Source organism: Millisia brevis NBRC 105863, assembly GCF_001552615.1.
GTDB lineage: Bacteria > Actinomycetota > Actinomycetes > Mycobacteriales > Mycobacteriaceae > Millisia > Millisia brevis.
This window is the reverse complement of the sequence record NZ_BCRN01000015.1, coordinates 1-57671: the sequence shown is the minus strand read 5'-3', so window position 1 is coordinate 57671 and position 57671 is coordinate 1. Positions and strand designations below refer to the sequence as shown.

At 70.2% G+C, this 57671-nt stretch carries 52 protein-coding genes (1 of these 52 running past the window's edge); 39 read left to right on the top strand and 13 right to left on the bottom strand.

All coding sequences use genetic code 11. The annotated features are described in order from the left end of the window. The 10 genes from MB1_RS19090 to MB1_RS19045 all read left to right on the top strand — a co-directional run. Positions 1-212, top strand: partial view of a DUF3558 domain-containing protein gene (locus tag MB1_RS19090; protein ID WP_066911129.1) — the end only. 385 nt of this gene lie to the left of the window's left edge; 212 of the gene's 597 nt are visible here — the last part of the coding sequence; the start codon falls outside the window, past its left edge; its stop codon occupies positions 210-212. A gap of 357 nt (positions 213-569) precedes the next feature. Beyond that, positions 570-944 (top strand): 30S ribosomal protein S12, encoded by a 375-nt coding sequence (rpsL, locus tag MB1_RS19085; protein WP_066911126.1) that lies wholly within the window; start codon positions 570-572, stop codon positions 942-944. A gap of 1 nt (position 945) precedes the next feature. Beyond that, positions 946-1416 carry a 30S ribosomal protein S7 gene (rpsG, locus tag MB1_RS19080; RefSeq protein WP_066911123.1) on the top strand — a complete coding sequence of 157 codons (471 nt, stop codon included), beginning with the start codon at positions 946-948 and terminating at the stop codon, positions 1414-1416. A gap of 194 nt (positions 1417-1610) precedes the next feature. After that, complete coding sequence (gene fusA / locus MB1_RS19075) at positions 1611-3713, top strand: elongation factor G (protein WP_066911120.1); 2103 nt, start codon at positions 1611-1613, stop codon at positions 3711-3713. Positions 3714-3830: 117 nt separating this feature from the next. Then, a complete protein-coding gene (tuf, locus tag MB1_RS19070) occupies positions 3831-5021 on the top strand; it encodes an elongation factor Tu (protein ID WP_066911117.1) in 1191 nt (396 codons plus the stop codon). A 166-nt stretch (positions 5022-5187) separates the two neighbouring features. After that, entirely contained in the window at positions 5188-5442 is a 255-nt protein-coding gene (locus MB1_RS19065) for a type II toxin-antitoxin system Phd/YefM family antitoxin (protein ID WP_169801702.1), read from the top strand. After that, the gene (locus tag MB1_RS19060; protein ID WP_066911111.1) at positions 5427-5825 is read left to right on the top strand and encodes a PIN domain-containing protein; all 399 of its coding nucleotides are present in this window, start codon (positions 5427-5429) and stop codon (positions 5823-5825) included. Before MB1_RS19065 ends, MB1_RS19060 begins: the two co-directional genes overlap by 16 nt. A 233-nt stretch (positions 5826-6058) precedes the next feature. Next, positions 6059-6832, top strand: a complete 774-nt coding sequence (locus MB1_RS19055) for a sulfite exporter TauE/SafE family protein (RefSeq protein WP_066911108.1) — start codon at positions 6059-6061, stop codon at positions 6830-6832. Positions 6833-6928: 96 nt separating this feature from the next. Then, positions 6929-7771: an FAD binding domain-containing protein gene (locus MB1_RS19050; protein WP_066911105.1), complete on the top strand. Its 843-nt coding sequence runs from the start codon at positions 6929-6931 to the stop codon at positions 7769-7771. Further along, positions 7768-10494, top strand: coding sequence for a molybdopterin-dependent oxidoreductase (locus MB1_RS19045; protein WP_066911101.1), 2727 nt, complete (start codon positions 7768-7770; stop codon positions 10492-10494). Before MB1_RS19050 ends, MB1_RS19045 begins: the two co-directional genes overlap by 4 nt. On the opposite strand, the gene MB1_RS19040 is transcribed toward MB1_RS19045, so the two are convergent. Beyond that, positions 10457-11509, bottom strand: coding sequence for an XdhC family protein (locus tag MB1_RS19040; RefSeq protein WP_066911099.1), 1053 nt, complete (start codon positions 11507-11509; stop codon positions 10457-10459). The genes MB1_RS19045 and MB1_RS19040 overlap by 38 nt on opposite strands. Positions 11510-11698: 189 nt before the next feature. Here MB1_RS19040 and MB1_RS19035 point away from each other — a divergent pair, with 189 nt between their 5' ends. The 4 genes from MB1_RS19035 (at position 11699) to MB1_RS19020 (ending at position 15687) form a co-directional block, all read left to right on the top strand. Beyond that, positions 11699-13087: an amidohydrolase family protein gene (locus MB1_RS19035; RefSeq protein ID WP_174531982.1), complete on the top strand. Its 1389-nt coding sequence runs from the start codon at positions 11699-11701 to the stop codon at positions 13085-13087. Then, complete coding sequence (locus tag MB1_RS19030) at positions 13084-13704, top strand: nucleotidyltransferase family protein (protein WP_084352208.1); 621 nt, start codon at positions 13084-13086, stop codon at positions 13702-13704. The genes MB1_RS19035 and MB1_RS19030 overlap by 4 nt, the downstream gene beginning before the upstream one ends. A gap of 69 nt (positions 13705-13773) precedes the next feature. Continuing rightward, positions 13774-14691, top strand: a complete 918-nt coding sequence (locus MB1_RS19025) for a glutamate racemase (protein ID WP_066911090.1) — start codon at positions 13774-13776, stop codon at positions 14689-14691. A gap of 222 nt (positions 14692-14913) precedes the next feature. Continuing rightward, positions 14914-15687, top strand: coding sequence for an endonuclease domain-containing protein (locus MB1_RS19020; protein WP_245650261.1), 774 nt, complete (start codon positions 14914-14916; stop codon positions 15685-15687). A 32-nt stretch (positions 15688-15719) separates the two neighbouring features. Here MB1_RS19020 and MB1_RS19015 read toward each other — a convergent pair whose 3' ends face one another. After that, positions 15720-16892, bottom strand: a complete 1173-nt coding sequence (locus MB1_RS19015) for a winged helix DNA-binding domain-containing protein (RefSeq protein ID WP_066911084.1) — start codon at positions 16890-16892, stop codon at positions 15720-15722. Positions 16893-16995: 103 nt separating this feature from the next. Between MB1_RS19015 and MB1_RS19010 the strand changes: the two genes are divergently transcribed. The 4 genes from MB1_RS19010 (at position 16996) to MB1_RS18995 (ending at position 21421) form a co-directional block, all read left to right on the top strand. Further along, positions 16996-17496 carry a glutathione peroxidase gene (locus MB1_RS19010; protein WP_066911082.1) on the top strand — a complete coding sequence of 167 codons (501 nt, stop codon included), beginning with the start codon at positions 16996-16998 and terminating at the stop codon, positions 17494-17496. A gap of 135 nt (positions 17497-17631) precedes the next feature. Continuing rightward, positions 17632-18348 carry a DUF2334 domain-containing protein gene (locus tag MB1_RS19005; protein WP_066911349.1) on the top strand — a complete coding sequence of 239 codons (717 nt, stop codon included), beginning with the start codon at positions 17632-17634 and terminating at the stop codon, positions 18346-18348. Between the two features lie 126 nt (positions 18349-18474). Then, positions 18475-20112, top strand: coding sequence for an FAD-binding dehydrogenase (locus tag MB1_RS19000; RefSeq protein ID WP_066911080.1), 1638 nt, complete (start codon positions 18475-18477; stop codon positions 20110-20112). A 142-nt stretch (positions 20113-20254) separates the two neighbouring features. Continuing rightward, a complete protein-coding gene (locus MB1_RS18995; protein WP_066911078.1) occupies positions 20255-21421 on the top strand; it encodes an LLM class flavin-dependent oxidoreductase in 1167 nt (388 codons plus the stop codon). A 7-nt stretch (positions 21422-21428) separates the two neighbouring features. On the opposite strand, the gene MB1_RS18990 is transcribed toward MB1_RS18995, so the two are convergent. Together MB1_RS18990 and MB1_RS18985 are read right to left on the bottom strand one after the other, a co-directional pair. Then, the gene (locus MB1_RS18990) at positions 21429-22568 is read right to left on the bottom strand and encodes a cation:proton antiporter (protein ID WP_066911075.1); all 1140 of its coding nucleotides are present in this window, start codon (positions 22566-22568) and stop codon (positions 21429-21431) included. 105 nt (positions 22569-22673) lie between these two features. Continuing rightward, positions 22674-23324: an MBL fold metallo-hydrolase gene (locus tag MB1_RS18985; RefSeq protein WP_066911072.1), complete on the bottom strand. Its 651-nt coding sequence runs from the start codon at positions 23322-23324 to the stop codon at positions 22674-22676. 143 nt (positions 23325-23467) lie between these two features. On the opposite strand from MB1_RS18985, the gene purS reads away from it, so the two are divergent. The 4 genes from purS to MB1_RS18965 all read left to right on the top strand — a co-directional run bounded on the left by purS (position 23468) and on the right by MB1_RS18965 (position 27412). Then, entirely contained in the window at positions 23468-23704 is a 237-nt protein-coding gene (gene purS / locus MB1_RS18980) for a phosphoribosylformylglycinamidine synthase subunit PurS (RefSeq protein ID WP_066911069.1), read from the top strand. Continuing rightward, positions 23701-24381: a phosphoribosylformylglycinamidine synthase subunit PurQ gene (purQ, locus tag MB1_RS18975; protein ID WP_066911066.1), complete on the top strand. Its 681-nt coding sequence runs from the start codon at positions 23701-23703 to the stop codon at positions 24379-24381. Before purS ends, purQ begins: the two co-directional genes overlap by 4 nt. A gap of 49 nt (positions 24382-24430) precedes the next feature. Continuing rightward, a complete protein-coding gene (locus MB1_RS18970; protein ID WP_066911063.1) occupies positions 24431-25696 on the top strand; it encodes a M18 family aminopeptidase in 1266 nt (421 codons plus the stop codon). A 117-nt stretch (positions 25697-25813) separates the two neighbouring features. Beyond that, on the top strand, positions 25814-27412 hold the full coding sequence (locus tag MB1_RS18965; RefSeq protein WP_066911060.1) for a GGDEF domain-containing protein: 1599 nt from the start codon (positions 25814-25816) through the stop codon (positions 27410-27412). Between the two features lie 70 nt (positions 27413-27482). On the opposite strand, the gene MB1_RS18960 is transcribed toward MB1_RS18965, so the two are convergent. Beyond that, a complete protein-coding gene (locus MB1_RS18960; RefSeq protein WP_066911057.1) occupies positions 27483-28106 on the bottom strand; it encodes a DUF937 domain-containing protein in 624 nt (207 codons plus the stop codon). Positions 28107-28388: 282 nt separating this feature from the next. On the opposite strand from MB1_RS18960, the gene MB1_RS18955 reads away from it, so the two are divergent. Beyond that, positions 28389-28940: a winged helix-turn-helix transcriptional regulator gene (locus MB1_RS18955; RefSeq protein ID WP_066911054.1), complete on the top strand. Its 552-nt coding sequence runs from the start codon at positions 28389-28391 to the stop codon at positions 28938-28940. Between the two features lie 69 nt (positions 28941-29009). Here MB1_RS18955 and MB1_RS18950 read toward each other — a convergent pair whose 3' ends face one another. Further along, on the bottom strand, positions 29010-29753 hold the full coding sequence (locus MB1_RS18950; RefSeq protein WP_066911050.1) for a MetQ/NlpA family ABC transporter substrate-binding protein: 744 nt from the start codon (positions 29751-29753) through the stop codon (positions 29010-29012). Between the two features lie 177 nt (positions 29754-29930). Between MB1_RS18950 and MB1_RS18945 the strand changes: the two genes are divergently transcribed. Genes MB1_RS18945 through MB1_RS18930 form a run of 4 tightly spaced genes read left to right on the top strand, consistent with a single transcriptional unit; the run spans position 29931 to position 35015 of the window. After that, positions 29931-31388 (top strand): APC family permease, encoded by a 1458-nt coding sequence (locus MB1_RS18945; RefSeq protein ID WP_066911047.1) that lies wholly within the window; start codon positions 29931-29933, stop codon positions 31386-31388. Beyond that, positions 31385-32767 carry a glutamine synthetase family protein gene (locus MB1_RS18940; RefSeq protein WP_084352207.1) on the top strand — a complete coding sequence of 461 codons (1383 nt, stop codon included), beginning with the start codon at positions 31385-31387 and terminating at the stop codon, positions 32765-32767. The genes MB1_RS18945 and MB1_RS18940 overlap by 4 nt, the downstream gene beginning before the upstream one ends. Then, on the top strand, positions 32764-33837 hold the full coding sequence (locus tag MB1_RS18935; RefSeq protein ID WP_066911044.1) for an LLM class flavin-dependent oxidoreductase: 1074 nt from the start codon (positions 32764-32766) through the stop codon (positions 33835-33837). The genes MB1_RS18940 and MB1_RS18935 overlap by 4 nt, the downstream gene beginning before the upstream one ends. Next, on the top strand, positions 33834-35015 hold the full coding sequence (locus MB1_RS18930) for an acyl-CoA dehydrogenase family protein (RefSeq protein WP_066911041.1): 1182 nt from the start codon (positions 33834-33836) through the stop codon (positions 35013-35015). Before MB1_RS18935 ends, MB1_RS18930 begins: the two co-directional genes overlap by 4 nt. Before the next feature lie 6 nt (positions 35016-35021). Here the strand turns inward: MB1_RS18930 and MB1_RS18925 are convergent, their stop codons facing one another. Then, a complete protein-coding gene (locus MB1_RS18925; protein ID WP_169801701.1) occupies positions 35022-36008 on the bottom strand; it encodes an LppP/LprE family lipoprotein in 987 nt (328 codons plus the stop codon). 139 nt (positions 36009-36147) lie between these two features. Next, entirely contained in the window at positions 36148-36672 is a 525-nt protein-coding gene (locus MB1_RS18920; protein ID WP_500778535.1) for an Lrp/AsnC family transcriptional regulator, read from the bottom strand. A 125-nt stretch (positions 36673-36797) separates the two neighbouring features. Here MB1_RS18920 and ald point away from each other — a divergent pair, with 125 nt between their 5' ends. Beyond that, on the top strand, positions 36798-37901 hold the full coding sequence (gene ald, locus MB1_RS18915) for an alanine dehydrogenase (protein WP_066911034.1): 1104 nt from the start codon (positions 36798-36800) through the stop codon (positions 37899-37901). 93 nt (positions 37902-37994) lie between these two features. Here the strand turns inward: ald and MB1_RS18910 are convergent, their stop codons facing one another. Then, on the bottom strand, positions 37995-38477 hold the full coding sequence (locus MB1_RS18910) for a PaaI family thioesterase (RefSeq protein WP_066911031.1): 483 nt from the start codon (positions 38475-38477) through the stop codon (positions 37995-37997). A 118-nt stretch (positions 38478-38595) separates the two neighbouring features. Between MB1_RS18910 and MB1_RS18905 the strand changes: the two genes are divergently transcribed. Then, positions 38596-39138, top strand: coding sequence for a TetR/AcrR family transcriptional regulator (locus tag MB1_RS18905; protein WP_084352201.1), 543 nt, complete (start codon positions 38596-38598; stop codon positions 39136-39138). Here the strand turns inward: MB1_RS18905 and MB1_RS18900 are convergent. Then, entirely contained in the window at positions 39135-40970 is a 1836-nt protein-coding gene (locus tag MB1_RS18900; protein ID WP_066911025.1) for a pentapeptide repeat-containing protein, read from the bottom strand. The genes MB1_RS18905 and MB1_RS18900 overlap by 4 nt on opposite strands. A gap of 227 nt (positions 40971-41197) precedes the next feature. On the opposite strand from MB1_RS18900, the gene purL reads away from it, so the two are divergent. After that, entirely contained in the window at positions 41198-43477 is a 2280-nt protein-coding gene (gene purL / locus MB1_RS18895; protein WP_066911022.1) for a phosphoribosylformylglycinamidine synthase subunit PurL, read from the top strand. An 11-nt stretch (positions 43478-43488) separates the two neighbouring features. Further along, positions 43489-45261 (top strand): alpha/beta hydrolase, encoded by a 1773-nt coding sequence (locus MB1_RS18890; protein WP_066911019.1) that lies wholly within the window; start codon positions 43489-43491, stop codon positions 45259-45261. Positions 45262-45275: 14 nt separating this feature from the next. On the opposite strand, the gene MB1_RS18885 is transcribed toward MB1_RS18890, so the two are convergent. After that, complete coding sequence (locus MB1_RS18885; RefSeq protein ID WP_218000277.1) at positions 45276-46145, bottom strand: HAD family hydrolase; 870 nt, start codon at positions 46143-46145, stop codon at positions 45276-45278. A gap of 116 nt (positions 46146-46261) precedes the next feature. Between MB1_RS18885 and MB1_RS18880 the strand changes: the two genes are divergently transcribed. The 3 genes from MB1_RS18880 (at position 46262) to MB1_RS18870 (ending at position 49798) form a co-directional block, all read left to right on the top strand. After that, on the top strand, positions 46262-46960 hold the full coding sequence (locus tag MB1_RS18880) for a CPBP family intramembrane glutamic endopeptidase (RefSeq protein ID WP_066911016.1): 699 nt from the start codon (positions 46262-46264) through the stop codon (positions 46958-46960). Continuing rightward, complete coding sequence (locus MB1_RS18875; protein WP_066911013.1) at positions 46957-48489, top strand: RNB domain-containing ribonuclease; 1533 nt, start codon at positions 46957-46959, stop codon at positions 48487-48489. The genes MB1_RS18880 and MB1_RS18875 overlap by 4 nt, the downstream gene beginning before the upstream one ends. 184 nt (positions 48490-48673) lie before the next feature. Further along, positions 48674-49798: a serine hydrolase domain-containing protein gene (locus tag MB1_RS18870; protein WP_157084161.1), complete on the top strand. Its 1125-nt coding sequence runs from the start codon at positions 48674-48676 to the stop codon at positions 49796-49798. A gap of 59 nt (positions 49799-49857) precedes the next feature. Here the strand turns inward: MB1_RS18870 and MB1_RS18865 are convergent, their stop codons facing one another. Next, complete coding sequence (locus MB1_RS18865) at positions 49858-50652, bottom strand: N-acyl homoserine lactonase family protein (protein WP_066911010.1); 795 nt, start codon at positions 50650-50652, stop codon at positions 49858-49860. Beyond that, entirely contained in the window at positions 50649-52073 is a 1425-nt protein-coding gene (locus MB1_RS18860) for a purine-cytosine permease family protein (protein WP_218000276.1), read from the bottom strand. The genes MB1_RS18865 and MB1_RS18860 overlap by 4 nt, the downstream gene beginning before the upstream one ends. A gap of 134 nt (positions 52074-52207) precedes the next feature. Here MB1_RS18860 and MB1_RS18855 point away from each other — a divergent pair, with 134 nt between their 5' ends. From MB1_RS18855 to MB1_RS18835, 5 genes are all read left to right on the top strand, one after another. Beyond that, positions 52208-52591, top strand: a complete 384-nt coding sequence (locus MB1_RS18855; protein WP_066911006.1) for a sterol carrier family protein — start codon at positions 52208-52210, stop codon at positions 52589-52591. A gap of 110 nt (positions 52592-52701) precedes the next feature. After that, positions 52702-54261 carry an amidophosphoribosyltransferase gene (gene purF, locus MB1_RS18850; RefSeq protein WP_066911003.1) on the top strand — a complete coding sequence of 520 codons (1560 nt, stop codon included), beginning with the start codon at positions 52702-52704 and terminating at the stop codon, positions 54259-54261. A 165-nt stretch (positions 54262-54426) separates the two neighbouring features. After that, positions 54427-55521, top strand: a complete 1095-nt coding sequence (gene purM / locus MB1_RS18845) for a phosphoribosylformylglycinamidine cyclo-ligase (protein ID WP_066911001.1) — start codon at positions 54427-54429, stop codon at positions 55519-55521. Between the two features lie 10 nt (positions 55522-55531). After that, positions 55532-56689: a BTAD domain-containing putative transcriptional regulator gene (locus tag MB1_RS18840; RefSeq protein WP_066910998.1), complete on the top strand. Its 1158-nt coding sequence runs from the start codon at positions 55532-55534 to the stop codon at positions 56687-56689. A gap of 68 nt (positions 56690-56757) precedes the next feature. Continuing rightward, the coding region (locus tag MB1_RS18835) for a serine/threonine-protein kinase (protein WP_245650260.1) at positions 56758-57671 on the top strand (914 nt) is incomplete at its 3' end.

Here is a 57671-nt window from a genome sequence, read left to right as displayed (position 1 = left end):
GACTCGGCTACACGGTGACCGATGTGACCCTCGGCGGTATCGGGGCGCTCCAACTCGCTCAGCCCGACAACCCCTCGTCCTGTGGTGCCGCCGGCGCCGCCCCCTCGCGCGGGGTGATCGGGTGGTGGGTGCACTACCGTCCGGGCACCTCCGCGGACGCCTGCGCGGCCGCGAAGAAGCTCCTGGAATTGTCGGTCAACCGATCGATCTGAGCCCCTCCGGGAGCCCTTTCGGAAGCCCCTACAGGGGCCCCGCGGAGGGGGCGTTTTGACCGTCGGCGCAGCCGGCGCGTACTCTGGACGACCGTGCCCGGAGCGTAAGGCTCAACAGCGTGCTCCGTGTAGGTCAGCGAAAGCGACCGAATCGTCGACGCATGCCGTCCGGCAGCCCGTTACCGCAGGTAGCAGGCGTACGAGCGGAAGTGACACGCCCGACCTCGGGATACACCGAAGGGTTGTTCGACGTCTCGGCGAACAGTGCGGGCCCACACCTCCGGGCCCGAACGACACGCAGCAACCCGAAGACACCAAGCGTTACCCGAGACAACAGCGAAGAGGGAAAGCCGGTCAATGCCAACCATCAACCAGCTGGTCCGTAAGGGCCGCCGCGACAAGGTCGCGAAGACCAAGACCGCGGCGCTCAAGGGCAGCCCGCAGCGACGCGGCGTGTGCACCCGCGTGTACACCACCACCCCGAAGAAGCCGAACTCCGCGCTTCGGAAGGTCGCCCGTGTGCGCCTGACCAGCGGTGTCGAGGTGACCGCCTACATCCCCGGTGAGGGCCACAACCTCCAGGAGCACTCGATGGTGCTCGTGCGCGGCGGTCGTGTGAAGGACCTCCCCGGCGTTCGTTACAAGATCATCCGCGGCTCGCTGGACACCCAGGGCGTCAAGAACCGTAAGCAGGCCCGCAGCCGCTACGGCGCGAAGAAGGAGAAGAGCTGACATGCCCCGCAAGGGTCCGGCGCCCAAGCGCCCGTTGATCAATGATCCGGTATACGGATCGCCGCTGGTCACCCAGCTCGTGAACAAGATCCTTCTCGACGGCAAGAAGTCGGTCGCGGAGCGCATCGTCTACGGCGCCCTCGAGCAGGCTCGCGAGAAGACCGGCACCGATCCGGTCATCACCCTCAAGCGCGCCCTGGACAACGTCCGCCCCGCCCTCGAGGTCAAGAGCCGCCGCGTCGGTGGCGCCACCTACCAGGTGCCGGTCGAGGTCCGCCCGGGCCGCGCCAACACCCTCGCGCTGCGCTGGTTGGTCACCTTCTCGCGCGCCCGTCGGGAGAAGACGATGGTCGAGCGGCTCGCCAACGAGCTGCTGGACGCGAGCAACGGTCTCGGAGCCTCGGTGAAGCGTCGTGAAGACACTCACAAGATGGCCGAGGCGAACCGGGCCTTCGCGCACTACCGCTGGTGAAGTAGGGCCCGTACGCGCCTCGTGAGGCGCGTACGGGCATACTTACCGCGCGAGCAGCGTTGTAAGGCGCGTCGGTTGCCCCACAAGGGTGGCTTTGGTGCATCGCGAGATGAGATTTCGACGGTCCTCGACGATGCGGCCCATCTACCGACCTTCGAACCACAACCTTCGACCTACGAGGCGGGACTGAATTCGTGGCACAGGAAGTGCTGACCGACCTGAACAAGGTCCGCAACATCGGCATCATGGCGCACATCGATGCCGGCAAGACCACCACTACCGAGCGCATCCTCTTCTACACCGGTGTGAACTACAAGATCGGTGAGACGCACGACGGTGCGTCGACGACGGACTGGATGGAGCAGGAGAAGGAACGCGGCATCACGATCACCTCCGCCGCGGTGACCTGCTTCTGGAACGGTAACCAGATCAACATCATCGACACCCCGGGACACGTCGACTTCACCGTCGAGGTGGAGCGCTCGCTGCGCGTGCTCGACGGTGCCGTCGCCGTGTTCGACGGCAAGGAAGGCGTCGAGCCGCAGTCCGAGCAGGTCTGGCGTCAGGCGGCGAAGTACGACGTCCCCCGCATCTGTTTTGTCAACAAGATGGACAAGATGGGCGCGGACTTCTACTTCACCGTGCAGACGATCATCGACCGCCTCGGCGCGAAGCCGCTGGTTCTGCAGCTGCCGATCGGTGCCGAGGACGACTTCGACGGCGTTGTCGACCTGGTTGAGATGAAGGCCATCACCTGGCGGGGCACCGTCGAGATCGGCGCCGCGCCGACGATCGAGGAGATCCCCGCGGATCTGGCCGATCGCGCCGCCGAGTACCGCGAGAAGCTGCTCGAGACGGTGGCCGAGTCCGACGAAGAGCTCATGGAGAAGTACTTCGGCGGCGAGGAACTGACCGTCGAGGAAATCAAGGCGGCCATCCGCAAGATGACCGTCAACTCCGAGCTCTACCCGGTGCTCTGCGGTTCCGCGTTCAAGAACAAGGGCATCCAGCCGATGCTCGACGCCGTGATCGACTACCTGCCGAACCCGCTGGACATCGGCGAGGTGCACGGCCACTCGGTCAGCGACGAGGAAGAAGAGCTCACCCGCAAGCCGAGCAAGGACGAGCCGTTCTCCGCTCTGGCGTTCAAGATCGCGGCGCACCCGTTCTTCGGCAAGCTGACCTTCGTGCGCGTCTACTCCGGTCGGGTCGATCCCGGCGCCCAGGTGCTCAACGCCACCAAGGGCAAGAAGGAGCGCATCGGCAAGCTCTTCCAGATGCATGCCAACAAGGAGAACCCGGTCAACGAGGCCGTCGCGGGTCACATCTACGCGATGATCGGCCTGAAGGACACCACGACCGGTGACACCCTGTGCGACCAGGCGAACCCGATCGTGCTCGAGTCGATGAGCTTCCCGGACCCGGTTATCCAGGTCTCGATCGAGCCGAAGTCGAAGGCCGACCAGGAGAAGCTCGGCACCGCGATCCAGAAGCTCGCCGAGGAGGATCCCACCTTCTCCGTCGAGCTGGACGACGAGACCGGCCAGACCGTCATCGGCGGTATGGGCGAGCTCCACCTCGACATCCTCGTCGACCGCATGCGTCGCGAGTTCAAGGTCGAGGCGAACGTCGGCAAGCCGCAGGTGGCGTACCGCGAGACGATCACCAAGCCGGTGATCGGCCACAGCTACACCCACAAGAAGCAGACCGGTGGCTCCGGCCAGTTCGCGAAGGTCCTCATCAACGTCGAGCCGTTCCACGGCGAAGACGGTGCGACCTACGAGTTCGAGAACAAGGTCACCGGTGGCCGCGTGCCGAAGGAGTACATCCCTTCGGTCGACGCCGGCGCGCAGGATGCCATGCAGTACGGTGTCCTCGCCGGTTACCCGCTGGTGAACTTGAAGCTGACCCTGACCGACGGCGCGTACCACGACGTCGACTCGTCGGAAATGGCCTTCAAGATCGCCGGCTCCGCGGCGCTCAAGGAAGCTGCCCGCAAGGCCGGTCCGGTGATCCTCGAGCCGCTGATGGCGGTCGAGGTGACCACGCCCGAGGAGTACATGGGCGATGTGATCGGCGACCTCAACTCCCGCCGTGGCCAGATTCAGGCCATGGAGGAACGCAGTGGTGCCCGTGTCGTGAAGGCGCTGGTTCCGCTTTCGGAGATGTTCGGTTATATCGGTGATCTGCGGTCGAAGACCCAGGGCCGGGCGAACTACTCCATGGTGTTCGACTCGTACGCGGAGGTTCCGGCCAACGTGTCGAAGGAGATCATCGCCAAGGCGACCGGGGAGTGAACGAAGTGAACGACCTTGTTCACTGCGTAGTTACTCCCCGTTAGCCGCACGACCGAAGTAATACCCACCACGCACTGCTGCAACAGCACGCATCTACAAGTCCAGGAGGACCATCAAGTGGCGAAGGCGAAGTTCGAGCGGACGAAGCCGCACGTCAACATCGGCACCATCGGTCACGTTGACCACGGTAAGACCACGCTCACGGCGGCCATCACCAAGGTGCTGGCCGACAAGTTCCCGACTCTCAACGAGAGCTTTGCGTTCGATCAGATCGACAAGGCGCCCGAAGAGAAGCAGCGCGGTATCACCATCAACATCTCGCACGTCGAGTACCAGACCGAGAAGCGTCACTACGCCCACGTTGATGCCCCCGGCCACGCCGACTACATCAAGAACATGATCACCGGCGCGGCCCAGATGGACGGCGCGATCCTGGTTGTGGCGGCCACCGACGGCCCGATGCCGCAGACCCGTGAGCATGTTCTGCTGGCCCGTCAGGTCGGCGTCCCCTACATCCTGGTGGCGCTGAACAAGGCGGACATGGTCGACGACGAAGAGATCATCGAGCTCGTCGAGATGGAGGTCCGCGAACTGCTGGCCGCCCAGGAGTTCGACGAGGACGCGCCGGTCGTCAAGGTGTCCGCGCTCAAGGCCCTCGAGGGTGACCCGGAGTGGGTCAAGTCCGTCGAGGATCTGATGGACGCGGTCGACGAGTCGATCCCGGACCCGGTCCGCGAGACCGAGCTCCCGTTCCTGATGCCCGTCGAGGACGTCTTCACGATCACCGGCCGCGGCACCGTGGTCACCGGTCGTGTCGAGCGTGGCGTGGTCAACGTCAACGAAGAGGTCGAGATCGTCGGTATCAAGCCGACCTCGACCAAGACCACCGTCACCGGTATCGAGATGTTCCGCAAGCTGCTCGACCAGGGCCAGGCCGGCGACAACGTCGGTCTGCTGGTTCGTGGCATCAAGCGTGAGGATGTCGAGCGCGGCCAGGTCGTCGTCAAGCCGGGTACGACCACCCCGCACACCGAGTTCGAGGGCCAGGCGTACATCCTGTCCAAGGATGAGGGCGGCCGTCACACGCCGTTCTTCAACAACTACCGCCCGCAGTTCTACTTCCGTACCACCGACGTGACCGGCGTCGTTACCCTCCCCGAGGGCACCGAGATGGTCATGCCGGGCGACAACACCGAGATGAGCGTTGTGCTCATCCAGCCGGTCGCCATGGACGAGGGCCTGCGGTTCGCGATCCGTGAGGGTGGCCGCACCGTCGGTGCCGGTCGCGTCACCAAGATCGTCAAGTGACTCGGACTCACCAGTAGTTCGCTTCACCAGTAGTTCGCTTCACACCGAACGGCGTCCACTCCACCGGGTGGGCGCCGTTCGGCGTTTCCGTCCCGGTGCCGGCCGGCCGAATCGAACGGGGGAAGCCCCGGCTGCGGAATTCAGATAATTTGAATCTATGGTGACCATGTCCGCGGCCGAAGCATCGCGCAACTTCTCGGCGGTGCTGAGCCGCGCCGAACGCGGTGAGACGATTCGCATCGTCCGACACGGCCGAACCGTGGCCACGGTTACGCCGCCCTCGACGAATGCCGGCCGTTCGCTGCGGCGCGCGCTGGAGGAGACCGACGTGCCACCGTTCGACGACGACTACGCCTCTGATATCGAGGCAGGACTCGCCGCGGTGTCCGACGAGGTGGAGGACCCGTGGGCAGACGACTGATTCTGGACACCGGTGTTCTCCTCGCCTACGAGCGCGCGACGATCGACCGGACAGCCTTCGACGAGGACGATCTCGCGATCGCCGCGGTCACCGTCGCGGAGTTCCGGGTGGGGATCGAACTGGCCGATACGGCCGAGCGGGCGGCTCAACGTTCCCGTCGGCTCGCCCTGCTGCTCACCGACCTCGAGATTCTCGAATACACCGACGCCACCGCCACTCGCCACGCTCAACTCATGGCGCAGATACGCAGATCGGGTAGGCCACGTGGCGCGCATGATCTGATCATCGCCGCTCATGCTGCGGAGACCGGTCGAACTGTTGTTTCCCTCGACACGAAGGCGAGGTTCGGCGACCTCGCGGGTGTCACCGCCATCACGCCATGATCACGTAGGTCTCCTTACCTAGATCGGCGTCCACCCAGTGGTTGGGCGCCGTTCGGCGTTTCCGCGGCACATCCGGCGTGGATCTTTGGGGAGTTTCACGCCCATGGGGTGGATGGGAGACTCCCCAATCACGTTCCTGGCGCGCGGAGGCCGGTCGGTGGGCGGCGTTCGGCGTTGTCGAATGCGGCGAGCGTGCCGGAAGTGCCAGTGCGCGAACCGGATAGGGTCGGGCGGTGAGTTATTGGGAGATCGGGATCCTGCTCGTCGCGGCCGTCGCAGCGGGGGCGATCAACGCGGTGGTCGGCAGCGGCACCCTGATCACCTTTCCCACCCTGGTGGCGTTCGGTTATCCGCCGGTGGTCGCCACGATGTCCAACGCGGTCGGCCTGGTCGCCGGCGGCTTCTCCGGGGTGTGGGGCTATCGGCGCGAACTGAAGGGGCAGTGGCCGCGGCTGCGCTGGCAGATCCCGGCATCCCTGTCCGGCGCGGTCCTCGGCGCGTGGCTGTTGCTGCATCTGCCCGAGACCGTCTTCCACGCGGTCGTGCCGGTGCTGCTGGTGATGGCGCTGATCCTGGTGGCCGTCCAACCGTGGATCCAGGCGCGCGTCAAGAAGCGCCTCGACGCCCGCGCCGGCGGCGGGATGGGACCGGTAGCCACCGGGATCATGCTGGTGGGAACGTTCCTGATCGGCATCTACGGCGGCTACTTCACCGCCGCCCAGGGCATCATGCTCGTCGCGATGATGGGCGCGCTGATCCCCGACTCGCTGCAACGGCTCAACGCCGCGAAGAACCTGCTGGCGCTGCTGGTCAACATCGTCGCCGCGGTCTTCTACACCGTCGTCGCCTTCGACCGGGTCAGCTGGGCGGCCGCGGGCATCATCGCGATCGGGTCGCTCATCGGCGGCTGGCTCGGCTCGACCTACGGGCGCCGCTTGTCGCCGACCGCCCTGCGGGTGACCATCGTGATCGTGGGCCTGATCGGGTTGTGGCGGCTGCTGGCCTGAGGATCGGCGCCCGCTTCGGTGATCCCGTTGCAACATTCAACCGGGCCCGCGCAACATTTGTCGGTTTGACTGGATGACCGATCACCCGGGAGGACCATGGACCAGCACACCGTTCGGTCGTACCGGTTCGCGACCAGCCGCGCCGACCTCGCGTTGGCGCCGGGGGAGCGGATCATGGCCGGTGGAACCTGGCTGATGTCCGAACCGGTCATCGAGGTGCGCGGGTTCGTCGACATCTCCCGCATGCCGTGGCAGCCGTGGGAGCGCACCGCCGACGGACTGACCGTCTCCGCCACCTGCACGATCGCCGACCTCGCCGCCCTGTCGAATCCCGACTCCGACGCCTTCACCCCCGCCGAGCGGGAGCGGTGGACGGCGCTGCCGCTGTTCGCGCAGTGCTGCCACGCCCTGCTCGCGGGCTGGAAGATCTGGAACGTCGCCACCGTCGGCGGCAACGTCGCGCGGTCGTTCGCCGCCGGCGCCATCACCTCGCTGTTCGCCGGTCTGGACACCGTCGCGGTGGTGTGGACCCCCGACGGCGGGGAGCGGCGCATCCCGGTGGCCGACCTCGTCCTCGACAACGGGGTCAATTCGCTGGCCGACGGCGAGGTGCTGCGGGCCTTCGAGATCCCCGAACGCGCCCTGCGCGCCCGCACCTCGATGCGAAAGATCGCCCTCGCCCAGCTGGGACGGTCCGGTTCGGTGGTCACCGGCCGCCGCGACCAGGACGACCGGGTCACCGTGGTGATCACCGCCGCCACGCTGCGCCCGCGTCCGTTGGTCTACCCGTCGATGCCGACTCCCGCAGACCTGCGACAGGACGTCCTCGACCTCCCGGACTTCTACACCGATCCGCTCGGCACCGCCGACTGGCGGCGCGGCGTCAGCGCCGAACTCGCCGCCCGCGTCCTCGCCGACCTGCAGGAGGAAACCGCATGATCGTCGACGGCCAACCGGTCGACCGCCAGCCGCGCCCCGGCCAGTGCCTGCGCACCTTCCTGCGCGAGAACGGGCATACCGCCGTCAAGAAGGGCTGCGACGCCGGCGACTGCGGCGCCTGCTCCGTCGTCCTCGACGGCAAGGCCGTGCACTCCTGCATCTACCCGGCCTCCCGGGCGACCGAGTCGACCGTCACCACCGCCGCCGGCCTCGGCAAACCCGGTGACCTGCACCCCGTCCAGCAGGCATTTGTCGACCACTTCGGTTTCCAATGCGGCTTCTGCACCGCCGGCATGATCGTCACCACCTCGACGCTCGGGCCCGAGGCGCTCGACGACCTGCCCCGCACCATGAAGGGCAATCTCTGCCGCTGCACCGGCTACCGGTCGATCCGCGAGGCGATCGGCCGCTCGCTCGGCTCGCCGTCGCCGCGACCGGAACCGCCCAAGGGTGCGGTCGGGCAGTCCTGGCGCCCGCCCGCCGCCGAACGGGTCGTCTCCGGCCGCGAGCCGTATACCTTCGATCAGTTCCCGGCGGACTGCCTGCACCTGGCCGTGCTGGGCAGCCCGCACGCGCACGCGCGGATCACCCGCATCGACACGACCGCCGCCGAGAAGCTCGACGGGGTCGAACTGGTGCTCACCCACCGCGACGCCCCCGACTTCCTCTACTCGACCGCCCGGCACGAACACCGCGAGGACGACCCGGACGACACGGTGATGCTGGACGACACCGTTCGGTTCATCGGCCAACGGGTCGCCGCGGTCATCGCGACCGACCTCGGCATCGCCGAGGAGGCCTGCCGGCTGATCGAGATCGACTACGAACCGCTGCCCGCCGTCTTCGACCCGCACGCCGCCCTCGCCGAGGGCGCCCCGGTGATCCACCCCGACCGCACACCGGCCGACCGGGTCGATGACGCCGCCCGCAACCTGGTGCTGACCTTCGCCAACGAACGCGGCGACGTCGACGGGCAGATGGCCGCCGCCGACGTGGTCGTCTCCGGAACCTGGCGCACCCAACGGCAGACGCACGGCCAACTCGAAACCCACGGCAGCATCGGCTGGATCGACGACGACGGTCGGCTGGTCATCCGGTCGAGCACCCAGGTGCCCTTCCTGACCCGCGACGAGCTGTGCCGCATCTTCGACCTGCCCACCGACCGGGTGCGCGTCTTCGCCGCCCGCGTCGGCGGCGGCTTCGGCGGCAAGCAGGAGATCCTCACCGAGGACCTGGTCGCCGCCGCGGTGCTGCGCCTCGGCCGGCCGGTCTCCTACGAGATGACCCGCAAGGACGAGTTCACCCGCACCTCCTACCGCCACCCGATGGAGGTGCAGGTGCGCATCGGCGCCACCCGCGACGGCGACCTGACCGCCATGGAGGTCTCGGTCCTCAGCGATACCGGCGCCTACGGCAACCACTCGCGCGGCGTGCTCTTCCACGCCTGCGCCGAGTCGGTCAGCCTCTACCGCACGCCGAACAAGCGCGTCTCCGGCACCGTTTGCTACACCAACAACCCGCCCTCGGGCGCCTTCCGCGGCTATGGGCTCGGGCAGGTGATCCTCGGCGTCGAATCCGCGCTCGACATGATCGCGCAGCAACTCGACATCGACCCCTTCGAACTGCGCCGCCGCAACGCGATCGCCGACGGAGACCCGCTGCTGACCGGACACGAGGAGCCCGAATCCGATATCGCCTACGGCAGCTACGGCCTCGACCAATGCCTCGACCTCGCCCAACAGGCGATGCAACGCGGCAACGGTGTTGCGGCCCCCACCGGTGACGCGTGGCGGGTGGGCGAGGGGATGGCGGTCGCGCTGATCGCGACGATGGCGCCGTTCGGGCACGTCTCGAAGGCCTCGGTGACGCTGCGCCCGGACGGCACCTACGACGTCGGGGTCGGCACCGCCGAATTCGGCAACGGCACCACAACGGTCCAGACCCAGATCGTCGCCGAGGCGCTCGGTACCACCCCCGTCGCGGTGCGCCTGCACAACTCCGATACCGATACCGCCGAATACGACACCGGCGCGTTCGCCTCGGCGGGCATCACCGTCGCCGGCAAGGCGGTGCACGCCGCGGCGACCGCCCTGTCCACCCGCATCGTCGAGATCGCCGCCAAGCTCACCGACAGCGACGCCGCCGACTGTCGGGTCAGCCTCGACGCGGTGTACACCCCGGCCGGCCCGGTCGACTTCGCGCGGGTGATCGCCGAGGCGAACGACGACGAACGGGATGGCGACGGGATGATCGCCCGCGGCGAGGAACACGGCGACATGCGGTCGCTGGCGTTCAACGTGCACGCGGTGCGCCTCGCGGTCGACATCAGCACCGGCGAGGTGCGAATTTTGCAGTCGGTGCAGTCCGCCGACGCCGGGACGGTGATGAACCCCGAGCAATGCCGCGGCCAGGTCGACGGCGGCGTCGCCCAGGGCTACGGCAGCGCCCTCTACGAGGAGGTGATGCTCGACGGCGCGGGCGGCGTGGTGTCACCGAGCTTCCGCACCTACCGCATCCCGCAGATGGCCGACATCCCCTATACCGAGGTCTACTTCGCGGATACCTCCGACGACCTCGGCCCGTACGGGGCGAAGTCGATGAGCGAATCGCCGTTCAACCCGGTCGCCGCGGCGGTCGGCAATGCGATCAGCCGGGCGCTGGGCACCCGGGTCTACGAGACGCCGTTCAGCCGCGACCGGGTGTGGCGGGCGGTGTCCGGATAACGGCCCCGGCGGTGACCGCGTGCAGGGGGCCGCTGCCCTGGCGCAGCCGGCCGCCCGATCGGCCGTTGCGGGCGGCGACCACCTCCGCCAGGATCGCCAGCGCGGTCTCGTAGGGCGTCGAACCGCCCAGGTCCAGGCCGATCGGCGCGTGCAACCGTTCCAGATCGGATGCGGCGACACCGTGGTCGACCAGCAATTGTCGACGCCGCTCGCTGGTCGACCGGCTGCCCATCGCCCCGACATAGGCGGCGCGGCGGCCCAGTGCTTCGATCAGCAACGGCACGTCGAAACGGTCCTCGTGGGTCAGCACGCAGATCACCGCGGCCGGATCGTCCGGCTGCTCGCGCAGATGTGCCACCGGCTGCATGCGCACCACCTCGTGGGCATCCGGGAAACGAGCCGGATCGGCGAAGACCGGTCGCGCATCGCAGACCGCCACCCGATGGCCGGCCATCCGGGCCAGGGTCGCCAGCGGACCGGCGATGTCGACGCCGCCGTAGATCAGGAACGGCGCGGCTCGCGGCACCGGGCAAACCAACCGCGACCGATCGGGCTCGTCGATCCGGGTGGGGCCGATACCCGCCGGCATCTCGCGGGTCAGCGTGCCGACCCCCGTCCCGGCCACACGAACGGCCAACGCGGCCTCGGATTCGTGATCCTCGGCGACCGAGCGGTAGAGGTCGAGGACCTCCGCCGGGGTGGCGGCATCGATCGGCAGCACGATCACCTCGACCGCTCCGCCGCACATCAACCCCACCGAGAACGCCTCGGCGTCCGTATAGCCGAAGACCTCCGTGGTGGCGGACGCACCGGCGACCACCTCGATCGCCACCTGCACCACCGCGGACTCCACACAGCCGCCGGAAAGGCTGCCGCGCACCCGACCGGCCGCGGTGACCACCATCGACGTGCCCACCGGACGCGGCGCACTGCCCGACACGGAAATCACCACAGCCAGGGCGACCGGGCGCCCGGCGTCGACCTCGTCGACGATCAATCGCGCGTGCTCGAACACGGTTACCACGTTAGATACCGGTTGCGACACCGGACCGGCGTGCGTGTTTCGTTCAGGTAAGTTTCGTCCCACTTAACACTTCCCGGCTCGCTGTCGGCCTCGAGGTGCCCAACAATTGATCGACAGCGAGCCGCGGTACCGGGCTCGGTCGGCCGCGACGCGAGGGAGCTCCCGATGAGCAGTGCGCAGATCTATCGGGGCCACGTCTTCCATATCGCCGGGGCGCCGGATGTGCAGACCGCCGATCACCATCTGGTGTCCCTACCCGACGGCGCGGTGGTCGTCGACGACGAGGGCGTCATCGCCTGGGTCGGATCGGCCGCTGACCTGCCCGAGCAGTACGCGGCGCTTCCGGTGACCACCGCCGGGTTCCTGCTGCCGGGATTCGTCGACGCGCATATTCACTTCCCGCAGACCTACAGCGTCGGCGCCTACGGCGGCGGCCAGCTGCTCGAATGGCTGGAGAACTGCATCTTCCCGGCCGAGGCGCGGCTGGCCGATCCGGCCTTCGCCGAGAAGATCGCCGCCGACTTCATCGACCGCCGCCTGTCGGTGGGCACCACCGCCGCGATGGTCTTCGGGTCCGCTTTTCCGGTGGCGCAGGACGCGCTGTTCAGTGCTTCGCTGGCCGCCGGCCTGCGCACGGTATCCGGCCGCGGCATCCAGACCTCCGGCCCGCCCGCCGCCAAACCGCTGATGACCTCCGAGGCCGAGGCGATCGAACTGGTCGCCGCCGAAATCGAGTGTTGGCACGGCCGCGACGTGCTGGTGCGACCGGAACGATCCGCCCTGGTCCAGGTGGCGATCGTGCCGCGCTTCAGCCTCTCGACCACGACCGAGACCCTCGCCGCCCTCGGTGAACTGTACGAGGACGTGCGCGACCGCGGCGTCTACGTGCACTCGCATCTGAGCGAGAACAACCGCCCCGGCACCGGCGAGATCGCCGCCGTCCGCGCGACCTACGACGTCGAGCACTACCTCGACACCTACGACGGATTGTTCATGCCCGGCAGCACCCGCGGCGGCAGCTCGCTGCTCGGGCGGCGCACGATCATGGCGCACGCGGTGCACTGCCACGACGACGAGCTCGCCCGGCTCGCCGCCGCCGAAGCGTCGATCGCGCACTGCCCGACCTCGCAGCTATTCCTCGGCTCCGGCACCATGCCGTGGCGGCGCACCATCGACGCCGGGGTCACCGTCGCGATGGGCACCGACGTCGGCGCCGGCGACGAATGGTTGATCTCCCGGGTCCTCGCGGCCGGCTACGGGGTGCACATGACCGAGCCCGGCGACGCCGCCGTGTCTATCGGTCCGGCGGAGCTGCTCTTCAGCGGCACCCTCGCCGGCGCCCGCGCGCTCGACCAGGAGCAGTTGTTCGGCAACTTCGACGTTGGCAAGGAAGCGGACCTGCTGCTGATCGACCCGGAGCGGTTCCCGGCCCTGGACGGGGCGATCGCCGGCGGAATCCGCGCCGACGACGAGGACCTCGCCGCCCGGCAGACCCTGTTCGCGCTGCTCAACGGGCTGCGCGAACCGGCGATCAGCGGAGTGGTGGTGCGCGGCCGGCGGGTGCGGTGAGCGCGGACGTTTCTGCGGGCGGGGCCCGGGTGGTCGGGATCGTGCTGGCTGCCGGGGCGGGGCGGCGGTACGGCGGGCCGAAGGCGCTGGCGCGCGATGCGGCCGGACGACCGTGGATGGTCTCGGTGGTCGAGACGGTGCGGGCCGCCGGGGTCGGGCGGGTGCTGGTGGTGCTCGGGGCCGAGGCGGACCGCGCGGCGGATGTGGTGCCCGAGGGCGTCGAGGTGGTGATCGCGGGGGACTGGGAGACGGGGATGGCGGCGTCGCTGCGGGCCGGGTTGGACGCGATCGACCCGGGTTCGGACGTGTCACCGGTCGGTGTGGCAGCCGATCCCGCCGATGCCGCGCTGATCGTTCTGGTCGACCAACCCGCGCTGCCCCGGGAGGTCGTGGCGCTCGCGGTGGCCGCGCCGGTCGGTACCGCCACCCTGCGGCGGATCACCTACGCCGGTCGGCCGGGGCATCCGGTGCTGATCGGCCGCGACCACTGGCCGTCGCTGCGCGCGAGCCTGCACGGCGACACCGGCGCCGGTCCGTGGCTGGCGAAACAGCAGGTCGAGGCGATCCCCGGCGACCGGTGGTGGGACGGCGCCGACATCGATACCCCCGCGCGGTAACCGAATCGTGCCGGAGTCGCCGCGGCCGGTTGGTGGGAAGCGTTCGGGCCGGAGGTCTAGATTGAAGCGGTGATCGTCGCGCTCATCGACTCCGGACTCGGACTGGTGCCCACGGCCGCCTGGCTGCGCCGACTGCGCCCCGAGCTCGACCTGATGCTGCTGACCGATCCCGACCACGCCCCCTGGGGACCCCGCCCGACCGACTGGGTGATCGACACCGTCGTCGGCACCGCCCGCCGCGCCGTCGCCGCCGGCGCCTCGGTCGTGGTGATCCCCTGCAATACCGCGAGCGTCACCGCGCTCGACGAGACCCGCGCCGCCCTCGAACCCGCCGTCCCGGTGATCGGCACCGTGCCCGCGATCAAGCCCGCCGCCGCCGCGCACCGCGAGATCGCCGTCTGGGCGACCGCCACCACCACCGCCAGCGCCTACCAGGCCAACCTGATCGCCCAGTTCGCCGGCGATACAACGGTCACCGCCATCGCCTGCCACGGCCTCGCCGACGCGGTCGACGCCGGCGACCACACCGCCATCGACGCCGCGATCGCCGACGCCGCCGCGCGCACCCCCGATACCGTCGAGGCGATCGTGCTCGGCTGCACGCACTATCCGTTGGTCGCCGACCGCATCGCCGCCCGCATGGGCCCCGACGTGCTGCTCTACGACTCCGCCGAGGCCGTCGCCCGGCAGACCCTCCGCCGCATCGACCGAATCACCTCGGGGGCGGCCGACCGGATCGCGTCGGCGGCAGGGGCCGACCGGATCGCTGCGGCGGCAGGGGCCGACCGGATCGCCTCGGCGGTAGTGGGCGACCGGATCAGCCCGGCGGCAGCGGTCGATCGTATCGACCCGGCTGCGGCGATCGGCGGGGTGCCCGGCCGCATCGACGTGATCGCCTCCGGCCGCCCGGCCTCCCTGCCCGCCGCCGCGGCCCACTTCGCCGACGGCCGCCAACTTCTCGCCGCGGACCGGGCCTCCACCGTCTGACCTGCACAACACGCTCGACAGAGCGAGGCCGAGGACAATAGTTCCTCGGCCTCGCTCTGTCGAACGTGTTGTGCACAGGCCGCCCGCGCCATCCACAGATCCCGCCGGCGCACTCCGGCGGGCGCCGCTGTCGACCACGCTCGGACCATGGAGTTGGCGGAGTTACTCGTTCGGGAGCACGGAGTGGCGCGGGCGAAATACCTCATTGACCGGGGTGCCACGATGGCCGAGATTCGCACCTGCTTGCGGTCCGGCACGCTCCGGCAACTTCGCCGTGGCTGGTACGCGACGTCGTACGCCGAGCCGACCGTGGAATCCGCGGTCCGATCCGGCGGGGTGCTCGGATGCGTGTCCGCACTTCAGGTGCACGGAATCTGGGTGCCCCCGCAGGTGCGCATCCACGTTCGTGGTCGACACCACCCCTGCCGGCAGTATGGCCCTCGCGAGCCCGAGGTCCGTTCCGTCGATGATGTGTTGTTGGCCCTGCGCCATGCGATTCGTTGCCTCGACGACGAAGGGATCGTGGTGGTGTGCGATTCGCTCATCCACCTGCGTGTGATGTCCGAGGCCGATATCGGCCGAGTTCTGACCGGAGCCCCCGGGCGGATTCGTCGGCTGATCGATCGCTGTGACCGAGCCGAGTCCGGCACGGAATCGATGGTGCGACTGCGGCTGCGGCGCCTCGGCATCGTGGTGGAAACCCAGGTGGTGATCCCGGGGATCGGTCGGGTCGATCTGCTCGTGGGACGGCTGATCATAGAGGTGGACGGTGTGCGCTATCACGTCGATCCGGAGCGCTTCGAGAATGACAGACGTCGAGACCGCCGCGCGGTGCAATTGGGGTACACGGTGATCCGGCTGAGCTACCGACAGGTGCTCTACGACTGGGCCGAGGTCGAGCGCGACATTCTGGAGGTGGTGCGGAGACGGGATCACCGGTGGCCCCGAAGGGAGCGTTACAGAAGACGTTCGGGAGAGCGAGGGCAAGGACAATAGGTCCTCGACGGCGCTCTCCCGGACGTGTTGTGTCACCCCATCCGCAACTCCTTTTCCAGCGGCGCGGGGAAGGTCGGGGTGACGGCGGCGCCGTCGAGCAGGGCGGTGAGGCGATCGGCCTCGGCGGTGATCCGCTTCGTTTCGGCCGTACCCACCTTTTCCAGCAGTTTCACCACGACCTCCCCTTCCCGCACGGCCCAGCCGCCGACGATGCGGCCGCGCAGCCACACAGTGGGGCCGACATTGCCGAAGCGGTCGAAGAGCGGTTCGCGGTGCTCGAGGTACCAGTCCCGGTGGCGCCAGCCCATCGGGGTCGGGTCGAGGGCCGGCAGCAGGGCCACCGCGTCGGCGGGCTCGGCCGACCGGACCTCATCGAGCGATTCCTCGAGCAGAACACCGGGGCCGCAGGACAGTTCGACCGCGACGGTGTCGAGGGAGCGCAGGGCCGCGGCGGTGGCGGTCTTGGTCCAACCGGTCCACCATTGCAGGTCCTCCGCGGTCGCCGGGCCGAACCGCTGCAGCCAGCGGCGGGCCATCTCGACGCGGGCCGCGGCCGGATCGAGCTCGGGAAGCCCCTCGGGCCACCACTTTTCGGCCGAGGCCCAGGTGTGCTGTCGGGAGGTCCAGCGCGCGGGCGCCCCGGCGCGCACGATCCGCCCCTTGGTGCCCAGATAGGCCAGCACCGAGCTGGTCAGCAATCGCTTGGTGTCCCAGGCCTTCTCGGTTTGGGGCAGGACCGCGACCCGCAGCTGGGGGAGCGCGTCGCCGAGCTGCGCGCCGGTCGCCTCGCCCACCCCCGCCAGATAGTCGGCCACCGCGGTTTCCGCGTCGTCGAGCCAGGCGGCGGGATCGGGTACCGCCGGCTCGGTGGGCGCGGTCGCCACCTCCTTGAGCAGCCGGGTGCGCATGGTGGCGGCCACACCGAGCGACGCCGCCGCGTGCACCATCGGGACATCGTCGCGGTCGACGACGAAGACGGTCCGCCGCATCGCCATCATGCGCACCAGCTCGCGTCCGTCGTAGAGCGCGGCGCGCACGTCGGGCACCGTCGCGGTCGGGACGCGCGCCAGCACCGACAGGTAGACCGACGCCGGGTCGGTCGCGTGCAGTGCCACCAGCGCGGCCACCACCGAGCGTGTGCTGTCGCCGGCGCGCAGTTGACGCTGCTCCAGCAGACAACGGCGCAGGTCGTCGGCGATATCCATGTCCGGGAGTCTGCCCGCAGTGGGCGACATGCCACGCGCCGGGGACCCGGCGTTCTGTCATCCGGATGATGGACAGGGAGTACCGACGGGTAAGTTGCCCCCTATGAGTGAGCTGCAGACGATCACGATCAACACGCTCGGTGGCGCGCCCACCACGCTCGGCGAGTACTCCGGGCGGACGGTGCTGTTGGTCAATGTCGCGTCGAAATGCGGGCTGACCCCGCAATACGGTGCCCTCGAGCGGCTCGCGCAGGCCTACGCCCATCGCGGACTGACCGTGATCGGTGTGCCCTGCAATCAGTTCGGTGGCCAGGAGCCGGGTACGCCGAGCGAGATCGAGACGTTCTGCTCGACCACCTACGGTGTCACCTTCCCGCTGTTGGAGAAGACGCTGGTCAACGGGCCGCAGGCGCATCCGCTGTACCGCCTGCTCACCCAGACCCCGGACGCCTCCGGCGAGGCGGGCGACGTGCAGTGGAACTTCGAGAAGTTCCTGATCAGTCCCAAGGGGGAGGTCGTGGCCCGCTTCCGGCCGACCACCCTGCCGGACGCCCCCGAGGTGCTCTCCGCGATCGAGGGCGCGCTGCCCGTTCCGACCCTGTAGATCGGGCATATTTCCCGAATCGTTCCAACCGACACCCCGCCGTTCATCGACGGCGGGGTGACGTTCACCGCGGGGACATCCCGGACGGTCACCCTGGGAACCATGGCTAGCGATGTATCCGAAGGTCCCATCGGCATCACCCCGCGCGTGATCGTGTCGGTTTCCGGCATCCGTCGGGAGACCTGCGCGGCCGCCGCCGACTTCGCCGCGGAACTCGACCGCCGCGAGGTGCCGCTGTCGCTGCTGGTGGCGCCCCGCCTCAAGGATCACTACCGGCTGGTCAACGACCGGGCCACCCGCGACTGGCTGTGCGAGCGACGCGACCGCGGTGACGCGATCGTGCTGCACGGCTACGACCAGGCCGCCACCAAGCGTCGACGGGCCGAGTTCGCCGCCCTCGGGGCCCACGAGGCGCGGCTGCGACTGCTCGCGGCCGACCGCGTGCTCGAGGACATCGGATTGCGCAGCCGCATCTTTGCCGCGCCCCGGTGGGTCGCCGCACCGGCCGCGGTCGACGTCCTCCCCGACCTGGGCTTCCGCGTCCACGCCGGGCTGACGGGAATCACCGACCTGCGGACCGGCGCCACCGAGAAGGGCCGGGTCCTCGGATTCGGTGACGGGCTCGGCGCCGGGTCGGCGACGGCGGAGCCGTGGCGTTGCCGGGCCCTGCTGATCACGGTCAACCGCACCGCGCGCAAGGGTGGACTGATCCGCCTGTCGGTCGCCGCGCACCACCTGGAGCGCAAGGCGCGCCGGTCGGCGCTGCTCGACGCGGTCGACCTCGCCCTGCTGCAGGGCGCGACCGCGGACGTCTACCGCGAGTTCGGTGCGGCGGACGGTCGCGCCGCCTGAGCGGACGCCGGGAGCGTCGTGCTGCCGGAGTCGGAAGCCGGCATGGCGCCACCCGATCCGGATCCGGGCGGTCGCGGGTGAGCGTTTCCTACCGTCCGTACCGATAGCGGGACTACGCTCGCGGGCGTGCAGGGTCAGGACGTCATTGTTGTCGGAGCGGGACTGGCCGGATTGGTGGCCGCCGCCGAGGTGATCGCCGCCGGCAAGCGGGTGCTGATCATCGACCAGGAGAACCCGAACAATATCGGCGGTCAGGCGTACTGGTCGTTCGGCGGATTGTTCTTCGTCGACAGCCCCGAGCAGCGCCGTCTCGGCATCCGCGACAGCTTCGACCTCGCCTGGCAGGACTGGCAGGGCAGCGCCGCCTTCGACCGCGACTGCGACCACTGGCCGCGGAAGTGGGCGCGCGCCTACGTCGAGTTCGCGGCGGGGGAGAAGCGCTCCTGGCTGCGCGAACGCGGACTCAGGACCTTCCCGGTCGTCGGTTGGGCCGAACGCGGCGGCTACGGCGCCGACGGCCACGGCAACTCGGTGCCGCGCTTCCATATCACCTGGGGGACCGGCCCGGCGCTGGTCGAGATCTTCGAGCAGCGGGTCCGCGCCGGCGTCGCGAACGGCCTCGCCCGTTTCGCGCACCGGCATCGGGTCGACGAGGTGGTCGTCACGGGCGGTGTGGTGACCGGGGTGCGCGGCGCCGTCCTCGAACCCTCCGCCGCCGCCCGCGGGGTGGCCTCCTCGCGCGTCGAGGTCGGCGAGTTCGCCTTCGACGCCGAGGCGGTGATCGTCACCTCCGGCGGGATCGGCGGCAATCACGAACTGGTGCGGCGCAATTGGCCGCAGCGCCTCGGGCCTCCGCCCGAGCATATGCTGACCGGTGTCCCGGCCCACGTCGACGGCCGGATGCTCGACATCACCGCGCGCGCCGGCGGTTCGATCATCAACCCGGACCGCATGTGGCACTACACCGAGGGCATCACCAACTACGCGCCGGTCTGGCCGAACCACGGCATCCGCATCCTGCCCGGGCCGTCGTCGCTGTGGCTCGACGCGGCCGGTGTGCGGCTGCCGGCGCCGCTGTTCCCCGGCTTCGACACCCTGGGCACCCTCGAGCACATCGTGGGGACCGGCCACGACCACACCTGGTTCATCCTCGACGAGAAGATTCTCGAAAAGGAGTTCGGCCTGTCCGGGCAGGAACAGAACCCCGACCTGACCGGCCGCGACGTCCGCAAGGTGCTCGAGAGGGTCAAGCCGGGGCCGCCCGGACCGGTCGAGCAGTTCCGCCGTCGGGGCGTGGACTTCGTCACCGCGGATTCGCTGCGCGAACTGGTCGCCGGGATGAACACGATCGGCGACGTCGAACTCGATGTCGATGCGGTCGAACAGCTCGTGGTCGATCGGGATCGCCAGATGGACAACCCCTTTGCCAAGGATCTGCAGGTGTCGTTGATCCACGCCGCCCGCAACTACCGGGCGGATCGGATCTCCCGGATCGCGGCGCCGCACCGGCTTCTCGACCCGAAGGCCGGCCCGCTGGTCGCGGTCAAGCTGCATCTGTTGACCCGCAAGACGCTCGGCGGGCTCGAGACCGACCTGCAGTCGCGGGTCATCGGCGCGGACGGCGAGCCGATTCCGGGGCTCTTCGCCGCCGGCGAGGTCGCCGGCTTCGGTGGTGGCGGTGTGCACGGCTATCGCTCGCTGGAGGGCACCTTCCTCGGCGGGTGCGTCTTCTCCGGCCGGGCGGCGGGGCGAGCGGCCGCGTAGCGATCGGCGGTCGAGGTCCGTGGGGTGCGCGGCCGCGTAGCGCGACAAATAGTCCGGCCGATTGGAACTAGCGGCCGCGCCGCCCACCGCCCTTACGATCCCTTGTATCGGTTGCCTGACCGACAGCCGCAAGGAGATCACCGTGGCATCCATCCCGCTGTCCGTGCTCGATCTGTTGCCCCGGTCGAGCGGCGCCGATAACGCGACCGCCCTGCGCAATACGATCGATCTGGCGCAGCAGGCGGAGCGATTCGGTTATGCCCGTTACTGGTTCGCCGAACACCATCTCAATCCCGGCGTCCTCGGATCGTCGCCGGCGGTCGAGATCGCCCTGGTCGCCGGAGCGACGGATACGATCCGACTCGGTTCGGCCGGCGTGCAATTCGGACATCGCACGCCGCTGGCCACCGTCGAGGAGTTCGGCCTGATCGACGCCCTGTATCCGGGTCGACTCGACCTGGGCATCGGCCGTTCGCTCACCCGGCCGGCCCCCTCGGAATCCGAGAATACCTCCGCGGCCGACGCCGCCCGCCGCTATCTGGCCGACCGGGGTCGGCCGAACCGGGATGCGGACAGCTTCGCGCCCAATGGCCTGCTGCTGCCCAAGCCGTACGACATCTCGACGGTGTTCTCCCGAAAGTCCTTCGGGCACATCCTGGATCTGCTGCAGCAACCCGGCGCCCATGCCCCGGGTTACGACGACCAGATCGCCACCCTGCTGGCCCTGCTGGCCGGCACCTACGTCGACGCGGACGGGCGGCCGGCGCACGCCTCGCCCGGTGAGGGCGCCGCCGTGCAGGTGTGGATCCTCGGGGCCTCCGGTGGGGCGAGCGCGGCGGTCGCCGGGCGCCGCGGTCTGCGCTTCGTCGCGAGCTACCACCACAGCCCGAGCACCGTCATCGACGCGGTCGACGCCTACCGGGCGGCCTTCGTCCCGTCCGCGGAGGTCCCCGAGCCGTACGTCGCGGTGTCCGCGGACGTCGTGGCCGCCGAAACCGACGAGGAGGCAGCGGAACTGGCGAGCGGTTACGCCCCCTGGGTGCGCAGCATCCGGCGCGGCGAAGGGGCGATCGCCTACCCGACACCCGCCGAGGCGGCGGCCCTGGAGTGGACCGATGACGACCGGGACCTGGTCAGCGACCGGGTGCGCACGCAATTCGTCGGCTCCCCGACGACGGTCGCCGACCGCCTCGAACAGCTGCGCGAGGCCACCGGCGCGGCCGAGATCGTCCTGACCACCAGCACCCACGACCACGGCGCGCGGGTGCGATCCTACGAACTGATCGCCAAGGAATGGGCGCAGCGGTAGCTGCGGGCTATCCGCTGGGGGCCGGCTGCGCCCGCGCCTGCCGACCGGCAGCGATCGAGGCGACCCCGATGGTGATCAGCGCTCCGAGCAGCAGCGCCGGGGCCTCGCCGGGCGCCAGCAGGTCGAGTTGGGTGCCGAGGGTCGCCGCGCCGACCGGTACGCCGAGTTGGGCGGCGGCCAGGATGCCCAGGCCGATCGGTTGACCGGTCGCCCGCATGGCGGCGTGGGCGGCGATCGCCGCGAGGCCGAGCACGATGCCCAGCAGGACGAAGCGCGGATTGGCGGCCAGTTCGCGCAGGTTGAGCGAGGCGCCCAGCCACACGAAGAACAGCGGCCCGAAGAAGCCGTCGCTGATGGCGAAGAGCTGCCGGGCCAACCGCCGCGGCTCCCCGACCGCGGCGACGGCCATGCCGAAGGTGAAGCCCGCCAACATGATCGACACATGGGTGAGCGTCGCGAGGGCGGCGAGCGCAAAGAGTACCGCCAGGTTGATCCGCAGTTCGAGCGCCACCCGATGCCGCTTCGACCACGCCTCGATGCGCTCGCGTCCGCCGCTGCGTTCGGCCGCCCGCAACAACAGGAAAACCACCACCGCACAGGCGATCACGGCCAGCGCGCCCAGGGCGGCCGGCCCGGCGCGGCCGGGTTCGATCGCGAGCGGCAGCGCGACGATGCAGGCCGCGTCGGCGATCGCTATCTGCGGCAGCGCGTCGAGGACGCGCGGTCCGGTCAGGCCGAGCGCGTCGACCATCGGCAGGGCCAGCGCCGCCGACGACGACGCGATCAGCACCGCGTACAGCGCGGCGTGCCCGGTGCCGAACCATGCGGCGATCCCCGCGCCGAGCGCCGCCGCGATCACCCCGACCGCGACCGCCCGCAGCGCACCGGTGCGCAGGCTGTGCAGGATTCGTGGATCACGGATCGGCACGTGCGAGCCGGCCACGAACATCACCAGGGCGAAGCCGATGTCGGCGAGGAAGGTGAAGGTCGCATCCGATGGGTCGACCAGGCGCAGGCCGGTCGACCCGATCACGATGCCCGCGGCCAACTCTCCGAGGATCACCGGCAGCCGCAGCCCGCGCGGCAGGATCAGCAGCGGCCCGAGCAATCCGACCACCACCACGAGGGCCAAGGTTGCGAAACTCATCGTGCGACTCCCGCCGAGATCGAGGTCAGGGATGGGCCGGAGGCCGCACAAAGGAGGTGCCAGGGGCCGGGAGGGGGACCGGGGGCGGTATGCCCGCCCGCCGGCTCAGGGGCCGAAGGTGGCGGACTGCTCGGTATCGAGGACGACGAATTCGGTGTCCTTGGGCGCCATCTCGGAATAGCGGCCGTAGAAGATGCCCGTCGCCTGATCGGCGATGATGCCCTGATGGATCGGCACCGCCACCCGCGGCGCGACCGCCCGCAGATAGTCGACGCCCGCACCGACGGTCATCCACGGAGCGGCCGACGGCATCGCGAGCACCTCGATCGGCACAAACGGGATGTACAGCGAATCACCGGGGTGCAGGAGGGCATTCGGGCGCTCCTCGGTGTCGAAGAGGTAGGCGGTGTTGTCGACCACCGGCACGTCCGGATGGATCACCGCGTGCCGGCCGCCGGTGCCGCGGATGCGGGCGGCGCCGAGTTCGACCGTTTCGCCGGGATGCAGTGCGCGCCAGGGCTCACCGAGCTGCGCGGCGGTCTGCGGATCGGCCAACAGCACCGCATCGGGGTTGCCCTCGAGCAGCGCGGGCAGGCGACTGTGATCGACGTGGTCGGGATGCTGATGGGTGATCGCGATCGCATCGAGTCCGGTAATACCTTCGAATCCGTGTGCGAAGGTGCCCGGATCGAAGAGCACCCGGGTGCCGCTCAGCGATGCGAGCAGGCAGGAATGGCCGAAATGCGTCAGCTCCATATCCGAGCAGCCTATCCCTCGGCGCGGCGCCCGGGTAGGAGGATCGCCGGCCCGGTGTCGGAGGCGGAGGGTAGAGTTTTTGCTGGTATCGGAACTATACGGGCGTTCAGCAGAGCGGTTCCCAACCCGTGAGGAGTAGGCGAGTGGCACGTGTTGTCGTCGAGGTCATGCCTCGGGCGGAGATTCTCGACCCCCAGGGGCAGGCGATCACCAATGCGCTGCCGCGACTCGGCTTCGACGGGGTGGCCGAGGTGCGTCAGGGCAAACGGTTCGAACTCGAAGTGGACGACAACGTCGACGACGGGCAGCTCGAGCAGATCGCCGGCACCCTGCTGGCCAACACCGTGATCGAGGACTGGAAGGTCACCCGGCTGCCATGAGTGTCCGTGTGGGAGTCATCACATTTCCGGGGTCGCTCGACGACGCCGACGCCGCCCGCGCGGTCACCGCGGCCGGTGCCGAGGCGGTGGCGCTCTGGCACGGCGACGCCGACCTGCGCGATGTCGACGCGGTGATCGTCCCCGGCGGCTTCAGCTACGGCGACTACCTGCGCGCCGGCGCGATCGCCCGGTTCGCGCCGGCGATGGGCGAGGTCATCGCCGCCGCCGGACGCGGGATGCCCGTGCTCGGCATCTGCAACGGCTTCCAGATCCTCTGCGAGGCCGGCCTGCTGCCCGGCGCGCTGACCCGCAACGCGTCGCTGCACTTCATCTGTCGCGACCAGTGGTTGACCGTCGAGTCGAACGACACCGCGTGGACGAGCCGCTACGAGTCCGGCGCGCAGATCCTGGTGCCGCTCAAGTCGGGCGAGGGCCGTTTCCAGGCCTCCGACGCCGTCCTCGACGAGCTCGAGGGCGAGGGTCGGGTCGTGCTGCGCTACGCCGGTGACAACGTCAACGGTGCCCAGCGGGCCATCGCCGGTATCGCCTCGGCCGACGGCCGGATCGTCGGTATGATGCCGCACCCCGAACACGCGATCGACGCGCTGACCGGCCCGAGCGATGACGGCCTGGGCATCTTCCTGTCCGCCGTCGACGCCCTGGTCAGCCGAGTCTGATCGGCGTCCGCGTCGTGATTGTCGCGATCGGCGCTTAGGATTGTCAGGCATGTCGGCGACCGCGGCGGGACTGTGCACCTTTGTCGACGCCTCACCCTCTCCGTTCCACGTGGTCGGGACGGTGGCGGCGGCGCTCGAGGCCCGGGGATTCACCCGTTTCGACGAGGCGTTGCCCTGGCCGGATGCGGCCGGCCGGCACTACGTCATGCGCGGCGGGTCGATCGTCGCGTGGGCCGGGCACGAGGATCCGACGGCGGCCTTCCGCATCGTCGGCGGCCACACCGACAGCCCCAATCTGCGGGTCAAGCAGAACCCCGACTACACCTCCGCCGGCCTGTCGATGGTCGGCCTGGAGCCGTACGGCGGGGCGTGGACGAACTCTTGGCTCGACCGTGATCTCGGCCTCTCGGGTCGCATCGTCGCGCGGTCTCCCGAGGGGCTGACCGAGACTCTGGTGCGGATCGACGAGCCGATCCTGCGGGTCCCGCAGTTGGCGATCCACCTGTCCGAGGATCGGTCCGGCGTGTCCCCGGATCGGCAGCGGCATCTCAACGCGATCCTGCACATCGGTGCGGGTTGGTCGATCCGCGACGTCGTGGCCGGGGCGGTGGAGGTCGACCCGGACGACATCCTCGGCTGGGAATTGATGACCCACGCCCTGGAGCCCGCCGCGGTGGTCGGCGCGAGCGAGGACATGATCAGCGCGCCGCGCCTGGACAACCAGGGCACCTGCTACGCGGGCCTGCAGGCCCTGCTCGAGGCGGCGGAGACCCCCGGTTCGGCGATCCCGGTGCTCGCCCTGTTCGACCACGAGGAGGTCGGCAGCGGATCGGATCGCGGCGCCTCGTCCGACCTGTTGGCGACCGTTCTCGAACGGATCTGCCTCGCCCGCGGCGGCGACCGGGAGGACTTCTTCGTCACGATGGCGCGTTCGGTATGCGCCTCCGGCGATATGGCGCATGCCACCCATCCGAATTACCCCGAACGGCACGAACCGCATCATCACATCGAGATGAATGGCGGTCCGGTTCTCAAGGTGAACCAGAATCTGCGCTACGCAACCGATTCGGTGGGTGCCGCCGAATTCGCCCTCGCCTGCGAGCAGGCGGGCGTTCCCTTGCAGCGCTACGTGCATCGCGCGGATCTTCCCTGTGGGTCGACGATCGGTCCGTTGACCGCCACCCGAACCGGATTGAGCACCGTCGACGTCGGTGCCGCCCAGTTGGCGATGCACTCCAGTCGTGAGTTGATGGGTGCCAGGGATATCGCCTATTACGCTGCATCCCTACGGGAGTTCCTGACGCCGCGGAGGTGATCGACAGCCATGAGCCACGGGGGTCGGGGGATCCCGGCAGCATCGGGGTATATCCGGGGCGGAGGCGCCGCCGGTCGCGCGCGCATTCGGGTGAACGCGTCGGCCGAGGCCTAGCCGATGTCCTGGGAGATCGTGGGCTACCTGCTGTCGCTGATGGCGTGCAGCGTGCTGGCCGTCATCGGCTGGCAGGGACGTCGCAGACATCCGGTGCTCTACTGGTCGGTGGCCGGGCTCGGCATGTCGATGATCTGGTGGACGATGGCGGTGCTGATCGGTCGCCTGGTCTTCGGCGCCGACGGCTATCCCGCCGCCGCCTGCGTCGTCCTGCCGATCGTCCTGCCCGCGATCGCGGCGATCCCGGCATTGCTGCTGGTGATGAGTCGCGCCCTGTGTGACATGGCGTGGCGTCCGAACCGGATGCTGATCGCGCTGCTCGCGGTCGAACCGATCGCGATCACCATCGCGGGCATCACCAATAGCCGTACCGGCGCGGTGATCACCTGCCACGCGCAGGCGGCCGGCTTCGGACCTGCGTTCTGGATACACAGCGTCTACTGCTATCTGCTGATCGGCCTGGCGGTCGCGTCGATGTTCCGGGAACTGATCGACACCTCGCGGCGCGGCGGCCTGCTGCTGTTCGTGATCTCGCTCGGGATCATCCTGACCGGCAACGCGGTCACCCTGATCTCCGAGGTCGAGGGTCCGGACGTCACCGCCGCCTTCTTCGGCGTCGGGATCTCCCTGATGTGTTATTCGATCCTGCGGCACCGGATCCTGGACATCCTGCCGATGGCGAAGGTGCGCGTACTCGATCTGCTCGCCGAGGGGGTGCTGGTGGTCGACGTGCGCGGGCGCCAGGTGCACATCAACCCGGCCGGTCGCGCCTTCCTGCTCGGATCCTCGCGCGCGATCGTGTCGACCTCCGGGCCGGTCGATCCGAAGGTGATCGAGACGTTTCTGCGCTTGGTCGACGCGACATCCGGGTCGACCATCGTGTGGAACGGTCGTGAGATCGACGTGCGCACCAGCGAGGTCACCCAGGGGACCGCGGTGGTCGGGCGCATCCTGACGCTCTCGGACGTGACCGAACATATGCGCGATCGCCGTCGTCTCGACGAGGTCAACACCGCCCTGCGGCGGCGGATCGCCGAGGTCGACTCGCTGCGGGAGGACCTGGCGGAACGGGTGGTCCGCGACCCGCTGACCGGGCTGTACAACCGCGCCTACCTCGACCAGCTCGTCGAGTCGTTATTGGCCGATCCGCCCGCGCGGGCGATCTCGATCGCGCTGCTCGACATCGATCATTTCAAGTCGATCAACGACGGCTACGGGCATCAGGCCGGCGACCGGGTGCTGATTCGGGTCGCCGGGCTGGTGCAGGCCTACCTCGGCGCGACCTGCGCGGTGACCCGCTTCGGCGGGGACGAGCTGCTGGTGTTGACCGCGCAGCTGACCCGCACCGAGCTGATCGCCACCCTCAACGACGTGCGCACCCGGATCGACCGGAATATCGCCCCGGAGGTGGGCATCCCCGTCCCGATCACCATCAGCGCCGGCGTCGCCTCGACCGACGAGACCGGCTACTACTGGCTCGACCTGGTCAACGCCGCGGATGCCGCGCTCTATCGGGCCAAGCGGCAGGGGCGCGACCGGATCGTCTGCCATCGGGCGTTGATCGAATGGAAGCACAGCCGCCCCGCGCGCGAGGCCGACTGACGCCACCGGCCCGCCGGTCACCCGTCGAGGACGGATGACCGGCGGGCCGGATGGTCGATGAGCGGGTGGGTCAGCGCTTTCCGCCGCCGAGGAGACCGCCCAGCACGCTGCCGAGGAGATCTCCCGCGCCGGCGCCGCCGGCCTTGGAGTTGATCGCGCTGCCGAGCACGCTGCCCAGCAGATCGCCGAGGGCGCCACCGGACTGGGTGCTCGCCTGCTGGGTGCCGGAGGACTGACCGGCGGCACCACCGAGGGCCTGGGCGAGGATGTCGCCGAGTCCGCCGCTGCCGGCGGCCTTCTTCGACACCTGGCCGGCCAGGTAGCTCAGCACGATCGGGGCCAGGATCGGCAGCAGCTTCTGGATCAGCCCGGACGACGCGGCACCGGTATTGCCCAGAGCCGAGATCACCTGATTCTCGTTGGACCCGAAGATATTGCCGACGATCTTCTGCCCGTCGCCGGTGTCGATCTGGGACAGATCGATCTGGTCGCCGGCGAGGTTGTTGTCGTGCGCGGTCAGCGCGGTGGCGAGCGACTTCGCGCCCTGCTCGTCGGCGGCGTTTTCCTTCAGGCCGAGCAGAAGCGCCGGCAGGGCCTGGTTGACGGCGGCCTGGGCGGTGGTCGTATCCACACCCAACTGGCCGGCGATCTGTGCGATCGGCAGGCGGCTGATCAGATCGTCGATTTCGGACATGCAGAACTCGCTTTCGACAGTGAGCGCCGATCTTCGGCGATCGGCCGCGGCAGTATGTAAAGTACCCCAGCCGTTCGGCCGAACGTCGGTACGCATGCCCGATGGATTCGCGACCGCGGGAATGGTGGATGGCCGCCGCGCCGACGCCGGGAATCGGGACCGGTCGCGGCGTCCGGTGGGGATATTCGTCGACCTGGTGCAAACGGTATGCGCGCGCTCGACGAACCGGCACTGTGAAGGGCCAACCACCGCTCGACCCGCCAGTGCGCGAAAGGTGCCGCGATGTATCAGGGGCGCAGTTTGTCGACGTCCGACCCGGCCGCTCCGGTGCGGGTGGTCCTGGTCGTCGAGGTCCCCGCGCACTGTGCCGACGAGGTCGACGCGGTCACCGGGGCGCTCGACGAGGTCGGCCGCTTCGTCGGCTTCCGGTTCCCGCAGGTGTCGGTGCGACCCACCGCCGTCGCCAACCCGCGGGTGCGAACGGCGCCGATCGCCGCGGTCGACCCGCCGGCGGATACCGGCCTGCTCATCGACGCGCTCAGCCGCCGGGTGGTCGTCGACGGCCGGCGGGTGGCGTTGACCTACAAGGAGTTCGAGCTGTTGCGCCACCTGGTGCACCGGGCCGGATCGGTGATCGGCCGCGAGGAACTGCTCGACGAGATCTGGTCGGCGCACGAGGCCTCGCCGCGCACGGTCGACACCCACGTCCGGCGGGTGCGGGTCAAGCTCGGGCGGTACTGCGACACCCTGACCACCGTGCGGGGACGCGGCTACCGGTTCGACCCCGGGCCGTCGACCCGATACCGCCACGCCCCGACGACGCGGACGGCCTGAATCGGGCGTCCCGAGCCGGGCGGCTGGGGCGGAGGGCGGGGTCGAACAGGGGCGGGGGATCGGGCGGCGTCAGAAGGCCGGCGCCACCCGGCCGCGATAGCTGCGAGCGAGGAAGCGGCGCATGTCCTCGGAATTGAGCACCCGCGACAGTTCCCGGATCGGTCCGCTGCGGTGATTGTCCGCGCGGGCGACCAGATATTCGGCAAAGGCGGGATTGGCGTGATCGCAATAGAGGGCGGCGCCGAGATCGATACCGCGGTCGAGCGCATAGTTGCCGAAGAGGAAGACAAGGTCGAAGTCGCTGAGCACATCGGTCAGCAGCGCGCTCTCGATGCCCTTGAGCAGCAACTGACGCGGATTGGCGACGATGTCCTCGGTGGTGAGCCGGCCGGTACCCGCGCGCAGGTCGATCAATTCGAGGTCGCGCAGTACGCGCAGGGCCCGATCGGCGTTCACCGGATCGCCGGGGATCGCCACCTCCGCGTACGGGGGCACCTCCTCGAGGGCGGCGACCTTCTCCGAGTACAGCGCGAACGGCTCGATGTGCACCGCCGTCACCGGCCGCAGGTCCGCGCCGTTGCTGCGGTTGAACTCGTCCAGGAACGGCAGGTACTGAAAGAAATTCGCGTCGATCGCGCCGTCGACCAGAGCGACGTTCGGCAGATCGAAGGTGTCGAAGACCTCGATCCGCAGATCGATGCCGACGTCGATCAGGCTGCGCCGGGCGACATCGAGGATCTCCGCATGCGGTACCGGCGTCGCGCCGACCCGCAGCACCCGGTCGGGGCCGCGCAACGACCGTACGGTCCCCATATCGCCCTCCCGATCCGCCGGTCCGCGTCCACTCTAGCCGAGCCGCCGCGGCCCCGCCGTGGTCGATTGTTACCCCCGGTGACGTCCGGTCACCTCCGCGGCCGCTTCTGCTCGCCGGCCCGGAACGCCGCCAATACTGTTCGACCGCAACAGCATCGAACAGTACGAGGTCCAGCAATGACAGATACCCCGGGAGCGCCGGTCGCGTCGACCGAGCAGCTCCACCCACCGGCCGCCGAGGCCCACCGCCTGCGCGGCAATCTGGGCGTCGTCGCCATCGTCTTCATGGTTCTGGCCGCCGCGGCGCCGCTCGGCGTCATCGGCGGTCCGGTGCCGATCGCGATCGCCACCGGCAACGGCGCCGGATTCCCGGCCACCTATATCGTCGCGACGCTGGTGCTGCTGCTCTTCGCCGTCGGCTTCACCGCGATGACCCCCTTCGTCCCGCAGGCGGGCGCCTTCTTCTCCTACGTCAACCGCAGCTGGGGGCTGCGCACCGCCATCGGCACCGCCTTCGTCGCCGTGGTCACCTACGCGGCGATGGAGACCGCGGTCTACGGCCTGCTCGGTCCCCAGCTCAACGCGCTTTCCGGCACCTTCGGCGGTCCGCAATTCCCGTGGTGGATATGGGCACTGCTCGCCTTCGCGGTCATCACCTATCTGGGCTACCGCAATATCGAGCTCTCCAGTCGGGTGCTCGGCGTGCTGCTGGTCGCCGAGATCGCGGTGGTCGTGCTGCTCGACGTGGTGATCATCGCGCGCGGCGGCGCCGACGGATTGTCCACCGGCATCGCCGATCCCGCCGCGATCACCTCGGGCGCACCCGGCATCGGGTTGCTGTTCGCGATCATCTCGTTCCTCGGATTCGAGGCGACGGCGATCTTCCGGGACGAGGCGCACGACCCCGACCGGACCATCCCGCGGGCGACCTACAGCGCGCTGATCCTGGTGGGCGTCTTCTACGCGATCTCGAGTTGGGCATTGATCTCCGCGTGGGGTGACGACGAGGCGATCCGAGTCGCCGGCGAGGCGCCGGACACCATGCTGGTCGACACCGCCCGGATCTACGTCGGCACGATCACCGCCGACGTCATCCAGGTCCTCTTCGTCACCAGCCTCTTCGCCTGCATCCTGTCGTTCCACAATGTGGTCTCCCGCTACCTGTTCGCCCTCGCCGGGCGCGGCTTCCTGCCGCAGCGCTTCGCCGTCCCGCACGGCCGGCACGGGTCGCCGCATCGCGCCTCGCTGGCGCTGTCCGCGGTGATCGCCGTGCTGGTGGTCGCGGCGGTGGTCACCGGGCTCGACCCGAGCGCGCAGTTCTACACCTGGCTGTCCGGCATCACCACCGTCGGCGTGCTGGGGCTGTTGGTGGTGACCAGCACCGCGGTGTTGCGGTTCTTCGCCGCCGATCCGCGCGGCCATTCACGCTGGCGGGTCACCGTGGCGCCGGCGGCCGGATTGATCGGGCTGATCGCCTTCTTCGTGTTGATCCTGACCAACCTCGGCTCTCTCGTGGGCGGCTCGGCGCTGCTCGCGGGCGTCGTGGTCGGCGTCCTCGTGGTCGCCTTCGCGGCCGGAGTCCTTCTCGCGCACCGCCGCGGTGCGCGACCGCATACATCGGGGAGTACCGAATGACCGACACCACCGTGACCGCAGCGACCGGGACCGACACCACCCTGACCGACAGCCCGGTGACCGATCCCGTCACCGCCGCGGCCGCCGATCGACTGCGCGAGCGGATCGCCGCCGGCGAGGTGACCGAGATCGAGGTGGGCTGGTCCGACCAATTCGGCCACGCTCTGGGCAAACGTATTCCGGCGAAACTGTTTGCGAGCCGTGCCCAATCGGGTGGGTTCGGATTCTGCGACGGGGTGCTCGCCTGGAATTCCGAGGCGACGGTGATCGAGACGTTGCAGTCGACCAACTGGGAGACCGGCTATCCCGACGTCTTCGCCCGCCCCGATCTGGCCACGTTGACCGATCTGCCGTGGCGCCCCGGTGTCGCCCACGTGCTGTCCGACATCACCGACCACCACGGGCATCCGTCGCCGCTCGATCCGCGCGGGGTCCTGCGGCGCGTCCTGGCCGCGCTGGCCGACCGCGGCTATACCGCGAAGATCGGCGTCGAATTCGAGTTCTACCTGCTCGAAGCCGACGGTCGGCCGTTCCGCGAGGGCATCCACACCTATTCGCTGGAGAACGCCAACGGCCTCGAACCGATCCTGTCCGACCTCTACACCACGCTCGGCGCCTTCACCCGCCTCGAGGGCATCCAGACCGAGTACGGCCCCGGCCAGGTCGAGGCGAACCTGGTGTACACCGACGCGCTGGCCGCCGCCGACGACGGCGCCCGGCTGCGCTACGCGGCCAAGGAGGTCGCCCGCCGACACGGGAAGCTGGCCAGCTTCATGCCCAAGCCGTTCACCGAACACTCCGGAAGCTCGGCGCACCTGCACATTTCGCTGTGGCGCGACGATCGGCCTGCCTTCGCCCCCGTCGACGGACGGGAGAACGAGCTGCACCTGCACGCGATCAACGGTCTGCTCGAACATCTGCCGTCGATCACGCTGTTCGGCGCGCACTCGGTGAACGCCTATCGGCGCTACGCCCCCGGCAGCTTCGCGCCCGCGACGTTGACCTGGAGCCACGACAACCGCACCTCGGCGGTGCGCTCGCTGATCGAGGGGGACGCCACTCGCATCGAATTACGCACCGGCGCATCGGATGCCAACCCGTACTGGTTGATCGCGTCGGCGCTCGCCGCGGTGATCGCCGGGATCGACGCGGGCCGCACTCCGGTGCCGCCGCAGCGCGGCAACCTCTACAACGTCGGCGAACGCCTGCCGGAGACCCTGCAGGTGGCGGTGGCGCTGGCCCGCAGCGACGACCGCATCCTCGAGCTGCTCGGCGCCGAATCGGCCCTCGACTTCGCCGAGATCGCGCTCAGCGAGTGGACCGAGTATTCGCGGACGGTCACCGACTGGGAACGGCGCCGCTACCTGGAGAACTCGTGACCGGCGGCGGTGACGCGGCCCGGCGGCCACGGTTCGGGGTGTGGGCGCCGGTCTACGGCACCTGGGGCTCGCGCACCCATCCCGACGAGGCGCCGGACGCGTCGTACCGTCGCACGCGCGACCTGCTGGTGCGGGCCGAGCAGCTCGGTTTCGACGCGACGCTGATCGCGCAGCATCTGATCCACCCCGGCGACCCGCGCGACGATCAGCTCGAGACCTGGTCGACGGTGGCCGCGGTCGCCGAGGCGACCTCGCGGATCGAGATCATCGGGGCGGTCAAGCCGCTGCTGATCCCGCCGCTGCTGTTCGCGAAGTTCGCCGCCAACGCGGCGGCGATCTCCGCCGGGCGGGTGTCGATCAACCTGGTCAGCGGCTGGTATCTGCCGGAGCTGGTCGCCGCCGGCGTCGACGGCCCCGACCACGACGGCCGTTACGCCCACAGCCGCGAATGGCTCGACGCCGTCCGCGGTCTGTGGGACGGGCACGTCTTCGACGGCACCGACAATCGGCTGGTCGGTGCGGGCGCCCGCGTGCGCCCGCTGCCGGAACGAACCCCGACGATCTACCTCGGCGGCGAATCCGAACCCGCCCGCCGGCTGGCCGCCGATCGGGCCGACGTCTTCTTCCTCAACGGCCGACCGGTCGAGGGGGTCCGCGAGATCGTCGCCGATCTGCGGGCGCGCCGCGGGCCGGGTGCCCCGGACCTGCGATTCGGGCTGTCCGCGTTCGTGATCGTCCGGCCGACCAATGCGGAGGCCGACGCGGAACTCACACGGCTGCAGGGGTACTCGAACGACTCCGGTCGCCGCGACCGCACGACCGGCGCCGACCCGCAGACCGCGATGTTCAGGGTGCACGAGGGGGAGGTGCGCGTCGGCACCAACGGCGGCACCCTCGCCGGGCTCGTCGGCGATCCCGAGCGGGTGACCGCACGCATCCGCGAATTCGTCGACGCGGGGATCGACCTGTTCATGCTGCAATTCCAGCCGCTCGAGGACGAACTGGAGCGCTTCGCCCGCGAGGTGTTGCCCCGCTTCGCGGCCATCGACACCGGAAAGGGCCGGTCATGACCGCCATCGAAACCGATCCATTGCTCGACATCCGGGCCCGGGCCGCGGTGATCCTGGCCGATCTGGCCGAGCGGGACGCCGACCTCGAACGCGACCGGGTATTGGCCGGCGATGTGGTGCGCCGGCTCGCCGACACCGGCATCCTGTCGATCCGGGTTCCCGTCGCCTATGGCGGGCTCGGCCGATCGATCGCCGAGGTGATCGAGGTGGTCACCGAGATCGCCACCGCCGGTTCGAATGTCGCCCAATCGGTGCGGGCGCACTACGGCTTCGTCGAACGGTTGCTCGGCAACCGGGCGACCGAGGCCGACCGGCGACGCTGGTTCCCGGAGGTCCTGGCGGGCCGGATCGTCGGCAATGCGATCAGCGAGACCGCCGGGGCGACCGGGACGACGCTGAGCGAGGCGGCGGACGGCACGCTGCGGCTCGACGGGCGGAAGTTCTACTCGACCGGCAGCCTCTACGCCGACCTGTTCGCGGTCTCGGCCACGCGGGACGACGGTCGCGAGGTCCACGTCATCCTGCCGACCGATCGCGCCGGCATCGAATTGTTCGACGACTGGGACGGTTTCGGCCAGCGGCTGACCGCAAGCGGCAGTTCGGTGTTCACCGACGTGCTCGTGCACCCCGACGAGGTGACCGTCGTGCCGGCGGATCAGCGGCAGGCGCACAGCCAGAGCTTCCTGCAGCTGTACCTGACGGCCGTCGCGGTCGGGGTGGGGCGCGCGGTGCTGCGCGATACCGTTGCCTACGTGCGGGATCGGGCCCGCCCGGCGGCCCACGCGATCGCCGAGACAGCGGCCGAGGATCCCTATGTGCTCGAGGCGGTGGGGGAGATCGACGCCTGGTCGAGCGCCGCCGGGGCGGTCACGGCGGCTGCGGCCCGCGCGCTGGACCGGGTGGTCGACGCGGGGCGGGTCGACGACGAATCGGCCGTCGGCGCCGCCGCGATCGAGGTCGCCCGGGCCCAATTGGTGGCCGAACGGCTCACGATCGACGCGGCGACCCGGCTATTCGACACCGCGGGCGCCTCGGCGACCTCGCGGCGGTTCAACCTCGACCGGCATTGGCGCAATGCGCGGACGCTGGCCAGCCACAATCCGTTGGCCTACAAGGCGAGGGCGATCGGGGATCACGCGGTCAACGGCGCCCTGCCGCCGCGGTCCGGCTACTTCTGAGCGCGATCAGCCGGCGGCGGTGTCGAGCGTCAGCAACCGCACGCCGTCCCACTGGTAGCGCAGCGTGGTCGGGCCGGTGGGATCGTCGGCGTCGACGGCCACCTCGACGGTGTTCGAGGTCGGATTGCCCTCGACCACCGGGTCGACCAGCGGATCGTTGGTAGCGGTGCCGACGTAGCGGCCGTCCGCGAAGAACAGCACGTGCGAGGCGACCGCGCCGCCGGCCGGGGGTGCGCTGACCACCGCCCAGCCCAACTCCTGGCATCCGTTGATCGTCGGACCCGGCTGCCACGGACCGGCGGGGGTCGGCGGCAGGACGGCGATCGCGGCGGCCACCGCCTCGGCGTCGACCGGGTTCGCGCATCCCGCGGCCGCGGCGGCGGCCGCCGCGGTGTCCGCGGGGGCGGTCGGCACCGGATCGAGGGCGAGGACCCCGCCCGCGGCCTGCTGGTAGCGCACGTCGACCGGGCCACCCGTCGGCCGGTCCGGGGTGTCGCCGGGCAGCGCCCACCGGTAGCGCACGACGATCGTGTCCGGCGACTGGCCGATCACCTCGGTATAGGGGGTCGGCACGGATGCGGCGGGCCCGAGGTAGCTGTCGTCGTCGAAGAGCAGCACGTGGCGCGGCGCCTGCGGGGCGGTCGCGGCGGCGTTGGGCCCGGTGTCGCCGGTGGAGACCAGCAGCCAGCGGAAGCCGTCGCAGTTCGGGGAGGTCGCCAGGACCACACCGGAGTCCTCCGGGGCCGCGCCGGCGATCGCCGCGGCGACGATCGGGGTGTCGGTCGGGCAGAGGGCCGACTCGGGCGCATCCGCGGCGGGGGTCTCGGTCTCGATCGGTGCGGGGGTATCGGTCCGCCGATCGGGCTCGAACGTATAGGGCCCCGAGCCGCTGTCGCAGCCTGCGAGCAGCAGGGCAGCCGCGGCGACCAGGGCGCCCCTGGCCGTCACGGCGCGCAGCGCGCCGCGAACCCCTCCGGTGCGCGCACCCCTCATCCCGATACCTCCTGATCGCGCCCCACGTCGCGCTGTCGCGTGCGATCGGACGGCGATGTCGCGATCGGCCCCGGAGCCCCCCGAGCCGCCGGTGGACATCCGCGAGTGGACGCGTTGTCCCGGTGACGTTTCTAGTCCATCAGTCGCGCCGGACTCGACGCGGGTGAATGTGTTCGAAGATCAGCGTGGTCTCGGTCGAGGCAACCGACGGGTTGGCACTGAGGTGATCGAGGACGAAGTCGCGCAGCGTCAGCGGGTCGGTGGTGGCGAGGTGGATCAGGTAGTCCTCGCGGCCGGCGACGAAGTAGACGTCGAGCACCTCGTCGAGGGCGGCGAGGCGATCACCGATCGTGCGCAGATCCCGCCGGGCGTGCGAATGCAGGCGCACCGCGATGATCGCCTCGATACCGCGGCCGAGTGCCGCCGGATCGATATCGGCGTGGAATCCGCGGATCACCCCGCGCTCGACGAGTGAGCGCACCCGGCCCAGGCAGGTCGACGGGGCGATCCCGGCGAGGGTGGCCAGGGCGTTGTTCGGCATCCGACCGTCGCGGGCGAGGGCCTCGACCAGGATCGTGTCGATCGCGTCGAGCGGAGCGAATCGCCGAATATCCTTCGACGGCGCTCCCGGTGGGCCGACAGTTTCCGAATATGAGCTCGTCAACGCCGCCTCCGTAAGAATGTTCTTCATTCAATCTGCCATGTTTGCGCATCTTATTCATACTTGATGCCAACGGGTCGAATTTACTACGGCCATTCCATCATCGGAAACAACCACGAGGTGCAGTGATGAAAATCGGAGTCGTACGGGAGTTGAAGAACCACGAGTACCGCGTCGCCATGACGCCCGCGGGCGCGCACGAACTGGTCGGACACGGCCACGAGGTGCTCGTCGAAGCGGGCGCGGGCGTCGGCTCGTCGTTCCCCGACTCCGACTACAAGGCCGCCGGCGCGCAGATCGCCCCCACCGCGGACGACGTCTGGGCCGCCGCGGACCTGATCCTGAAGGTCAAGGAGCCGATCGCCGAGGAGTATCACCGGATGCGCCGCGATCAGGTGCTCTTCACCTATCTGCACCTCGCCGCCTCCCGGGCCTGCACCGACGCGCTGCTCGCCTCCGGCACCACCTCGATCGCCTACGAGACGGTGACCGCCGCCGACGGCTCGCTGCCGCTGCTCGCCCCGATGAGCGAGGTCGCCGGCCGGCTGGCCGCGCAGTCCGGCGCCTACCACCTGATGCGCAACGGCGGCGGCGCCGGCGTGCTGATGGGCGGCGTCCCGGGCGTCCCGCCCGCGAAGGTCGTCGTGATCGGCGCGGGTGTCGCCGGCGGCAACGCGATCGCGATGGCGCACGGCATGCACGCCGAGGTCACCGTGCTGGACCTGTCGGTCGCGCGGCTGCGCGAGATCGACAACCGCTACCACGGCCAGGTGCGCACCCTGGTGTCGAATATCTACGAACTCGAGCGCGCGGTCACCGAGGCCGACCTGGTGATCGGCGCGGTCCTGGTGCCCGGCGCCAAGGCGCCCAAGCTCGTCTCCAATGCGCTGGTCGCGCGGATGAAGCCCGGCTCGGTGCTCGTCGACATCGCGATCGACCAGGGTGGCTGCTTCGAGGACTCCCGTCCCACCAGCCACGACGAGCCGACCTTCCGCGTTCACGACTCGGTCTTCTACTGCGTGGCGAATATGCCCGGCGCGGTCCCGCGCACCTCGACCCAGGCGCTGACCAATGCGACGTTGCCGTATGTGGTCGCCCTGGCCGACAAGGGCTGGCGTGACGCGATCGCGGCCGACCCGGCCCTGGCCGCCGGCCTGACCACCCACGACGGCGGCTTGCTCAGCGAGACCGTCGCTGCCGCCCACGGCTACCCGGTGGGCACCCTGAACTGACGGCAGTCGCCGATGCGAGGGCGGCGCCACGGGCTCACGGCCGGTGGCGCCGCTGTTCGTCGGGTCCGGTGTCGAGCGGTGCCGCGGCGCTGGTCAGGGCAGGATGATGCAGGTGGTCGTGGCGTGGGCGACCAGCTTGCCCGCGGCGTTGAGCACCCGTCCCTCGGCGGTGGCGGTGCGCCGGCCGCGATGGATCACCGTGCCGGTACCGATCAGCTCGCCGTCGGTCAGCTGGACCGTGCGGATGTAGTTGATCTTCAATTCCAGGGTGGTGTAGCCGACACCGGCGGGCAGCGTGGTGTGGATCGCGCAACCGGTCACCGAATCGAGCAGCGTCGCGCAGATCCCGCCGTGCATCGTGCCCAGCGGGTTGGAGAAATCCGGTCGCGGGGTCAGCGCGAAGGACACCGACCCCTCGTCGATCGTGCGCGGGCTCATGCCGAGCAGTCGGCCGATGCTCGGCCGGTCGCCGTCCCCGTACGCGGCCCAGGCACGCAGGAGTTCCAGGCCGGACATCGCGCTCGGATCCGTTGCGGTGGTGTCGTTCCCGGCTTTCTCGGGCGTCGTGAGGGTCATGGATATGTATTCTGGCATACATATTGCGGCATTTCCGACCTCGGCATTTCGAGGTGGTGGCATCTAGGGTGGATCGGTGGCGCGCACGACTTCGGATCAGGGGCATCCTCGGCAACGCATGGTCCTCGGGGCTGCCGAGTTGATCGGCCGCAACGGGGTGGCGGCGACGTCCTTCGGTGCGGTCCTCGAACACAGCGGAGCTCCGCGCGGGTCGATCTACCATCACTTTCCCGAGGGGAAGAGCCAGTTGGTCGTCGAGGCGGTCGAGTTTGCCGGCGACGCTCTCTATCAACGCCTCGAATCGGTATCCGGCTCGATGGTGGACATCATCGCCGGGATCGGCGATATCTGGCGCATTCTGCTGGTGGCCAACGACTACGAGTGGAGCTGCCCCGTCCTGGCCGCCGGTACGGCGCGCACGGTCGAGCCGGCCGCCGCGGATGTCGCCGGAGCGACCTTCGTGCGCTGGCGGGACCTGATCGCCCGGCGCCTCACCGACGAGGGCATCGACGCCGTGCGGGCGCCCGCGCTGGCCAATCTGATGATCGCCTCGATCGAGGGCGCCGTCGGGATGTGCCGGTCGACCCGCAGCATCGAGCCGCTCGACCAGGTGGTCGCCGAACTGCAACTGCTCGCCGGAACGCTCACGTCGTCGACCTAGTCGTAGGCCGGCGTCAGCGCCTCGCCCACCTGCCACCCGGTATCGGCGGGCTCCGCACGCAGATGGCTCGGGCGCCGGTGAGCGGGCGGCTCCGTACCGTCGGTCTCGATGCGCGCGTGCGCGCCGGACCCGCCGCGCCGGCGACTCTCGGCGATCTGCTCGGCGAACAGAATCTTCTGCACCGAACTGAGGACCGCGCGGTGCAGATTGTGCGCTCGATCCAGCCCCTCGATCCGGCCGAGATCCGCATCGCCCGGCACCGCGGCGTGGGCGAATCCGCCCGCTTCCGGCTCGCTGCCGGCCAATCGGGTATGGAAGAGATCCGCATCGTCCAGGTCGGCGCCGACCAGCGACGCGCCGGAGAGGTTCGCTTCGGCCAGCCGGCTGCCGCGCAGATTCGCCTCGTCGAGCGCCGCGCCGGTCAACTGGGCGCCCGCGCCGACCGACTCCTCGAGGTCGGCGCGCACCAACCGGGCCCGGGTGAGATTCGCGCGGGTCAGATTCGCGCCGGTCAGCAAGGCCCCGGTCAGGTTCGCGGCGGACGCCGCGGACCGCTCCAGATCGGACCCGCGCAGGTCCGCCCGTTCGAGGTTGACGTGCTCGAGGTTGGCGCGCACCAGCCGGGCGCCCGCGAGGTTGGCGTGGAAGAAGTTGGCCCGCAGCAGCTTCGCCTCGGTCAGGTCCGCCTCCTGCAGATTCGCCGCACCGGCACCCGCCCGCGTCACGTCGGCGCGTTGGAGGTCCGCTCGGCTCAGATCGGCACCGAAGAGGGTGGCGCCGACCAGCGTCGCGCCGGCCAGTCGGGCATCGGTGAGCGTCGCGCCGGTCAGAACGGCGTCGGTCAGATCGCACAACGACAGATCCGCGGCCGACAGGTCGGCTTCGAGCAGGTCGGCCCGCACCAGCGTGCAGCCGCGCAGCCGGGCCCCGGAGAGGTGGGCGCCGATCAGATCCGCGCCGGTCAGGACGGTTCCGGATAGCTGCGCCCCGGCCAGGTTCGCCCCGGACAGGCGGGCGCCGGTCAGGTCGGCCGCCGCCAGGTTGATCCCCGGCATCTCGCACCGCGTCAGGGCCACGCCGCGCAGGTCCGCCCCCGCGAGGTCGGTATGCGCGCGGGCCCAGCTGATGTCGGCATCCGCGGCGGTCCGGTGCTCGACGATCAGGCGGATGATCGTCTCGCGAACCGGTCCGTCCAGGCCGGGATCGGCGGGCCGGTCCGCGGTCTCCGGGTGATGGTCGGTATTGGGATTCCTGAGGTACCCGGTGAGCACGTCGATACAGACCTGGCGCTCCCGATCGTTGCCGAAGGCGTGCCAGTCGTCGGCGAGCGCCGCCACCGCGTAGGCCCCGGACTGGCGGACGGTCGGGTGCGGGTTGGCCAGTTGGGCGGTCGCCGCTCCGAACCGGGTGCGCAGTTCCCGCACGGTTTCGCGGGTGTGCAGACGGTCCGCCTCGCGCCGAAGCCGCAGCGCGTCCTCGCGGGCGGCGGCCTGCTCGGTCTGCCAGCGCTGCGCCTCGACGGAGCGCTGCGCCTCCTCGGACCGCCGGCGGCGCTCGCCGTTGTGCAACGCCAGGGTGCCGGCGCCGAGGATCGACAGACCGGCGATCACGGTGGCGAAGGGTTGGGCCGCGGCGACGAAGAAGCCGTCCCAGCCGGCCAGCCACGCGCACAGCGACAGCGCGGCCATCGACAGCAGCGCCGCGGCGATCGTGGCGATCGCCGCGTACACCCACCGGCCGCCATCGCGATCGTCGGTGCCGGCGCGGCGTCCCCGGCCGCCGTGCTGCTCGGCCGGCCCCTCCGCGGCGTTGGTCCCCGTTCCCCCGGTCATGCGGGCCCCTTCCCCCAATTCCGGGGTCATTATCACCGGACGGGTACGGAATGGTCACGTTTTGTATGCGGGCATGTCCGAATCCGCCGGTAGGGACGGCGCCCTGCCGGTTCGGGCGGTTCGCGGCGACCGGTCGACCGGCGGCGGCCGCTTCGTCCGGAGGTCGGTACGGCGGCCGGCCGGAGACCGGCATGCCTTCCGTCGGAGGCGGCAACTAAGCTCGGACCGTGGCAAACGTCGACACCGTCAGCCGAGCCGCCGAGACGAGCGATCAGGCCCAGCCGTATAAGCAGCTGGGTCTCAAGGACGACGAATACGCCAGGATCAAGCAGATCCTCGGCCGTCGTCCGACCGACGCCGAGCTGGCGATGTACTCGGTGATGTGGAGCGAGCACTGCTCCTACAAGTCCTCGAAGGTGCATCTGCGCTACTTCGGGGAGACCACCACCGATGAGATGCGTGCCTCGATGCTCGCGGGCATCGGCGAGAACGCCGGTGTGGTCGACATCGGGGACGGCTGGGCGGTCACCTTCAAGGTGGAGAGCCACAACCACCCGTCCTATGTCGAGCCCTATCAGGGTGCGGCCACCGGCGTCGGCGGCATCGTGCGCGACATCATGGCGATGGGCGCCCGCCCGATCGCGGTGATGGACCAGCTGCGCTTCGGCCCGGCCGACGCTCCCGATACCCACCGCGTCTTCGACGGCGTGGTCAAGGGTGTCGGTGGCTACGGCAACAGTCTCGGCCTGCCCAATATCGGCGGCGAGACGATCTTCGACCGCTCCTACGCGGGCAACCCGCTGGTCAACGCCCTCTGCGTCGGCGCGCTGCGGGTCGAGGACCTCAAGCTGGCCTTCGCCTCCGGCGTCGGCAACAAGATCATCCTGTTCGGTGCGCGCACCGGCCTCGACGGCATCGGCGGCGTCTCGGTGCTGGCCTCGGACACCTTCGGCGGCGACGACAACGGCGGTGGCCGGCGCAAGCTGCCCTCGGTGCAGGTCGGCGACCCGTTCACCGAGAAGGTGCTCATCGAGTGCTGCCTCGAGCTCTACCAGCGCGATCTGGTGGTCGGCATCCAGGACCTCGGCGGTGCCGGGCTGTCCTGCGCGACGTCCGAACTGGCCTCCGCCGGCTCGGGCGGTATGCACATCGAGTTGGAGAAGGTGCCGCAGCGTGCGGCGAATATGACCCCGGCCGAGGTCCTGTCGAGCGAATCGCAGGAGCGCATGTGCGCGGTGGTCACCCCGGAGAACGTCGAGGCCTTCCTCGAGGTCTGCTCGCGCTGGGAGACCATCGCCACCGTGATCGGTGAGGTCACCGACGGCGACCACCTGGTGATCGACTGGTACGGCGAGACCGTGGTCGACGTGCCGCCGCGCACCGTCGCCCACGACGGCCCGGTCTACGAGCGCCCGGTCGAGCGGCCCGCGACCCAGGACGCGCTGCAGGCGGATAGCTCCGCCTCGCTCGCCCGGCCCACCGACGGCGCCGGACTGCGCGAGACCCTGCTGACCATGATCGGCAGCGAGCACCTGTGCAGCCGCCGCTTCGTCGTCGAGCAGTACGACCGCTACGTGCGCGGCAACACGGTGCTCGCCGAACACGCGGACGCCGGGATGATCCGCATCGACGAGCAGACCGGCCGCGGTGTCGCGATCTCCACCGACGCGTCCGGGCGCTACACCCTGCTCGACCCGTACCGCGGCGCCCAGCTGGCGTTGGCCGAGGCCTACCGCAATGTCGCGGTCACCGGCGCGACGCCGGTCGCCGTCACCAACTGCCTCAACTTCGGTTCCCCCGAGGACCCGGGCGTGATGTGGCAGTTCCGTGAGGCGGTCCGCGGCCTGGCCGACGGCGCCCAGCACCTCGGTATCCCGGTGACCGGCGGCAATGTGTCGTTCTACAACCAGACCGGTTCGACCGCGATCCTGCCGACGCCGGTGGTCGGCGTCCTGGGCGTCATCGACGACGTCCGTCGCCGCATCCCCACCGGCTTCGGTACCGAACCGGGGGAGCAGCTCTACCTGCTCGGCGAGACCCGCGACGAGTTCGACGGTTCGACCTGGGCGCAGGTCGCCCACGATCACCTCGGCGGGCTGCCGCCGGCGGTCGACCTCGACCGTGAGCGGCTGCTGGCCGACGTGCTGTCCGCGGGCAGCCGCGACGGTCTGATCACCGCCGCGCACGACCTGTCCGAGGGCGGCCTGGCCCAGGCGGTCGTCGAGGCGGCCCTCGCCGGCGAATGCGGTGTGCGCGTGGTGCTTCCGGAGGGGGTCGACCCCTTCGTCGCGCTCTTCTCCGAGTCGACGGGCCGGGCGATCGTGTCGGTCCCGCGCTCCGAGGAGCCGCGGTGGGTTGCGGTCTGCGAGGCTCGTGGGCTGCCGTTCGCGCGGATCGGCGTCACCGATCGGGACTCCACGACGATCGAGGTTCAGGACCAGTTCACCGTCGAACTGTCCGAGGTGCGTGAGGTGTACGAGGCGACTCTGCCTCGCCTCTTCGGCTGACGGCCGCGCCCATGGCCGTCCAGGGGGCGCCGCGGTCGCAGTCGGTCGGTCCGCAGCGCCTCGGCGTCGAGGCGATCATCCGGATCGGGGATCGCCATCCCGCGGTGGTCTGGGCGTGGGAGATGCTGCGCCTCGACCTCACCGGGATCGTCTTCGGTGCGGTCTTCTTCTGCTGGTCGCTGACCCCGTCGCTGTTGCCCCGCAACTGGATCTACCAGGGTGTGGTCGCCGGCATCAGCGGCGCGGTCGGGTACGGCGTCGGCGCCCTGATCGGGTGGTTCGTGTGGCGGCGCTACCTGCGGAACTGGCATCGCTGGCCACCGCCGCCGCGGGTGCGGCAGATCGCCTACATCGCCATCCCGAGCCTCGCGGTGATCGTCGGCGCGATCATGCTGGTGGCGTCGGCGAAATGGCAACGCGAACTCGCCGCGTTGACCGACTCGCCGGGCACGACCACCGGCCGCTACCTGATCATCTCGGCGCTGAGCGGGGTGATCTCCGCCGCGCTGATCGCCTCGGGGCGGCTGCTGCGCGATATGACCCGCTGGGTGACGCACGGCCTGCGGCGCCGGATCCCGATGCCGCGGCTGGTGGCGAACGTGCTGGGCGTCATCATCGTGATCGCGCTGGCGAACCTGCTGATCGAGGGTCTGCTGCTGCGCGGGGCGATCTCGGTGGCCGACTCGGTCTTCTCGACCGCCAACGACGACACCCGCGCCGGGCTGGCACCGCCCAGCGCCCCCGAACGGTCGGGCTCGTCGGATTCGTTGATCCCGTGGCAGACGCTCGGCCGCGAGGGTCGCAACTTCGTCACCGGCGGCCTGCACCGGGACGAACTGCTCGCCGCGTCCGGTCGCCCGTCCCGCGAACCGATCCGCGCCTACGTCGGTCTGCAGTCGGCGCCGACCCCGGAGGCGCGGATGGATCTGCTGATGCGCGAGCTCGATCGCACCGGGGCGATGCAGCGCAAGGCGGTGATCATCATCCCGACGACCGGCACCGGCTGGGTCAACCCGACGGCGGCGCGGGCGGCGGAGGTGATGTTGGACGGCGACACCGCGATCATCGCCTCCCAGTACTCGTACCTGCCGAGCTGGATCTCCTTCCTCGTCGACCGGGATCGCGCCGCCGAAGCGGGAAATACGCTGATCAACGCGGTGCGCGAGCGCTGGCTGGCCGTGCCGGAGGGGCAGCGCCCGAAGCTCTACGTCTACGGCGAGAGCCTGGGCACCTCGGCGGGCGAGGGGGCCTTCACCGATCTGACCGATATCCGCGAGAAGGTCGACGGGGTGCTGTGGGTCGGCCCGCCCAATTCGAACCGCATCTGGGAGACCTACGTGACCCGGCGCGATCCGGGCAGCACCGAGGTCTCGCCGGTCTACGCCGGTGGCCTGGTGGTGCGGTTCGCCAACTCCGCCGCCAACATCGACCAGCCGGCCACGCCGTGGCTGCGACCCCGGGTCCTCTACCTCCAGCACCCGTCCGATCCGGTGGTGTGGTGGTCGCCGCACCTGCTGATCAGCCGGCCCGACTGGCTCTCCGAACCGCCCGGCGCCGACCGGCTGCCGTCGATGCGCTGGTTCCCGATCGTCACCTTCTGGCAGGTCTCCGCCGACCTGGGCAACGCCGCCGGCGTACCGGACGGGCACGGCCACAACTACGGCACCGCGGTTCTCGACGGCTGGGTGGCGATCGCGGCGCCCGACGGCTGGACCGCCGCGGACACCGAGCGCGCCCGCGCGACGGTCGAACTCTTCGCCGAACGGGACGGTCCGGAGAAGTGAGCCGCCCGACCCGGCTACCGCGGAAACCAGCGGCGTAGCTCCACGGCGGCGCCGTCCTGCTCGACCGGCAGGGTCACATCGTTGGCCGCGGCTTTCACGTCGGCCGGGGCGTGGCCCATGGCGACCCCGCGGCCGGCCCAGGCCAGCATCTCGATGTCGTTGTTGCCGTCGCCGATCGCCAGGACGTCCGCGGCGTCGATGCCCATCCGGTCGACCACCCACTGCAGCCCCTCCGCCTTGCTGACCCCCTCCGGGGCGATGTCCAGCCAGGCGGTGTAGCCGATGTAGTAGTTCGTGCCCTGCAGTCCGAGCCGGTGGGCCAGCGCGACGAAGTCGTCGTTGGTGGCGTCGGGGTCGCGGATGATCACCCGGCTGACGTGATCGCCGATCAACTCGTCGAGATCGGTGACGGTGATGTCGCCGTCGAGTTCGCCCGGCGGGAAGTGCCGATTGACCCGGAAGCCCACGCCGTGCTGCTCGACGGCCACCGCGACTCCGGGCCGATGTTCCATGACCAGGCGCACCGCCGCGCTCGCATCGAAGGTCCGCTCGTGGATCAGTTCCATCGGCGGGTACCGCACGACGACCGCTCCGTTGGAGGACACGATGTGCAGCCGCGGAATCCCCGGCGCGGTCAGGCCGATCAGGTCCGCCACCCGCGTCATCGACATCGGCGAGCGGCCGCTCGCCAGCACGATGGGCACCCCGGCGGCGACGATCGCGTCGATCGCCGACTGCACGGCGGGACTGACGTGATCGGCGGAGATACCCGTCGCGAAATCGGGGATCAACAGGGTGCCGTCGATGTCGAGGGCCACCAATTTCGGCGTCCACCCGTCGACGGCCGGGGCGGCTGAGGTCGGTACTGCGATCGGCTCGTTCACGTTGCCATGCTTCCAGGTGTCCCCGATATGCCGCTGCTCGGCAATCGGACAGGTCCTGCCCACCCGGTGAACAACGCTGCCGATAGGCTGCCGCCGATGGGAACGAGGACCGAGAGATGACCCCCCGCGAGACCAGCGCCCTGCAGAACACCGCGGTGGCCGCGGCGAGCGCCGCCGGCATGATCGCCTGGAATTCGTACGTGCTGCCGCTGGTGCCCGCCCGCCGGCGCGCGGCGGCCAACGTCGCCGCCGCCGTCGCGACCGTGGCGCTCGCCCGTCGCCGCTTCTCCGCCCGCGAGCTGGGCCTGGTGTGGTCGCCGAGCGTGGCCCGCGCGTCGGCGATCGCCGCGCTGGCCCCCGCTCCGCTGTGGGTCGCCTCGGCGATCGCCGCCCGGCGCGCCGAGGACCACGTCCGGCTGCCCGACGATCTGATCCATCCGGCGGAGTGGCTCGCCTGGCGCATCCCGGTCGGCACCGCGATCTCCGAGGAGTTGTTCTTCCGCTCGGTCCTGCACGCCCTGGATCGGCCGGCGATCTCCGCCGCCGCGTTCGGGATCTGGCACGCCCGCCTCGCGCACACCACCGGCGAACCGGTCGCCGCGGTGGTAGCGGCGACCACCGCCGCCGGGGTCATGTTCGACCTGGTGCGGGCCCGCACCGGCAGCGTCGTCGTGCCGATGGTGCTGCACGCGTCGATCAATCTCGGTGGGGCCGTTGCGGTTCTGCTCGCGGAACGTTCCCGTGGCCGTTCCGACGCCGATCCCGAGGAGGATGCCGAGGCGGCGACAACCCCGCTCGGTACCGTGGGCGGGTGATCCGACGGTCATTGCGCGCAGGGGTCGGGGTGCCGGTACGGGCACTCTCGCCGGAGTTCGAACGGCTCCGGGCGGAGCTGTCCATCCCCACCGGCTATCCCGAACCGGTGATCGCCGAGGCGACCCGGGTCGCGGCGATCGCACCGGGCGACCTGCCCGGCGGCCCGCGCGACGACGACCGCGATATCGACTTCGTCACCATCGACCCGCCGTGGTCGGTCGACCTCGACCAGGCCCTGCACCTGTCGCGGCGCGGTGACGGCTACCTGGTGCGATACGCGATCGCCGACGTCGGCGCCTATGTGCGGCCCGGCACCGCGCTGGCGGTCGAATGCGGTGAACGCGGCCTGACCTTCTACGGCCCGGACGGTCGCTTCGGGCTGCACCCGCCGGTGCTGTCCGAGGACGCCGCGAGCCTGCTGCCCGACCGAGACCGCGCCGCGATCGTCTGGTCGATCGGCCTCGATGCCGGCGGCGAGATCACCGACGTCGCCGCCCGCCGCTCCCTGGTGCGCTCCCGTGCACAGCTGAACTATCCCGCCGTCCAGGCGGACCTCGACGCCGGCCGCGCCGGTGCGATGCTCGAACTGCTCCCGGTGATCGGGGACCTGCGCACCGACCGGCAACTCGACCGCGGCGGCGCCTCCCTGGAGATCCCCGAGCAGGAGGTCAACGTCGACGATCGCGACCACTACGTCCTGACCTTCCGCTCCACCCTGCCGGTCGAGGACCACAACGCCCAGATCTCGCTGCTCACGGGCATCGCCGCCGCGCGACTGATGCGGCAGATCGGCGTCGGCATCTTCCGCACCCTCGAACCGGCGCGCACCGCCGACCTCGAACGGTTGCGCGCGGTCGCCGCCGCTCTGCACCTCGACTGGCCCGCCGACCAGCCCTACGGCCGGTTCGTGCGCACCCTCGACACCGCCAACCCGGCCCACTCCGCCTTCGCGCAGGAGGCGACCGGGCTCTTCCGCGGCGCCGGGTACACCGACTTCGTCGACGGCGCCCCCGACAATGCCCGGCACAGCGCGATCGCCGCCGAGTACGCGCACGTCACCGCCCCGCTGCGACGCCTGGTCGACCGCTTCGGCCTGGAGATCGCGGTCGCCGCCACCGCCGGCACCGAGGTCCCCGCGTGGGTGCGCGAGGGGCTGCCCGCGCTGCCGAAGGCGATGGCCCGCGCCGGCGCCAAGGCCGGCTCCTACGAGCGCGGCGGGGTCGACCTGATCGAGGCGTTCACCCTCGCCGATCGGCTGGGGGAGCGCTTCGAGGGCGTGATCGTCGAGCGGGCCGCCGCCAAGGCCGGCCGCAACGGCACCGGGAAGGGCGCCGCGAAGGACGGCGGCACGGACGGGGCCGCCGCGGCGGAGGTGGATCGCGGTGCGGTGGTGATCCCCGACGACGCCATCCGGGCGCGCGCGGTGGCCGCCGACGGCGCGACCCTGCCGTTGGGCGAACAGATCCCGGTCACCCTGATCGAGGCGGACGTCGCGAGCCGGGCGGTCGTCTTCGAGTACCGGCCGTAGTCGCGGGCCCTCCGCCGCCGGTCCGGTGGGCGACACCGCCCGCGGTGCACCGGGTTCCGGTGGCGATCACCGACGGGACACCCCGCCGACACCTCGACGGTCTTGACTGGCGGGCGGGCCCGCTCGGCTGCCATTCCACCCCGAGGCGAGCCGCCCCACCCGATCGACCCGGACGGAGGAACCGGTGACCGCGCCGACCGTGACCCGACACCACCTCGGGAACACCGTGTCCCCGAAACTCGACGGACGGTTGACCCGGGTCCTCGAGAGGTACGTCGAACGCGGCGGCCGGCGGCGGGCGATGGTCCACATGGTGGACGGCGCGGGCGCACGCCGCTGGTCGGCCGCGGTCGCCGACGTCCCGCTCGACCCGACGGCGTCGTTCTTCATCGCGAGCGTCACCAAGCGGTTCGTGATCACGCTGGTCCTGCAGGCCTGCGAGCGCGGCGAGATCGAGCTCGCCGCGCCGATCGACCGGTATCTGCCCGCCGAGGACCTCGCCGGGCTGCACGTGCTGCGCGGCGTGGACCGCACCGGCGAGATCACCGTGCACCACCTCGCCGGTCACACCTCCGGGCTGCCCGACTTCTTCGACAAGCGCACCGACGGAACCGATCTCGAGAAGGACCTGGTCGCCGGCCGCGATTCGAGCTGGACCTACCGGGAGCTGCTCGCGGTCACCCGCGACCGGCAACATCCGCACTTCCCGCCGCAGGACCTCACCGCCTCCCGGCCGAAGGCGCGCTACAGCGATACCGGCTTCCAACTGCTGATCCGCATCCTGGAAACCGTTACCGGCCGGACCTTCGCGCAGCTGCTCGCCGAGCGCATCGCCGAACCGCTCGATCTGGCCGGCACCTACCTCCCGCGCGCCGCGACGGCGTCCGATCCGGCGCCCACCGACATCTACGGGCCCGCCGGCCGCGTCGATCTGCCGGGCATGGTGGCGTCGAGCAACGACCTGGTCTCCACCACCGATGACCTGCTCGTCTTCGAGCGCGCCCTGGTCGCCGGTCGGCTCTTCCGCGGCGCCGAGACCGTCGGGCTGCTCACCGACCGCACCCATCGGCTGCGCAATATCCCGATCCTGACCTACGGCCTCGGCACGATGGTGTTCACCGCGCCACCGGTGATGTCCGGGGGAGCGCGCCCGCTGCGGCTGATCGGCCATTCCGGGGTGACCGGCAGCTGGCTGTTCTCCTGCCCCGCGCGCGACGTGCACCTGGCCGGGACCGTCGACCGGGTCGGCGACAGCTCCGCCCCGTTCGCGCTGATGCTGAAGCTCTTGCAGGTGTGGGGTTCACACTGATACGCGGCATATGACCGGTGGCGACATCCGGCGTGCGGCCGGATGTCGACCGTGACCGCTCAGCGATGTCCTCCCGGTGGATGCCAGGCGGCCCGCCAGACGATCGGATCGTGACCGGGCATCAGTCGGGCGTCGAACCGCTCGGCCCGATCGAGCAGCAGGCGGGTGGATTCGTCGGCCCGCTTCTCGTCACCCGGCGCCGCGCAACTGCCGCATCGTGTGGATTCGTGCAGGTTGGCGGCCAGATCGGCGGCGTCGGCGGCAAAGATCCAGGTACCGGTCCCGGGCAGATCCACCTGGAACGACTGGTGGCCCGGGGTATGGCCGGGGGTGGGCAACACCGTCACCCCCGGGGCGATCGTCTCCATCCCGTCGAGGAGCCGCCAGTCGATGTCGTGACCGAGGTAGTCCTCGCGCTGGAACGCGACGTCCACCTCGGTTCCGGCGGCCGCCTGCTCCTTGCCGAACGCGAGCTCCGCGCTCTGGATGGCGATCGGGACACCGGCGGCGGCAAGGGCGGGAATCCCGCCGGTGTGGTCGAGGTGCAGGTGGCTGATCACCGCCAACGCGATGTCCTCGATCGCGATGTCCACCTCCTGCAAGGCATGTGCGAGCGGTTCACCGGGCGGACCGGTCGGGTGCTGATCGGCCCCGTAGATCGCCGTGAGCAGGTCGGGGTTGTCGAGCGAGCGGCGCCCCAATCCGGTGTCCAGCAGGATCGGTCCCTCGGAGGTCTCGACGAGCACGCCGAAGACCGGCTCGGTGAGCACCCGTGGTCCACCGCCCGGGATCGACAGCGACTTCGGCACGAACTCGGTAGCCAATTGCAGGGCGTACCACCGCATCGCCGTCATGACGCGGCCGGCTCGGTGGGCTCGGACGTCGGGTGCCCCCACCAGCGGTGCAGCCCGACCGCCGCGATGAACGCGATGGCGAAGCCGACCAGGAAGGTCAGGTCACCGATCTGCGGCCAGTGCGCGGGGATCGGTCCCACGTAGAGGGTCTGGTTCGAGAACAGCCAGATCGATATCCCGGCGCCGAGCAGCATCGCCACCGGTCCGGACGGGTTGCGGTAGCGCGAGGACGAGTAGTGCGCCGGATCGGAGCTGTGACGGCAGGTCAGTTGATCGGCGAGGATCACACCGAGCCACGGGCCGATCCAGTACGCGGTGACCAGCAGGAAGTTCTGGAACGAGTCGATGTGGTCGAGTCCCACCGCCGCGATCGTGATGCCCACCACAGCGACGATCACCGCCAGCGTCGCGCGCAGGAAGCGGGTGGGCAGGTTGATGCCGAGGGCCGCGAACGACAGCGAACTCGAATAGAGGTTGATCGCGTTGGCGGAGATCGCGCCGAGGCAGATGCCGAGCAGCGTCAGCGTTCCGAGCCATCCGGGCAGCAGTCCGGCGTAGGAATCGGTGGGGGAGGCATGGTCCCAGGCGGCCACCCCGACGGCGGTGACGGCGGCGGCCCCCGCGAGTTGCAGCAAGGTGGAGGACAGGAAGTTGCCCGCCGCGGCGAAGTAGCCGGCCGATCGTGCCTGGTCCGGACGCAGGTAGCGGGTGTAGTCGGCGGCCAGCGGAGTCCACCCGGCCGTGTACCCGAACGAGGCGGCCATCGCGATCCAGAAGGCGCCCGGCAGGGGCTCGGCCGGCGCACCGGGGTCGGCGGCGGCGAAGACGACCGCACCGCCGATCAGGAAGATCACCAGGAGGAACGGAAAGGCGATCGTCTCGAACAGGTGGATGACATTGTGGCCGAGAAACGCTATGCCACAGGTGATCACGCCGGTGATCAGCAGGCAGGTCAGCGTGTCGAGGCCGGTCAGTCCGGACAGGGCCAGGGCACCGCTGACGCTGTTGACGGCGAACCAGCCCATCCCGGCGACCGTCGCGTTGAGTCCGGCCGGCAGCAGGTTGCCGACGGCGCCGAAGGCGCGCCGTCCGATCATCATCTGGGACAGGCCGGTTTTCGGGCCCAGTGCCGACAACAAGCCGTGGGCCAGGGCGGCGAGACCGTTGCCGACGAGGATGGCGGCCGCGGCCTGCCAGAAGTCGAGGCCGAAGTAGAGCACGCCGAGCGCCCCGACGAAGATCGTCGCGAATTCGAGGTTGGGCGACGACCACGTCAACAACAGCTGGGCGGGTCGGCCGTGGCGTTCATCGAGGGAGATGCGTTCCGCGCCGCCGGACTCGACGGCAAGGGGCGAGCCCTGGCCGCCCGGATCGGTGGGAGCGGCATCGGTGGTGGGGATCGTCGGTCGATCGGTGGACACGGTGGCCTCCCGGAGGGCGTCAGCCAAATATCTGTCAGTCGATAGTTAATCGAGTGATCGTTACCGGCGTGTATGGGCGGCATTGCGAACCGCGGCAATTGTCACTTCGCCCCGTCGGCGTACCGTCTACGCCTGTGCCGGCACAGAAAGCGGTCGACCCGCAGGAACTTCGCGACGCGGTAGCCGCGGTGGCGCCCTGGTTGGACGACGAATCCGCCGCACCGGAGCGCGGCGCCCTGGCGGCGGCGGTCCGGATGAGCGTGCGCACCCTCGCGCAGATCGCCCCCGGACACAGTGTCGAGGTGCGGGTCCCGCCCTTCGTCGCGGTCCAGTGCATCGCCGGACCGCGCCATACCCGCGGTACCCCGCCGAACGTCGTCGAGACCGATCCGCGCACGTGGTTGCTGTTGGCCGCCGGTTACGTCGCCTTCGAAACCGCAGTCCGGGACGGCCGAGTCGACGCCTCGGGTTCACGCGCGGGGGATATCGCCGGTTACCTGCCGTTGGTGCGATTGTGAGGTAATCGGCCCGTAACACGGGGGTTCGATCCCCTGCGGCGATGGCATCGCGTGCCGATCGGCCCTAGACTGGATGAGCATCCCAAAACCGGCCCTCAGGGAGCTCTCGCGTGTCCACAACCGAATCCGCATCCCCCGCGCAGCCCGGAGATCACCAACGGCAGCCCGAAGCCGAAGAACGGGAACCTCGGGAGGAGTGCGGCGTATTCGGCGTCTGGGCTCCAGGCGAAGACGTCGCCAAGATGACCTACTACGGCCTCTACGCCCTGCAGCACCGCGGCCAGGAAGCCGCGGGCGTCGCGGTGGCCGACGGCAAGAAGGTCCTGGTGTTCAAGGACCTCGGCCTGGTCAGCCAGGTTTTCGATGAGCAGACCCTCGCGGCCATGCCCGGCCATGTCGCGATCGGGCATTGCCGCTACTCGACCACCGGATCGACCACCTGGGAGAACGCCCAGCCGATCTTCCAGACCACCAAGGCGGGCAGCAGCGTCGCCCTCGGGCACAACGGCAACCTGGTCAACACCGCCGAACTCGCCGAGCGGGCCCGCGAGGCCAAGGCCGGCAGCGTCCTGTCCGATGCCTCCTCCGACTCCGACATCCTGGCGATCCTGTTGGCGCACGGTGCCGCCGATTGTTCGATCGAGCAGGCCGCGATGGAACTGTTGCCGACCGTCCGCGGCGCCTTCTGCCTGACCTTCATGGACGAGAACACCCTCTACGCGGCGCGCGACCCCTACGGCGTGCGCCCGCTGTGCCTCGGCCGGCTCGAACGCGGCTGGGTGGTCGCCTCCGAGACCGCGGCCCTCGACATCGTCGGCGCCGCCTTCGTCCGCGAGATCGAACCCGGCGAACTGCTGGCCATCGACGCCGACGGGGTGCGCTCCTCGCGCTTCGCCCCGCCGGAGCCCAAGGGCTGCGTCTTCGAGTACGTCTACCTCGCCCGCCCCGACTCCACCATCGCCGGCCGCTCGGTGCACGCGACGCGGGTGGAGATCGGTCGGCGCCTGGCCATCGAGCATCCCGCCGACGGCGACCTGGTCATCCCGGTCCCGGAATCGGGTACGCCCGCCGCGATCGGATACGCCACCGGATCCGGGATTCCCTATGGTCAGGGCCTGATGAAGAACGCCTACGTCGGGCGCACCTTCATTCAGCCGTCCCAGACGATCCGTCAGCTGGGTATCCGGCTCAAGCTCAACCCGTTGCGCGAAGTTATCCGCGGCAAGCGCCTTGTGGTCGTGGATGATTCGATCGTGCGCGGCAATACCCAGCGAGCCCTGATTCGGATGCTGCGCGAAGCCGGCGCGGTCGAGGTGCACGTGCGGATCGCCTCGCCGCCGGTGCGCTGGCCCTGTTTCTACGGTATCGACTTCGCCTCGCCGGCCGAGCTGATCGCCAACGCCTCCGGCGGCGGCGTCGACATGGTCGAGTCGGTGCGGCGGGCGATCGGCGCCGACACCCTCGGTTATGTCTCGGTCGACGGCATGGTCGCCGCGTCCGAGCAGCCGGCCTCCCGGCTCTGCCGCGCCTGCTTCGACGGCGAATACCCGATCGAACTCGCCGAGCAGCACCACATGGGCAAGAACCTGCTCGAGGGACTGTTCGGCAACACCCCCGCCGGGCAGCCGGCCACCACCGACGACAACGTCGATGCGCTGAGTCGACCCTGATCCGACCCCCTCGGGCGCCGGACCGACCGGCCCCCGATGTCGATCGTGTCGATCCCGCCGGGTGACCGGAGCCGACCCCTCGGGGCGATGGCCGCACGATCGGGGTCGGGTACGGTTGGGAAGTCACAAGCGGGGACGCGGGCGTAGAAGCGGAGATATGTACGGATGACCGACCACAGCAACGAGTCGGATCTGGTCCCCGGCGGTGGGGCCACCTACGCGTCGGCAGGCGTCAGTATCGAAGAGGGTGAACGCGCCGTCGGGCTGTACGGCCCGCACGCCGCCCGCACCAAGCGCCCGGAAGTCCTCGGCGGTCTCGGCGGATTCGCCGGACTGTTCGCGCTGCGCGACAAGTACCGCGAACCGGTCCTGGCGTCGTCCACCGACGGCGTCGGCACCAAGGTGGCGATCGCCCAGGCGCTCGACAAGCACGACACGATCGGCCGCGACCTGGTCGCCATGGTGGTCGACGACCTGGTGGTCTGCGGCGCCGAGCCGCTCTTCCTGCAGGACTACATCGTCGTCGGCAAGGTGGTGCCCGAGCGTGAGGCCCAGCTGGTCGAGGGCATCGCCGACGGCTGCGTGCTCGCCGGATGCGCACTACTCGGCGGGGAGACCGCCGAACACCCCGGGCTGATGGGGCCGAACGACTACGACGTGTCCGGGACCGGCGTCGGTGTCGTCGAAGCCGACGAGGTGCTCGGCCCCGACCGGGTACGCCCCGGCGACGTCATCGTCGCGATGGGCTCGTCCGGCCTGCACTCCAACGGGTACTCGCTGGCCCGCAAGGTGCTGCTCGACCTCGGCCACATGTCGTTGACCGGGCATGTCGAGGAGTTCGGCCGCACCCTCGGCGAGGAACTGCTCGAGCCCACCCGCATCTACGCCAAGGACTGTTTGGCGTTGATCGCCGACGCCGATGTGCGCACCTTCTGCCACGTCACCGGCGGTGGCCTGGCCGCCAATCTCAGCCGGGTTCTGCCCGAGGGCCTGCACGCCGAACTCGATCGCGGTACGTGGAGCCCGGCGCCGGTCTTCTCGATGATCGCCCAGCGTGGCCGCGTCGATCGCGAGGAGATGGAACGCGCCTTCAATATGGGCGTCGGCATGGTTGCCGTCGTCGCCCCGGAGGACGTCGATCGGGTCCTGGCGATCCTCACCGCGCGGCACGTCGCGTGCTGGGTGGTCGGCAATATCCGGCGCGCCGGTTCGTCGGAGGTCCCGGGCGCCGAACTGGTCGGCGAGCATCCGCGGTTCTGACCGTCGTGTCGTGACCACACCGGACGTCGATCTCCGCATCCTCGGCCCCGTTCAGCTGCTCGTCGACGGGCAACCCCTCGCCGTGGGCGGCCCCAAGGTGCGCGCCCTGCTGGCCGTCCTGGCCATGCAGCCCGGCCGGGCGGTCTCGGCCGGCACGCTCGCCGACGCGCTGTGGGACGGAGAACCGCCCGCCGACGAGGTCGGCAGCCTGCAGGTCCTGGTGTTCAACCTGCGCAAGAAGCTGCGCGCCACCGGTCTCGACGCGCCCGCGGTCCTGCGCACGGTCGCGCCGGGGTACAGCCTCGAGCTGCCCGCCGGATCGATCGACCGCACCCGCTTCGACCGCCTGCGCCGGGACGCCGTCGCCGAGGTCCGCGGCGGCAACCACGAGCGGGCCGCGGAGATCTTCCGGGACGCGTTGGGGCAGTGGTCCGGCGACGCCCTCGCCGACCTGCGCGGCCTGCGGTTCGCCGACGAGGCGGCCGCCGCCCTGGACGAGGAACGCGGACAGACGCTGATCGCCCGGATCGAAGCCGACATCGCCTGCGGGCGGGCGGCGAGCATCGTCGGCGAGCTGGTGGCGCTCACCGCCGAGCAGCCGTTGAACGAACCGCTCTGGGCGCAGCTGGTCACCGCGCTGTACGTGGTCGGCCGCCAGGCCGATGCGTTGGCGGCCTGCGCGCGGCTGCGGGCGGTCCTCGCCGACGAACTCGGTATCGAACCGAGCCGCCGGCTGGCCGAGTTGGAACTGACGGTGCTGCGCGGCGAACCGGTCGCGTCGACCGGGCCGCTGGTCGTGGTCGGCCCGCCGGCCGCGACGCCGGCGTCGGAGTCCGGGTCGATCGCGGCGTTCTCGACCACGGTGGTCGACGGCGTCTCCGGACCGCGGCGCGGGCGGCTGCTGGTCGACGACGGCCGCGCGTTGACCATCGGCGACGAGCGGGTGCGGATCGGCCGCATGCCGGACAACGAACTGATGCTCGACGACCCCCGGGCGAGCCGGTATCACGCCGAGATCTTCGTCGGCCGCTTCGGGGTGACCCTGCAGGACCTCGACTCGACCAACGGCACCCTGCTCAACGACACCCCGGTCCGAGCGCGCGCCTTCCTCAGCGACGGCGACGTCATCTCGATCGGCGACGTCGACATGCGCTTCGAAGCGAGCTGAGCGGCACCTTTCGACACCGCCGGCGGTCGGTGGTTGCGGTATCTTGCCCCGGAGTGGAGGAGGCTCGGGTGCCGCTGGAACCGGGGGACGTCTTCGCCGGCTACCGCATCCTGCGCCGGGTCGGTGTCGGCGGAATGGGCACGGTCTACCTCGCCGAACATCCCCGCCTGCCGCGCCGCGACGCGCTGAAGGTGCTCGCCGCCGACCTCGCCGAGGATCCGCAGTTCCGCGCCCGCTTCCAGCGCGAGGCCGCCCTCGCCGCCCGCCTGGAACATCCGCACATCGTGTCGGTCTACGACTGCGGTATCGAGGGTGATCGGCTGTGGATCGCCATGCGCTACGTCGACGGGATCGACGCCGCGGAGCTGGTCGGCCGCAGCCCCGGCGGCATCCCGATCGAGCGGGCGGTCGGCATCATCGACGGCGCCGCCCGCGGCCTGGACGCGGCGCATCGCCGCCACCTGCTGCACCGCGACGTGAAACCGGCGAACATCCTGGTCGGTACCCGCGACGACGGCTCCGACGACGTGCGGGTGGCCGACTTCGGTATCGCCCGAACCCTCGACGAGGCCGGCGGCGCGACGTCGACCGGAGCGACCCCGGCGACGCTCGCCTACGCCGCACCCGAGCAGTTCGACAACGGCCCCCTCGACCATCGGGTCGACGTCTACGCGCTCGGCTGCACGCTCGCGCACCTGCTGACCGGCGCCCCGCCGTTCGCCGGGCGTTCGACGGCCGCGACCATCCACGCGCACCTGTTCGAGCCGCCGCCGCGGGTCTCCCTGCTGCGGCCGGGTCTACCGCCGGCGATGGACGACGTGATCGCCCGGGCGATGGCGAAGGACCCGAATCGGCGCTTCGGCAGCTGCGGGGAACTGGCCGCCGCGGCCGCGGCAGCGCTGCGCCACCCCGCCGGCAACGGGGTGCCCGCGAACCCGGCGGCCCCGCCCGGGCCGCACCCCGGGCCGTGGCTCCCATCCGG

What these genes read in the sequence shown, in the direction of transcription:
- rpsL (WP_066911126.1), top strand. Translation starts at nt 570, where the DNA reads ATGCCAACCATCAACCAGCTGGTCCGTAAGGGCCGCCGCGACAAGGTC.
- rpsG (WP_066911123.1), top strand. Translation starts at nt 946, where the DNA reads ATGCCCCGCAAGGGTCCGGCGCCCAAGCGCCCGTTGATCAATGATCCG.
- MB1_RS19065 (WP_169801702.1), top strand. Translation starts at nt 5,188, where the DNA reads ATGTCCGCGGCCGAAGCATCGCGCAACTTCTCGGCGGTGCTGAGCCGC.
- MB1_RS19050 (WP_066911105.1), top strand. Translation starts at nt 6,929, where the DNA reads ATGGACCAGCACACCGTTCGGTCGTACCGGTTCGCGACCAGCCGCGCC.
- MB1_RS19045 (WP_066911101.1), top strand. Translation starts at nt 7,768, where the DNA reads ATGATCGTCGACGGCCAACCGGTCGACCGCCAGCCGCGCCCCGGCCAG.
- MB1_RS19020 (WP_245650261.1), top strand. Translation starts at nt 14,914, where the DNA reads ATGGCCGAGATTCGCACCTGCTTGCGGTCCGGCACGCTCCGGCAACTT.
- MB1_RS19015 (WP_066911084.1), bottom strand. Translation starts at nt 16,892, where the DNA reads ATGGATATCGCCGACGACCTGCGCCGTTGTCTGCTGGAGCAGCGTCAA.
- MB1_RS19010 (WP_066911082.1), top strand. Translation starts at nt 16,996, where the DNA reads ATGAGTGAGCTGCAGACGATCACGATCAACACGCTCGGTGGCGCGCCC.
- MB1_RS18990 (WP_066911075.1), bottom strand. Translation starts at nt 22,568, where the DNA reads ATGAGTTTCGCAACCTTGGCCCTCGTGGTGGTGGTCGGATTGCTCGGG.
- MB1_RS18985 (WP_066911072.1), bottom strand. Translation starts at nt 23,324, where the DNA reads ATGGAGCTGACGCATTTCGGCCATTCCTGCCTGCTCGCATCGCTGAGC.
- purQ (WP_066911066.1), top strand. Translation starts at nt 23,701, where the DNA reads ATGAGTGTCCGTGTGGGAGTCATCACATTTCCGGGGTCGCTCGACGAC.
- MB1_RS18970 (WP_066911063.1), top strand. Translation starts at nt 24,431, where the DNA reads ATGTCGGCGACCGCGGCGGGACTGTGCACCTTTGTCGACGCCTCACCC.
- MB1_RS18965 (WP_066911060.1), top strand. Translation starts at nt 25,814, where the DNA reads ATGTCCTGGGAGATCGTGGGCTACCTGCTGTCGCTGATGGCGTGCAGC.
- MB1_RS18960 (WP_066911057.1), bottom strand. Translation starts at nt 28,106, where the DNA reads ATGTCCGAAATCGACGATCTGATCAGCCGCCTGCCGATCGCACAGATC.
- MB1_RS18955 (WP_066911054.1), top strand. Translation starts at nt 28,389, where the DNA reads ATGTATCAGGGGCGCAGTTTGTCGACGTCCGACCCGGCCGCTCCGGTG.
- MB1_RS18950 (WP_066911050.1), bottom strand. Translation starts at nt 29,753, where the DNA reads ATGGGGACCGTACGGTCGTTGCGCGGCCCCGACCGGGTGCTGCGGGTC.
- MB1_RS18945 (WP_066911047.1), top strand. Translation starts at nt 29,931, where the DNA reads ATGACAGATACCCCGGGAGCGCCGGTCGCGTCGACCGAGCAGCTCCAC.
- MB1_RS18940 (WP_084352207.1), top strand. Translation starts at nt 31,385, where the DNA reads ATGACCGACACCACCGTGACCGCAGCGACCGGGACCGACACCACCCTG.
- MB1_RS18930 (WP_066911041.1), top strand. Translation starts at nt 33,834, where the DNA reads ATGACCGCCATCGAAACCGATCCATTGCTCGACATCCGGGCCCGGGCC.
- MB1_RS18925 (WP_169801701.1), bottom strand. Translation starts at nt 36,008, where the DNA reads ATGAGGGGTGCGCGCACCGGAGGGGTTCGCGGCGCGCTGCGCGCCGTG.
- ald (WP_066911034.1), top strand. Translation starts at nt 36,798, where the DNA reads ATGAAAATCGGAGTCGTACGGGAGTTGAAGAACCACGAGTACCGCGTC.
- MB1_RS18910 (WP_066911031.1), bottom strand. Translation starts at nt 38,477, where the DNA reads ATGACCCTCACGACGCCCGAGAAAGCCGGGAACGACACCACCGCAACG.
- MB1_RS18905 (WP_084352201.1), top strand. Translation starts at nt 38,596, where the DNA reads ATGGTCCTCGGGGCTGCCGAGTTGATCGGCCGCAACGGGGTGGCGGCG.
- MB1_RS18900 (WP_066911025.1), bottom strand. Translation starts at nt 40,970, where the DNA reads ATGACCGGGGGAACGGGGACCAACGCCGCGGAGGGGCCGGCCGAGCAG.
- MB1_RS18890 (WP_066911019.1), top strand. Translation starts at nt 43,489, where the DNA reads ATGGCCGTCCAGGGGGCGCCGCGGTCGCAGTCGGTCGGTCCGCAGCGC.
- MB1_RS18880 (WP_066911016.1), top strand. Translation starts at nt 46,262, where the DNA reads ATGACCCCCCGCGAGACCAGCGCCCTGCAGAACACCGCGGTGGCCGCG.
- MB1_RS18865 (WP_066911010.1), bottom strand. Translation starts at nt 50,652, where the DNA reads ATGACGGCGATGCGGTGGTACGCCCTGCAATTGGCTACCGAGTTCGTG.
- purM (WP_066911001.1), top strand. Translation starts at nt 54,427, where the DNA reads ATGACCGACCACAGCAACGAGTCGGATCTGGTCCCCGGCGGTGGGGCC.